Source organism: Longimicrobium sp., from assembly GCF_036399935.1.
GTDB lineage: Bacteria > Gemmatimonadota > Gemmatimonadetes > Longimicrobiales > Longimicrobiaceae > Longimicrobium.
In genome coordinates this window covers 1-55797 of record NZ_DASWMD010000001.1, presented here as the reverse complement: position 1 = coordinate 55797, position 55797 = coordinate 1, and the positions used below count along the sequence as shown (strand labels likewise).

At 71.0% G+C, this 55797-nt stretch carries 52 protein-coding genes; 31 read left to right on the top strand and 21 right to left on the bottom strand.

Features of this window, described 5'->3' with window-relative positions; translation table 11 throughout:
• Positions 1-115 precede the first annotated feature (115 nt).
• Positions 116-997 (top strand): DUF72 domain-containing protein, encoded by an 882-nt coding sequence (locus VGB24_RS00255; RefSeq protein ID WP_331070947.1) that lies wholly within the window; start codon positions 116-118, stop codon positions 995-997.
• 104 nt (positions 998-1101) lie between these two features.
• Here VGB24_RS00255 and VGB24_RS00250 read toward each other — a convergent pair whose 3' ends face one another.
• The gene (locus VGB24_RS00250) at positions 1102-1686 is read right to left on the bottom strand and encodes a hypothetical protein (RefSeq protein ID WP_331070946.1); all 585 of its coding nucleotides are present in this window, start codon (positions 1684-1686) and stop codon (positions 1102-1104) included.
• Positions 1687-1750: 64 nt separating this feature from the next.
• Entirely contained in the window at positions 1751-2944 is a 1194-nt protein-coding gene (locus tag VGB24_RS00245) for a HAMP domain-containing sensor histidine kinase (RefSeq protein ID WP_331070945.1), read from the bottom strand.
• 104 nt (positions 2945-3048) lie between these two features.
• Here VGB24_RS00245 and VGB24_RS00240 point away from each other — a divergent pair, with 104 nt between their 5' ends.
• Positions 3049-4233: a class I SAM-dependent rRNA methyltransferase gene (locus tag VGB24_RS00240; protein ID WP_331070944.1), complete on the top strand. Its 1185-nt coding sequence runs from the start codon at positions 3049-3051 to the stop codon at positions 4231-4233.
• Between the two features lie 125 nt (positions 4234-4358).
• On the opposite strand, the gene VGB24_RS00235 is transcribed toward VGB24_RS00240, so the two are convergent.
• On the bottom strand, positions 4359-5105 hold the full coding sequence (locus tag VGB24_RS00235) for a hypothetical protein (RefSeq protein WP_331070943.1): 747 nt from the start codon (positions 5103-5105) through the stop codon (positions 4359-4361).
• Positions 5106-5367: 262 nt separating this feature from the next.
• Here VGB24_RS00235 and VGB24_RS00230 point away from each other — a divergent pair, with 262 nt between their 5' ends.
• Positions 5368-5775 (top strand): OsmC family protein, encoded by a 408-nt coding sequence (locus VGB24_RS00230; protein WP_331070942.1) that lies wholly within the window; start codon positions 5368-5370, stop codon positions 5773-5775.
• 968 nt (positions 5776-6743) lie between these two features.
• The gene (locus VGB24_RS00225) at positions 6744-7052 is read left to right on the top strand and encodes a hypothetical protein (RefSeq protein WP_331070941.1); all 309 of its coding nucleotides are present in this window, start codon (positions 6744-6746) and stop codon (positions 7050-7052) included.
• A gap of 639 nt (positions 7053-7691) precedes the next feature.
• On the opposite strand, the gene VGB24_RS00220 is transcribed toward VGB24_RS00225, so the two are convergent.
• Together VGB24_RS00220 and VGB24_RS00215 are read right to left on the bottom strand one after the other, a co-directional pair.
• Entirely contained in the window at positions 7692-8480 is a 789-nt protein-coding gene (locus tag VGB24_RS00220; RefSeq protein WP_331070940.1) for a cyclase family protein, read from the bottom strand.
• An 82-nt stretch (positions 8481-8562) separates the two neighbouring features.
• Positions 8563-9114 carry a DinB family protein gene (locus tag VGB24_RS00215; protein WP_331070939.1) on the bottom strand — a complete coding sequence of 184 codons (552 nt, stop codon included), beginning with the start codon at positions 9112-9114 and terminating at the stop codon, positions 8563-8565.
• 260 nt (positions 9115-9374) lie between these two features.
• Here VGB24_RS00215 and VGB24_RS00210 point away from each other — a divergent pair, with 260 nt between their 5' ends.
• The 12 genes from VGB24_RS00210 (at position 9375) to VGB24_RS00155 (ending at position 20912) form a co-directional block, all read left to right on the top strand.
• Entirely contained in the window at positions 9375-9632 is a 258-nt protein-coding gene (locus VGB24_RS00210) for a hypothetical protein (protein WP_331023837.1), read from the top strand.
• A gap of 140 nt (positions 9633-9772) precedes the next feature.
• The gene (locus VGB24_RS00205; RefSeq protein ID WP_331070938.1) at positions 9773-10765 is read left to right on the top strand and encodes a hypothetical protein; all 993 of its coding nucleotides are present in this window, start codon (positions 9773-9775) and stop codon (positions 10763-10765) included.
• A gap of 237 nt (positions 10766-11002) precedes the next feature.
• Positions 11003-11494, top strand: a complete 492-nt coding sequence (locus tag VGB24_RS00200) for a chemotaxis protein CheW (protein ID WP_331070937.1) — start codon at positions 11003-11005, stop codon at positions 11492-11494.
• Between the two features lie 34 nt (positions 11495-11528).
• On the top strand, positions 11529-11891 hold the full coding sequence (locus VGB24_RS00195) for a response regulator (protein ID WP_331023841.1): 363 nt from the start codon (positions 11529-11531) through the stop codon (positions 11889-11891).
• A gap of 108 nt (positions 11892-11999) precedes the next feature.
• The gene (locus VGB24_RS00190) at positions 12000-13955 is read left to right on the top strand and encodes a chemotaxis protein CheA (protein WP_331070936.1); all 1956 of its coding nucleotides are present in this window, start codon (positions 12000-12002) and stop codon (positions 13953-13955) included.
• 41 nt (positions 13956-13996) lie between these two features.
• Positions 13997-14617, top strand: coding sequence for a chemotaxis protein CheC (locus VGB24_RS00185; RefSeq protein ID WP_331070935.1), 621 nt, complete (start codon positions 13997-13999; stop codon positions 14615-14617).
• Position 14618: 1 nt separating this feature from the next.
• Positions 14619-17360, top strand: a complete 2742-nt coding sequence (locus VGB24_RS00180; RefSeq protein ID WP_331070934.1) for a tetratricopeptide repeat protein — start codon at positions 14619-14621, stop codon at positions 17358-17360.
• 3 nt (positions 17361-17363) lie between these two features.
• Positions 17364-18518, top strand: a complete 1155-nt coding sequence (locus VGB24_RS00175) for a DUF4388 domain-containing protein (RefSeq protein WP_331070933.1) — start codon at positions 17364-17366, stop codon at positions 18516-18518.
• Complete coding sequence (locus tag VGB24_RS00170) at positions 18515-19444, top strand: roadblock/LC7 domain-containing protein (protein WP_331070932.1); 930 nt, start codon at positions 18515-18517, stop codon at positions 19442-19444. The genes VGB24_RS00175 and VGB24_RS00170 overlap by 4 nt, the downstream gene beginning before the upstream one ends.
• Positions 19441-19794 (top strand): roadblock/LC7 domain-containing protein, encoded by a 354-nt coding sequence (locus VGB24_RS00165; RefSeq protein WP_331023847.1) that lies wholly within the window; start codon positions 19441-19443, stop codon positions 19792-19794. The genes VGB24_RS00170 and VGB24_RS00165 overlap by 4 nt, the downstream gene beginning before the upstream one ends.
• Positions 19791-20288 (top strand): roadblock/LC7 domain-containing protein, encoded by a 498-nt coding sequence (locus VGB24_RS00160; protein WP_331070931.1) that lies wholly within the window; start codon positions 19791-19793, stop codon positions 20286-20288. The genes VGB24_RS00165 and VGB24_RS00160 overlap by 4 nt, the downstream gene beginning before the upstream one ends.
• Positions 20289-20294: 6 nt before the next feature.
• Positions 20295-20912, top strand: coding sequence for a GTPase domain-containing protein (locus tag VGB24_RS00155; RefSeq protein WP_331070930.1), 618 nt, complete (start codon positions 20295-20297; stop codon positions 20910-20912).
• Between the two features lie 372 nt (positions 20913-21284).
• Here VGB24_RS00155 and VGB24_RS00150 read toward each other — a convergent pair whose 3' ends face one another.
• Positions 21285-21671, bottom strand: coding sequence for a DUF1622 domain-containing protein (locus VGB24_RS00150; protein ID WP_331070929.1), 387 nt, complete (start codon positions 21669-21671; stop codon positions 21285-21287).
• A 126-nt stretch (positions 21672-21797) separates the two neighbouring features.
• Between VGB24_RS00150 and VGB24_RS00145 the strand changes: the two genes are divergently transcribed.
• On the top strand, positions 21798-24185 hold the full coding sequence (locus VGB24_RS00145) for a transglycosylase SLT domain-containing protein (RefSeq protein ID WP_331070928.1): 2388 nt from the start codon (positions 21798-21800) through the stop codon (positions 24183-24185).
• Between the two features lie 58 nt (positions 24186-24243).
• Here VGB24_RS00145 and VGB24_RS00140 read toward each other — a convergent pair whose 3' ends face one another.
• Positions 24244-24666, bottom strand: a complete 423-nt coding sequence (locus tag VGB24_RS00140; protein ID WP_331070927.1) for a hypothetical protein — start codon at positions 24664-24666, stop codon at positions 24244-24246.
• 222 nt (positions 24667-24888) lie between these two features.
• On the opposite strand from VGB24_RS00140, the gene VGB24_RS00135 reads away from it, so the two are divergent.
• From VGB24_RS00135 to VGB24_RS00125, 3 genes are read left to right on the top strand one after another with little or no spacing between them, the layout of a single operon-like run.
• Positions 24889-25782, top strand: coding sequence for a hypothetical protein (locus VGB24_RS00135; protein ID WP_331070926.1), 894 nt, complete (start codon positions 24889-24891; stop codon positions 25780-25782).
• Positions 25779-26480, top strand: a complete 702-nt coding sequence (locus tag VGB24_RS00130) for an NAD(P)H-binding protein (protein WP_349263880.1) — start codon at positions 25779-25781, stop codon at positions 26478-26480. The genes VGB24_RS00135 and VGB24_RS00130 overlap by 4 nt, the downstream gene beginning before the upstream one ends.
• A complete protein-coding gene (locus VGB24_RS00125) occupies positions 26481-26687 on the top strand; it encodes a hypothetical protein (RefSeq protein WP_331070924.1) in 207 nt (68 codons plus the stop codon).
• A gap of 64 nt (positions 26688-26751) precedes the next feature.
• Here the strand turns inward: VGB24_RS00125 and VGB24_RS00120 are convergent, their stop codons facing one another.
• On the bottom strand, positions 26752-27918 hold the full coding sequence (locus VGB24_RS00120; protein ID WP_331070923.1) for an acyltransferase family protein: 1167 nt from the start codon (positions 27916-27918) through the stop codon (positions 26752-26754).
• Positions 27919-28489: 571 nt separating this feature from the next.
• On the bottom strand, positions 28490-28708 hold the full coding sequence (locus VGB24_RS25395) for a DUF1737 domain-containing protein (RefSeq protein WP_414676684.1): 219 nt from the start codon (positions 28706-28708) through the stop codon (positions 28490-28492).
• 1753 nt (positions 28709-30461) lie between these two features.
• Between VGB24_RS25395 and VGB24_RS00115 the strand changes: the two genes are divergently transcribed.
• The 4 genes from VGB24_RS00115 to VGB24_RS00100 all read left to right on the top strand — a co-directional run bounded on the left by VGB24_RS00115 (position 30462) and on the right by VGB24_RS00100 (position 34030).
• On the top strand, positions 30462-30833 hold the full coding sequence (locus VGB24_RS00115) for a carboxypeptidase-like regulatory domain-containing protein (protein ID WP_331070922.1): 372 nt from the start codon (positions 30462-30464) through the stop codon (positions 30831-30833).
• Between the two features lie 85 nt (positions 30834-30918).
• Positions 30919-31620: a DUF433 domain-containing protein gene (locus VGB24_RS00110; protein WP_331070921.1), complete on the top strand. Its 702-nt coding sequence runs from the start codon at positions 30919-30921 to the stop codon at positions 31618-31620.
• On the top strand, positions 31610-32074 hold the full coding sequence (locus VGB24_RS00105; RefSeq protein WP_331070920.1) for a hypothetical protein: 465 nt from the start codon (positions 31610-31612) through the stop codon (positions 32072-32074). The genes VGB24_RS00110 and VGB24_RS00105 overlap by 11 nt, the downstream gene beginning before the upstream one ends.
• A 159-nt stretch (positions 32075-32233) precedes the next feature.
• Positions 32234-34030: a serine/threonine-protein kinase gene (locus VGB24_RS00100; protein ID WP_331070919.1), complete on the top strand. Its 1797-nt coding sequence runs from the start codon at positions 32234-32236 to the stop codon at positions 34028-34030.
• Between the two features lie 137 nt (positions 34031-34167).
• On the opposite strand, the gene VGB24_RS00095 is transcribed toward VGB24_RS00100, so the two are convergent.
• From VGB24_RS00095 to VGB24_RS00060, 8 genes are all read right to left on the bottom strand, one after another.
• Positions 34168-35637, bottom strand: coding sequence for a hypothetical protein (locus tag VGB24_RS00095; protein WP_331070918.1), 1470 nt, complete (start codon positions 35635-35637; stop codon positions 34168-34170).
• A 210-nt stretch (positions 35638-35847) separates the two neighbouring features.
• Positions 35848-36810: a PIG-L family deacetylase gene (locus VGB24_RS00090; RefSeq protein WP_331070917.1), complete on the bottom strand. Its 963-nt coding sequence runs from the start codon at positions 36808-36810 to the stop codon at positions 35848-35850.
• Positions 36800-37687, bottom strand: a complete 888-nt coding sequence (locus VGB24_RS00085) for a glycosyl hydrolase (protein ID WP_349263878.1) — start codon at positions 37685-37687, stop codon at positions 36800-36802. Before VGB24_RS00085 ends, VGB24_RS00090 begins: the two co-directional genes overlap by 11 nt.
• The gene (locus VGB24_RS00080; protein ID WP_331070915.1) at positions 37684-38475 is read right to left on the bottom strand and encodes a TIGR04290 family methyltransferase; all 792 of its coding nucleotides are present in this window, start codon (positions 38473-38475) and stop codon (positions 37684-37686) included. The genes VGB24_RS00085 and VGB24_RS00080 overlap by 4 nt, the downstream gene beginning before the upstream one ends.
• Before the next feature lie 37 nt (positions 38476-38512).
• Positions 38513-39328: a sugar phosphate nucleotidyltransferase gene (locus tag VGB24_RS00075; RefSeq protein ID WP_349263879.1), complete on the bottom strand. Its 816-nt coding sequence runs from the start codon at positions 39326-39328 to the stop codon at positions 38513-38515.
• A gap of 2 nt (positions 39329-39330) precedes the next feature.
• The gene (locus VGB24_RS00070) at positions 39331-40446 is read right to left on the bottom strand and encodes a CgeB family protein (protein WP_331070913.1); all 1116 of its coding nucleotides are present in this window, start codon (positions 40444-40446) and stop codon (positions 39331-39333) included.
• A 693-nt stretch (positions 40447-41139) separates the two neighbouring features.
• Positions 41140-42033, bottom strand: a complete 894-nt coding sequence (locus tag VGB24_RS00065; RefSeq protein ID WP_331070912.1) for a metallophosphoesterase family protein — start codon at positions 42031-42033, stop codon at positions 41140-41142.
• The gene (locus VGB24_RS00060; RefSeq protein ID WP_331070911.1) at positions 42030-42977 is read right to left on the bottom strand and encodes a hypothetical protein; all 948 of its coding nucleotides are present in this window, start codon (positions 42975-42977) and stop codon (positions 42030-42032) included. Before VGB24_RS00060 ends, VGB24_RS00065 begins: the two co-directional genes overlap by 4 nt.
• 103 nt (positions 42978-43080) lie before the next feature.
• On the opposite strand from VGB24_RS00060, the gene VGB24_RS00055 reads away from it, so the two are divergent.
• The 4 genes from VGB24_RS00055 (at position 43081) to VGB24_RS00040 (ending at position 46144) form a co-directional block, all read left to right on the top strand.
• Positions 43081-43719 carry a hypothetical protein gene (locus VGB24_RS00055; RefSeq protein ID WP_331070910.1) on the top strand — a complete coding sequence of 213 codons (639 nt, stop codon included), beginning with the start codon at positions 43081-43083 and terminating at the stop codon, positions 43717-43719.
• A gap of 312 nt (positions 43720-44031) precedes the next feature.
• Positions 44032-44313 (top strand): hypothetical protein, encoded by a 282-nt coding sequence (locus tag VGB24_RS00050; protein ID WP_331022163.1) that lies wholly within the window; start codon positions 44032-44034, stop codon positions 44311-44313.
• A 95-nt stretch (positions 44314-44408) separates the two neighbouring features.
• Positions 44409-45542: an aminomethyltransferase family protein gene (locus tag VGB24_RS00045; RefSeq protein WP_331070909.1), complete on the top strand. Its 1134-nt coding sequence runs from the start codon at positions 44409-44411 to the stop codon at positions 45540-45542.
• Positions 45539-46144: a DUF1802 family protein gene (locus tag VGB24_RS00040; RefSeq protein ID WP_331070908.1), complete on the top strand. Its 606-nt coding sequence runs from the start codon at positions 45539-45541 to the stop codon at positions 46142-46144. The genes VGB24_RS00045 and VGB24_RS00040 overlap by 4 nt, the downstream gene beginning before the upstream one ends.
• Before the next feature lie 733 nt (positions 46145-46877).
• On the opposite strand, the gene VGB24_RS00035 is transcribed toward VGB24_RS00040, so the two are convergent.
• Positions 46878-48245: an ATP-binding protein gene (locus tag VGB24_RS00035; RefSeq protein WP_331070907.1), complete on the bottom strand. Its 1368-nt coding sequence runs from the start codon at positions 48243-48245 to the stop codon at positions 46878-46880.
• A 108-nt stretch (positions 48246-48353) separates the two neighbouring features.
• Here VGB24_RS00035 and VGB24_RS00030 point away from each other — a divergent pair, with 108 nt between their 5' ends.
• Positions 48354-48641 (top strand): HU family DNA-binding protein, encoded by a 288-nt coding sequence (locus VGB24_RS00030; protein WP_331022159.1) that lies wholly within the window; start codon positions 48354-48356, stop codon positions 48639-48641.
• 98 nt (positions 48642-48739) lie between these two features.
• Positions 48740-49216 carry a Smr/MutS family protein gene (locus tag VGB24_RS00025; protein WP_331070906.1) on the top strand — a complete coding sequence of 159 codons (477 nt, stop codon included), beginning with the start codon at positions 48740-48742 and terminating at the stop codon, positions 49214-49216.
• A gap of 81 nt (positions 49217-49297) precedes the next feature.
• Here VGB24_RS00025 and VGB24_RS00020 read toward each other — a convergent pair whose 3' ends face one another.
• From VGB24_RS00020 to VGB24_RS00010, 3 genes are all read right to left on the bottom strand, one after another.
• Positions 49298-51133 (bottom strand): DbpA RNA binding domain-containing protein, encoded by a 1836-nt coding sequence (locus VGB24_RS00020; RefSeq protein ID WP_331070905.1) that lies wholly within the window; start codon positions 51131-51133, stop codon positions 49298-49300.
• A 121-nt stretch (positions 51134-51254) separates the two neighbouring features.
• Complete coding sequence (locus tag VGB24_RS00015; protein ID WP_331070904.1) at positions 51255-52856, bottom strand: PAS domain-containing sensor histidine kinase; 1602 nt, start codon at positions 52854-52856, stop codon at positions 51255-51257.
• Complete coding sequence (locus tag VGB24_RS00010) at positions 52856-54019, bottom strand: acyl-CoA dehydrogenase family protein (RefSeq protein WP_331070903.1); 1164 nt, start codon at positions 54017-54019, stop codon at positions 52856-52858. The genes VGB24_RS00015 and VGB24_RS00010 overlap by 1 nt, the downstream gene beginning before the upstream one ends.
• A gap of 128 nt (positions 54020-54147) precedes the next feature.
• Here VGB24_RS00010 and VGB24_RS00005 point away from each other — a divergent pair, with 128 nt between their 5' ends.
• A complete protein-coding gene (locus tag VGB24_RS00005; protein WP_331070902.1) occupies positions 54148-55347 on the top strand; it encodes a CoA transferase in 1200 nt (399 codons plus the stop codon).
• Positions 55348-55797: the final 450 nt, after the last annotated feature.

Genomic DNA, 55797 nt, shown 5'->3' with positions numbered 1-55797 from the left:
CCCTCACACGGAGGGCACGCAGCACACGCAGGAGGAGGGCACCTCCCTTCGTCCTCCGTGACCTCCGCGCCCTCCGTGTGAGACCAGCGGTTTCATGTTTGCGGAAACGCGCGGCATGGACACGAAACAGAGCGGAACGACGTACGTGGGGATCTCGGGATGGACGTACGCCGGGTGGCGGGGCGTGTTCTATCCCGAGGGGCTGGCCCGCAAGCGCGAGCTGGCCTACGCCGCGTCCAGGCTGAACACCATCGAGATCAACGGCTCGTTCTACTCCCTTCAGCGCCCCACCAGCTACCGCGCGTGGTACGAGGCCACGCCCCCCGGCTTCGTCTTCGCCGTGAAGGGAAGCCGCTTCATCACGCACATGAAGAAGCTCAAGGACGTGGAGGTGGCGCTGGCCAACTTCCTGGCGTCCGGCGTGCTGCGGCTGGCGGAAAAGCTGGGGCCCGTGCTGTGGCAGTTTCCGGAGCGGATGCGCTTCGACGAGGCGCGCTTCGCCGACTTCCTGGCGCTGATCCCCAGGACGCACGACGAAGCGTCGCGCCTGGCCCGCGGCCACGACGCCCGGCTGGACGCGCGCGCGTGGACCGAGCCCGAGCACCAGGGCACCATCCGCCACGCCTTCGAAATCCGCCACCCGGGGTTCCTCTCTCCCCGCTTCGTAGACCTGCTGCGCGCCCACAACGCCGCCTTCGTGTTCGCCGACACGGCGGGGCGGTGGCCGTACGCGGAAGACACAACCAGCGACTTCGTGTACGTCCGCCTGCACGGGGCCGAGGAATTGTACGCGAGCGGCTACAGCGACTCGCAGCTGGACTGGTGGGCGTCGCGCATCCGCGAGTGGCGCACCGGGTGCCATCCGCGCGACGCCATGTGCGTGGCCGATCGCGGCGAGGACGTCCACGGGGGACGCGACGTGTTCGTCTACTTCGACAACGACGCCAAGGTGCACGCCCCGTTCGACGCGCTGCGCCTGGCCGAGCGCCTGCGGTGAAAACGGAAGGAGGAGCAGAGACCGCGTCTCTGCTCCTCCTTCGCATCCGGCCCGTGGCGTCAGGCCGATCCCGTCACCGCTCGAGCACGCCGAACCCGCCTCGATTACGGGATGTCGCCCTTGTCGAGCAGCGGCAGGTCGAACGTTCCGCTCTGTACCTCCACCACCTCGTTCTCGTCGTCGCCCACGAAACCCGCCATCGAAAACCTGAACGTGCCGCGGACACGCTCGTCGTCCATGTGGGTGATGGTGAGCTGCCCGGACGTGGCGAAGAACAGCGCCTCCGCGTCATCGGTGGTGGTGTCGTCCTGGCCCAGCACGAACGCCGACAGGATCGGGCAGTCGGTGTCGGACTCCGTGCAGGTGACGGTCCCCGTCGCGGGATCGTCGAGCACGACCAGCAGCGCGTCGTACTTGTTGTTGCCGGAGCGGCCCTTCTGGCCGTAGAGCACCAGGGCGTCGCCGCCCTGGGGGTCCTCCGCCAGCTCCGCGAACGCGAAGGTGCCGCTTTCGGAGTTGGCGGCCGTCACCCTGCCCTCGGCATCGAAATCGCCGCTCACCCCTCCGCTGTAGGTGAAGTGCACTTCGCCCACCAGGTCCCGGTTGGGGCCGCTGGAATCCTTGCACGCCGCCAGCGGAAGCAGCGCGAGGGAGGCCAGCGCCAGGAGGGTGCGTTTCGATGTGCGCATGGAAGGGATCCCTTCTTTCGAGTCAGGTCGGTGCGGCGCTCCGCGGCATGCGGAGCGCCGTGCTTCATTCGCCCCTGGCGGGAAGGACGAAGGTGAACGCCGCGCCCGCGGGCGGCGAGTTCCGGGCCACCAGGTCGCCGCCCATGGCGCGCGCCAGGCGGCGGGAGATGGCGAGCCCCAGCCCGCTGCCGGGCTCGCCCTTGCTCTTGGGCGCCGAGCCCAGCTGCAAAAACTCCTCGAACACCGCCTCTTCGCTGCCGAAGGGCAGCCCCGGCCCGGTGTCGCGAACCTCGATCCACGCGCGCCCGCCCTCGTCGCACCCGGCCGCGACGGACACGGCGCCCGCGTCGGTGAACTTCACCGCGTTGGAAAGCAGGTTCACCAGCACCTGGCGCACGCGGGGCGGGTCTACGCACAGCGTTTCGTCGCGAAGCGGATCCACCTCGGTGCGCAGGTCCAGCCCCTTGCTGCGCGCCTGCGGTTCCACCACCACCAGCGCGTCGTCCACCAGGGCGCCCAGGGTCACCTCTTCGCAGTTGAACTCCATCCGGCCCGCATCCAGCTTGGCCAGGTCCAGGATGTCGTTCACCAGCTGCGACAGGTGGCCCGACACCTGGCAGATGCGCTCCACCATGTCGTGCTGCTGCCCGTTCAGCTCGCCCACGATGCCGTCGGCCAGCAGCTCGCTGTAGCCCACGATGGCGGTGATGGGCGTCCGCAGGTCGTGGCTCATGGCCGAAAAGAACCGCTCGCGGCGCACCGCCGCCTCCGTCAGCCGGGCGTAGGCGCGGGCGTTGGCCAGCCCCGCGGCGGCCTGCCCCGCCAGCATCCCGGCCAGCGCGTGCATCTCCTCATCGGCCTGCCCCGGGGTGCGCCAGGCCACCAGCAGCGTGCCCACGGCATCGCCCGCGTGGTGAAGGGGGAAGACGAACCCCGCGCCGCCCCCCACCTCCACCCGGCCGTCGTCCGGCGCCGGCGCCGCCGCCAGGGCCGCCAGCTCGTCTGATCCGATGGACCATCCGTCCGCCACCCACGCGCGCGGCTGCTCGATCCCCGGCGTCGACAGCGCGGCCGCGCCGGCGCCGAGTACCGAGGGAAGCCGGCGGCAGAGGCCGTCCCAGATGCGGTCGGGATCCACCATCGAGGCCGACTCGGCGGCCAGCCCGCAGAGCGCCTCCAGCCGCCGGGCGCGCGTTTCCCAGTCGGCCGTGGCGGCCGGCGCGTGTGCCGGGGTGGACTGGGAGTTGCCGTCGGCCATCGGTTTCCTCGCTGATCGGAGTGCGGGCCGCGTGCGGCGGCCTGGGGCTCCGGCTATCTTGGGGGCCGCACGGCGCCCCGGCAAGCCAACCGACGTCCAACGAGATGACCCTTCGTCCGCTCCGCCTGAAGAAGAACGAGGACCGCCGCCTGCGCGCGGGCCACCTGTGGGTGTTCAGCAACGAGGTGGACGTCCGCGCCACGCCGCTCACCGACTTCGAGCCGGGCGAGCCCGCCGAGGTGCAGGACGCGCGCGGGGCGCCCATGGGCACCGCCTACGTGAACCCCCGCTCGCTGATCGCCGCGCGCCTGGTCAGCCGGCAGCGCAACCGCCCGCTGGACGGCGACCTGCTGCGCCGCCGCCTGGCCCGCGCCCTGGCCCTGCGCGAGTCCGTCTTTCCCGGCCCGTACTACCGCCTGTGCTACGGCGAGGGCGACGGGCTTCCCGGCCTGGTGGTGGACCGCTTCGGCCCGCACCTGGTCGCGCAGGTGACCACCGCCGGGATGGAGCGGGTGCTGGACGACCTGGTGCAGGCGCTGCGCGACACCGTGGCCCCCGAAAGCCTGCTGCTGCGCAACGACACCTCGGGCCGCGCGCTGGAGGGGCTGGAGCCGTACGTTCGCCCCGCGTTCGGCGACGTGCCCGAGGTGCTGTCGCTGGAAGAGAACGGCGTCCGCTTCCAGGTTCCCGTCTCCGGGCAGAAGACCGGGTGGTTCTACGACCACCGGATGAACCGTGCCCGCATGGGGGCGTACGTCCGGGGCCGGCGCGTGCTCGACGTCTTTTCGTACGTGGGCGGCTGGGGGGTGCAGGCCGCCGCCGCGGGTGCGTCGTCCGTCGTCTGCGTGGACGCGTCGGCCCCCGCGCTGGAGTGGGTCGGCCGCAACGCCGAGCTGAACGGCGTGGCCGACCGCGTATCCGCCGTCCGGGGCGACGCCTTCGACGTGCTGGGCCGCATGGTGGCCGACGGCGAGCGCTTCGGGGCCGTGGTGCTGGATCCGCCCGCCTTCATCAAGCGGAAGAAGGACGCCCAGGCCGGGGCGGAAGCGTACCGGCGCGCCAACCAGCTGGCGATGGAGCTGCTGGAGCCGGACGGCATCCTGGTTTCCGCATCGTGCTCGTACCACCTGCACCGCGACGGGCTGATGGACGCCATGCTGCGCGCCAGCCGCCGCCTGGGGCGCGACCTGCAGGTGCTGGAAGAGGGCCACCAGGGGCCGGACCATCCCGTACACCCGGCCATCCCCGAAACGGCGTATTTGAAGGCCTTCGTCGCCCGGGTGGGATAGGTGGCAGGTACCAAGTGCCAAGTGCCCAGCGCCAAGTGACAGGTGCCTGGTTGGAACCCCGGGTTTGTCCTGGCACCTGGTACTGGGCACTTGGTACTGCCGTTCAGGTACTTCCGTTTATCCGTTCAGTGCGAGATTCCGATGCTGAAGCCGATGTGGAACGTCAGCAGGTCGGTGTCGCTTCGCACGGGATACAGGGTGATGCTGCCGTCGGGGTGGTCCTCGATGTCGCCCTCGCGCAGGTACTCGGCGACGCCGTTGTTGTGGTACTTCACGCCGATGTCGAGGCTGGCCCGCGACGAGCGTGGGCCCACGGGAATGTAGATGCCCCCGCCGCCGCAGTACGAAAAGCTGCCGTCGTCGAAGTTGGTGGTGCTGGCGAAGTCCTCGTCGTCGTACGTTCCCGACACGGACGACTGCGTCCAGATGAACGAGTAGCCCGCGTAGCCGTTCACGTACGGGCGCAGCCGCCCGTTGGGCACGCCGATCTGCGGGCCCACGCCCACGAAGGCGATGTTGTTCGACGTGGTCAGGTCTACCAGGATGCGCCCGCCCAGCGTGGGGCTCAGCGGAACGCGCTGCCGTTCGTGGCCGTACACGATGAGGCCGGCGTCGGCGCGGATGCCCAGCCATCCGTCGCGGTCCAGCTGGTGGATGTAGTTGATCTGCCCGCCGAGGCCGCCGTTCACGTAGTCGCTGAACTCGCCTTCGGTGCGGGCGGCGATGAAGCTTCCGCCGAAGAAGCCGCCCGTGGGCTGCTTCTCGTAGTACTCCTCGTCGTCGTCGTCCCAGTCCCAGTCGTCGTCCTGGGCGGCGAGGGGGGCGGCGATCAGCAGGGCGGCCGCGGCGGCGGCGATGATGCGGGCTTTCATGGCTTCAACCTCGTGCGGGGACGAGAATCGGAAAGGTTCGGGGCCCGGCGATCTGCCGCCGGACACCGTAGCACAGGGGCAACGCGCGGGCCGCTCGCGGCCTGGAACGGCATCGCACTGCGGTGCATCGACTTACCTGTTTCGGGCGATGCGGGCCGTGCCCGGCGGGTGACCACTCGGGAGGACAGCAGTGCCGTCCGCGGGTGTCCACGAATCCAACAACGTTCAAGGTCGCGGCGATCGCGACAGGGAAGGCTGATCGATGGCGGTGGAGATGACGGGCCGGTACGCCGGCGGATTGAAGACGGAGCTGCGGCACGGTCCCTCGGGCGCGGAGATCCGGACGGCGGCGCCGGTGGACAACGCGGGCGACGGGAGCTCGTTCTCGCCGACGGACCTGCTGGCAGCCTCGCTGGGGGCGTGCATGGTCACGGTGATGGCCATCTACGCCGAGCGCAACGGCCTGCCGTTCGAGGGCGTGAGCTTTTCGCTGGAAAAGCACATGCGCTCCGACCCGCGGCGGGTGGAGTCGCTGCCGGTGACCCTCCGCATGCCCGCCGCGCTGACGGAGGAGCAGCGGAAGAAGCTGGAGCACGTGGCGCTCACCTGCCCCGTGTACCGCAGCCTGCTGCCGGAGATCAGCAAGGACGTGACGTTCGTCTACGAGTGAGGGGAGCCCCACCCCCGGCCCCGCCCCCGGCCCCTCCCCGCACGAACTGCGTGCGGAGAGGAGAGAACGACGCCCGCGTCCTCGGCTGCGTGGGGCCCTCACCCGGCCGCGCTGACACGCGTGCCACCCTCTCCCACAAACAGCGTGGGAGAGGGGGTACACTTCAGCATTGGGGTACGCATCCAAGTCCCTTGACGCGCAGCAGCTTGTCATCCTGAGGCCGAGCCACGCCGCACTCGCCCGCAAACCAGACCCGGCGGGCCGAAGGATCTAGCGGCGGCCACGTACAAGCCCAGGCGCGGCAGCGGTCACCAATGCCAAGGCCGCCACATCCGTCCGGCCGGGTGAAACCGCGCCTGGAAAGTCACGAAGTCCGCCAGCGCGGACTGGGCGAGACGGTGCCGTGCGCATCTGCAGGTGCAGGCGCGAGCAGGTGAAGCCCGAATGGGACGCGCCAGCGGTCCGTGTCGGGCTTTCCGCTGTTCCAGCCGCGGGTTCACCCGCCCCTGGAGGGGTGTGCGATGAGGCCTCCGGCGCGGCAGCGGTCGCTGATGCAGAGGCCGCCACATCCGTCCCGGCGGTTGAAACCGCGACTGGAAAGTCACGAAGTCCGCCTGCGCGGACTGGGCGGGACAGTGCCGTGCGCGACGGCAGGTGCGGGCGCGTGCAGGTGAAGCCCGAACGAGACGCGTCAGCGGCCCGTGTCGGGCTTTCCGCTGTTCCAGCCGCGGGTTCACCCGCCCCTGGAACACGAGGCGTGTGGCCTATGCCCGAATCACGCGCGCACGTCGGGCAACTCCTCGGGTTCTCCCCACGGAGGGGCGTGCGTCGGACTCCTCCCTGGGATGACTGGCGGACCTCGGCAACTCCGCTCCTGACGTAGTGAGACCGTCCCGCGAGCGAAACGGTACGCAGTGTGCTAAAAGCGCCGATCTGGGCAGACGGATCCGACATTTCGGGAGGCGACGATGAGCAAGACGGACCGCAGTGGACATACGACCACGAACCACGAGTTCATCAAGCAGTGGGTGACGGAGCGCGGAGGGCACCCCGCCTGCGTCCGTGGAACCGGGGAAGAGGAGATCGGCGTTCTGCGCATCGACTTTCCCGGCTACTCGGGAAGTGATTCGCTGGAGCCCATCAGCTGGGACGAGTGGTTCGAGAAGTTCGAGGAGTCGGAACTGGCTTTCCTTCACCGCGACATCAAGGGTGACGACGGCAGCTTGGACCGCTTCAACAAGCTGGTGAAGAGGACTGGCGACGAGGACGGCGAGTAAGCTGAGCGGGGCGGGCCACCACGGTCCGCCCCGCTTTGCGAAACCTGGTGTGGATCGGGGCTGGCAGATGTGGTCCCCGATCTCACCGAGGCCGTCGGCTCCGTCGGGCGAATGAATTCGCTGCAACAACCACACGAAGTCTGCCTTCGCAGACTGGCCTGTTCTCGTGAGGGGAGGACCGTGTGGCGGGCCCGGAGTGTGTGGCGGATCCCTCGGTCGCTGCGGAGTACGGGCGCAAGGGCAGGGTTCCCGTGGCCGCTCCTCGGGATGACAGGCGCGCTTCGGGAGGTGCGGTGTGCGTGCAGGTGAAGCCCCGAACGGGACGCGCCAGCGGCTCGTGTCGGGGCTTTCCGCTTTCCCAGCCGCGGGTTTACCCGCCTGGACACGGCGGCGGTCGCCGATCCTTCCCGAGGCCTCGATTCCTCGGGATGACAGGCGCGCTTCGGCAGGTGCGGCGTGCGTGCAGGTGAAGCCCCGAACGGGACGCGCCAGCGGCCCGTGTCGGGGCTTTCCGCTTTCAGAGCCGCGGGTTTACCCGCTCTCGGGTTCACCCGCCTTGGACGCCCCGACGCCGCCTCCCCACCGTAGTCGCGGGAAGACGGGTCGGATCGGAGCCGGACGGGCGAAGGCCGAGGCGGCTCAGTATAGGGCCAGCAGGCGCGCCGGGCCGCCGGTGCCGCCCGCGTGCTTGGGCGCCCCGACGACGATCACCGCGCCGGACGGCGGCACCCGGTTCAGCGACGCCACGTTCTCCAGTCCGTAGCGCCCCGCCCCCAGCAGCACGCGGTGCGCGTCGTAGGTGGCCGAGGGGCCGAAGTCCAGGCTCAGCGTGTCCGTGGCCGCACCCGCCACGTCGCGCTCGTGCACCAGGAAGTCCGCGGCCTCGCGGCTGAACCCGGGCGCGTGCATCACTCCCATCGCGTCGGCGTTCAGGAACCGGCCGGGCTCGCCCAGCCGCGCCTCCCACCCGGAGTGCAGCGCCACCACCGCGCCCGCCGGAATGCGCCCGTGCCGCCGCTCCCACTGCGCCAGGTCGTCCGCCGTGAGCAGCGCATCTTCGTCTTTTGCCGCGCGATCCGCGATGGAGACGACCGCCAGGGGCGCGACGAAGCGTCCCACCGGCAGCAGGTCGGCGGTGGCGCCGTCCGCAAAGAAGTGTGCGGGCGCGTCCAGGTGCGTTCCCGTGTGCTCCGCATAGGCCACCTCGCCGGCCGAGAAGCCGTTCGCCTCCACCGAGAACAGGCGCGTCGCGCGGAAGGGGCGGTACGCGGGAAAGACGGGAAAGTCCGGCGTCAGCGCGTGCGTGAGGTCACACACGCGCCGCAGCCGCCCCAGCGCCTCGGGAGTGACGGCGAGCGCGGCGTCGTGGCGGTCATCCGCACGGGTGGACGTGGGCGAGATCGAGCGGACCAGCTCCGGGCAGCACATCGGCGATACCTTTACGGGACGGGGCGCCGCGAGCCCCATCGCCCGCGGCGCGCAGCGAATCTCGTGCAGCGCGGCCCGCCGCTCAACCCCGGGCGGAAATCTCGGCCCAGGCGCGCTCCGCCTGCAGCAGGTGGCGGTGCTGGTGGCGGGGAAGAATGGTGAGCGCCGAGTAGATGCTGTACTTCAGCTTGTCGCTGAAGGGCGAGCCCACCTTCAGCTTGTGGAGCGGCATCCCCTCCGACCCGCGGATCATCTCCTCCTGCTCGCGCTGCAGCCGCTCGAAGGTGGCGATGATGTCCGCCGCCGGCTCCGTTCCCGTGGGGATGAACGCCGCCGTCGTCTTGGCCTTGCCGCCCTTCCCCGGCTCCAGCACCCGCCAGATCAGCCATCCCAGGAAGTCGCGCCGGAAGCGGGCCGGGGCCCCGGTGCGCGGAGCGTCCGCCAGGATCGCGGCGATCTTGGGCATGTACGCCTGCGAGGTGAGGTTCAGGTGGGCGATGCACTCCCCCACCGACCAGCGCTCCGGGCCGGGGCGCTCGGCCCACCGCTCGGCGGGGACGGTGTCGGCCAGGCGGCGCAGGCGTTCGCTGGCGGAATGGAGCTCGTCGATCACGGCCTGCAGATGGGGATTCATGCGGCTTCTCCGGGGAAGGCGGAGGGATGGGGAACCGGAAGCATGCACGTTCGGCGTCGGGCGGACCCGGCACCATAGGCAGCTGCCGGACGCGGCGCGGGGAAATGCCTCACGCGAGCCGCAAGCTTGCGTCCGCCCGGCCCGGCTGCAAGCCGCGAAAGGCGGGACGGGCGAAATCGTCTCGAATGTGCTATATTATCCGCAGCAGGCGGCGTTCTCGTCCTACGACGCTGACGAAATACCCTTTTCTGGAGGTTTCGGTGTCCCCAATTGATCTAGCGGCCGAGATGGCGGCGGCGCGCAAGCGCCGGGATGACTTGACGCAGCGCCAGCTTCGCGAGGCTCGTGCACGGGCCATCCGCGCCACGGTGCGGCCCGGCTCGTCGCGCACCGAGATCGAGGAGTGCGCCCGCAGCTTCTATCCCAAGCTGAATCCCGTGCTGCTGGAAGAGGCGATCGAGCTGGTGTGCGAAACGCCCCGCGACACCCTGCCGCTGACCACGCCCGTCACCGGCTGATTCGCTCCACCGCCGCACGCGGTTCCTTCCGGGGGCCGGACCGCACCACGCGGTCCGGCCCCCGGCCGTTCCAGCCCACTTCCCTGGTACGCGTTCCGTAGCTACATTGGATTGAGAACGATTCTCAATCGCGCAGGAACATGACCCAGACGCCCCACCCCGCGCTTGCGGCGACGGACACCTTCCGGCAGATCAGCGAGACCGAGCGCGGCGAGCGCGCCCGGCGTGCGGCCGCGGGCGCTCTCGTGCTGAGCGCCGTGGAGCGGGCGGGTGAGGGCGCCGCGGACGAGTTCACGCTGCGCCGCGCCGCGGCCGAGGTGGCGGCGCTGGACCCCTGTGCAGAGCGCAGCATCCTCCTGAGGATCGTGCGGGTGCTGGAAGACGCGGCTCCCACCTCGCGGCTGGCCGCCGCGCTGGTGAGCTACGCCTGCGAGCTGGAGACGACGCGCCGGCTGCCGGAGGCGAACGCGGCCGTGTCGCTGGCCTTTGCCCTGGACGTGGGCAGCGGCGCCACGGCGCTCCACGCGGCTCGCCTGGCGCGCAAGCTGGGCGACGCCGAGCGGGCGCTGGCGCTGTACTGCGCGGCGCGCGACCTGGAGGGGGGCGACGGGCAGATCGCCCGGCTGGCGGCCATCGGCGAGGCGGTGGTCTCTCCCGGGGCGGAGGCGGCGCTGGGACGGGTGGTCCGCCGCGCGCTGATGGCGGGCGACGCGGAGTCCGCCGCCGTGGGGCTGGAGGAGCGGGCCCGGCTGCGGCGCGGGCGGGGAGACCGCAAGGGCGCCGCGCGCGACCTGGCCGTGGCGGCGGCGCGCTACACCGATCCCGTGGACCGCGCCCGGGCCTGCCACGAGCTGGCCGGCGCCGCGCTGGCCGCGGGCGACGGGGCCTCGGCGCGCGAGGCGCTGCTGATCGCCCTGGCCTGGGGCGACGCGCCGCAGAAGGACCATGCGCGCAGCCGGCTGCACACGCTGGCACGCGACGGCGGCGACCAGGTGGGCATGCGGCGCTGGCGCTCGTTCAAGCGCCCGTCTCTGGTTTCGCTCTCCGCGCATCGCGCGGCGGCGGACGGCCGGTCGCTGGCGCCGCGCCTGCTGGCCTGGCGCGAAAGCATGGGCGAGCGCGCCACGCCGTAGCGCGCCGGCGGAGACGGCGAAGGGGCTGCCCGCCGCGGGCAGCCCCTTCGTCGTCCCTGGAAGCGCGGGCGACCTGGCCATGTACATGCCCATTCCGTGGTGGCGGTCGCCCCGCCAAAGATCCATGTTTTCCGCCCCAAGTTGTCATAGGTGCCGTTCCCGCCCGCATTTCTTGACCCCATCCCGGCCCGCCGCTATACTGTCCGCTCACCTTCCAGGCATCACCCCAGGCGGGAAATGCTCCCAACCCAAGCACAGCAGGAGCCGGCGGGGGATGCCGGGGGTGAGGTCGTGCTGGAACGGATGGCCCTGTTCGTGGTCGGCGAGCACCGCTTCGGCGTGGGCATCGACCGCATCCGCGAGATCATTCCGGCGCGGCCGTACACGCCGCTGCCGGGAAGCGGAAGCCACGTGTGCGGCCTGATCAACCTGCGCGGGCGCATCGTGACGGTGGTGGACCTGGGCGCCCGTCTGCACCTTCCCCCCGCGTCGGCCAACCCGGACCACAGCATCGTCATCGTGGAGCACCGGGGAAAGCTGGCCGGACTCGCGGTGGAAGAAGTTTCCCGGATCGTGAACGTTGACCCGGCGGCGCTGGCCGACGCGGCGGATTCGCTCCGCGCGCTGCGCATCGACCGGTCGTACCTGCGCGGGGTGGGAGAGGTGGACGGCGAGGTGTTCGTGGCCGTAGACCCCGACGAAGTGATCTCCCCCATCCTTTCCGCCTGAACCGCCCCACCCCTGGACACCTGAACGGACGCTCATGAGCCAGACCGTGCTGATCTGCGACGACGCCATCTTCATGCGCACCATGATCGGCGACATCCTCACCCAGGCGGGCTTCACGATCGTGGGCGAGGCCGAAACCGGCGTCCAGGCCGTGGAAAAGTACCGCCAGTTCAAGCCCGACCTGGTGACGATGGACATCGTGATGCCCGACATGGGGGGCATCGACGCCGTCCGCGAAATCGTGAAGGAATCCCCCGACGCCAAGATCCTCATGTGCAGCGCCATGGGGCAGCAGGCGCTGGTCATCGAGGCCATCCAGGCCGGCGCCCGGGACTTCGTGGTGAAGCCGTTCCAGCCGTCGCGCGTGCTCGAGGCCGTGCAGCGGGTGCTGGGCTGAGACGAGTGCGTGAGTGCGTGAGTGCGTGAGTGCGGGAGTAAATGGCAGTCGGGGTCCCGCGTTCTGTTCCGCACTAACGCACTAACGCACTAACGCACTGTCCTGCCCATGGAACTCTCCCAGTACGCCGAGCTCTTCCTGAGCGAGTCGCGCGAGCACGTCTCCGCGATCAACCACCTGCTGCTGGCGCTCGAGGCGGACCCGCGCTCGCGCGAGCCGGTGGAAGGGCTGTTCCGGGCGGTGCACACCATCAAGGGGATGTCGGCCACCATGGGCTACCGCGCCGTGGCGGAGCTGGCCCACGAGATGGAAAACCTGCTGGACGGCGTGCGCCAGGGCCGCGCCGCCCCCGGCGGCGACCTGGTCGACACGCTCTTCGCCGCCTGCGACGCCCTGGAGCGCGGCATCGAGCTGGCCGTGGAAGAGGGCGACGACGAATCCGTCGTCGCCCCGGTCGTGTCCCGCCTGCGCGCCCTGGCCGGCCTGCCGGCCGTGGCGGCGGAGCCGGCCCCCGCGGCCGCCTTCGCCGGGTCCTTCGCCGATGCCCCCGACGCACCTGCGGGAGCCCTGCGGGTGAGGTTCACGGTGGACCCCGCGTCGCCCCTCCCGGGAGTCCGCGCCTTCATGGCGCTGCGTGCCGCGCGCGGGCTGGGCGAGGTCTCGGGGCTGGAGCCCTCCGAGGCCGCCATGCAGGACGACGGCTTCGCCGGCACCGTCCGCCTGGTGCTGCGCTCGGAGAAGACGGACGCGGAGATCGAGGCGGCGCTGCTGGCGGCGGGCGAGATCAGCGAGGTAGAGATCCGCCGCGGGCTGGCGGGCGTGCCCTCCGTGCCGTCCGTGGACGAGGTGCTGTCCGAGACGCCGGGGGAGGAAGCGGCCGAGCGGGCGGGGGCGGCGGGGCGGGCGCGCAACATCCGCGTTGACCTGAAGCGCCTGGACGCGCTGGTCAACGGCGTCGGCGAGCTGGTGATCGTCCGCGACCGCATGCGGCGCCTGGCCGGCCAGGCCGAGCCGGAGCTGGCGGAGACCATCGACCAGGCCGGGCGGCTGATCGGCGAGCTGCAGGACGAGATCATGCGGGCGCGCATGGCGCCGGTGACGCAGGTGTTCGACCGCTTTCCCCGGCTGGTGCGCGACGCCGCGCGGTCGCTGGGCAAAAAGGTGGACTTCGTCATCGAGGGCAAGGAGATCGAGCTCGACCGCTCCATGCTCGACGAGATCGGCGACCCCGTGGTGCACCTGCTGCGCAACTCGCTGGACCACGGCATCGAGTCGCCCGCCCAGCGCCGCGCGGCGGCCAAGCCCGAGACGGGCACCCTGCGCCTGTCCGCCGCCCGCGAGCGCAGCCGCATCGTCATTCGCGTGGAAGACGACGGCCGCGGCGTGGTGCGCGAGCGGGTGCTGGCCAAGGCCATGGCCAACGGCATAGTGAGCCCCGATGAGGCGCGCGGGATGACGGACGAGGAAGTGTATCGTCTTCTTACGCGCCCCGGCTTCTCGACCGCCGAGACGGTGACGGACGTGTCGGGGCGCGGCGTGGGACTTGACGTGGTGGCGACCCGCGTGCGCGCCCTGGGCGGCATGCTGGAGATCGAGAGCGAGCCGGGGCGCGGCACGGCGATGACGCTTCAGCTTCCCGCCACGCTGGCCATCGTCCGCGCGCTCCTGGTCCGCCAGTCCGGCGAAACCTACGCGCTGCCCCTGACGCACGTGGGCGAGACGGTGCACCTGCTGCCCGAAGAGGTGGGCGCGGTGAACGGCCGCACGGTCGCCTTCCTGCGCGACGAGGTGATCCCCCTCCATTCGCTGCGGCGGCTGCTGAGCACCAACGGCGCGGGGCCGGGTACGGGAAAGCGGCCGGCGGTGATCCTGGAAGTGGGCGAGCAGCGGGTGGGGCTGGAGGTGGACCAGCTGCTGGGCCAGCAGGAAATCGTGGTCAAGGCGTTCGACGCCACGGCCGACACGCTGAAGCTGTTTTCGGGCGCGACGATCCTTTCCGACGGGCGCCCGGCGCTGATCCTGGACGCCGGCTCGCTGCTGGGCGCCGCGGCGCTCACGGCGTAGCGCGCTGAACTTTCCTCCGAAGACGAAACGGACAGGGTCCGATGACGCTCGACCTGCGGGAACTGGGAGCCGTTCAGCTCGACGGCCTGCGCGAGGTGTCGAACATGGGCGCGGGACACGCGGCCACGGCGCTTTCGCAGATGACGAACACGCGCATCATGATCAACGTCCCTCGCCTGACGGTGGTGCCGTTGGAAGAGGTGCCCGACGTGATCGGCAACCCCGACGAGGTGGTGGCCGCGGTGCTGATGCACATGCTGGGCGACCTGACGGGGCGCACCCTGCTGATCTTTCCCCGCAATGCCGCCATGCGCCTGGCCGAGATGCTGCTGGGCCGGCCGGAGGGGAGCGCCCACGTCTTCGGCGAGCTGGAGCAGAGCGCCATCAAGGAGGCGGGCAACATCCTGTCGGCGGCGTACATGAACGCCATCTCCGACTTCATGGGGCTGATGCTGCTGCCCAGCGTGCCGTCGCTGGTCATCGACCTGTGCGGCGCGGTGATGACCACGGCGTACACCAACTTCGGGCACGAGCGCGACGTGGTGTTCTGCATTCAGACCGAGTTCGCCATGAACGGCGAAGACCGGGTGAACGGCCAGTTCCTGCTGCTGCCCGACGTGGAGTCGCTGCAGAAGATCCTCGAAAGCATCCGGCTTGCCTGACGTGACGGATACCACCGCACCCGAAGCGGCGGCCCGCCCGCCCCACTCGGAGCGGGACCTCCGCATCCTGCGCGGCTTCGCGCAGCGCATCGACGCGGCCGATGCCGGCGCGCACAACAACCTCGGCGTCCTGTACTTCAACAAGGGGATGTACGAGGAGGCGATCGGCCAGTTCCAGCGGGCGCTGGCCATCGACCCCAAGATGCAGGTGGCCCAGCGCAACCTGGAGATCGCCTACTTCAACACCGGCTACTACGACCGGCTGATCAGCGAGCTTCGCGAGCGGCTGCGCGAAGACCCCACCGACGCCGACGCCCGGCGCCGCCTGGCCCAGGCCTACCTGCACACCGGCGACAGCGCGGGCTCCGTCGCCGAGCTCAAGCGCGTCCTGGCCCAGCACCCCGACGACCTGGCCACCCTCATCGCCCTGGGCCAGGCCGAAAAGGCCGGCGGGCACTTCGAGGCGGCCATGGAGTGGTTCCAGCACGCCGTCCGCCGCGACCCCGGCAGCGCCGTCCTGCACTTCTCCCTGGGCGAGCTGTACTACAACCGCGGCCTGAACGAAGAGGCGCTGCGGGCGCTCACCCGCGCCATCGAGCTGAACCCGGACTTGGCCGACGCCCACTACGTCCTCGCCTTCGTGCACGGCGACATGGGCGACATGGAGCGCGCCTCGGCCAGCTCGCGCCGGGCCACGCAGCTCAACCCCAACTACGCCAAGGCGCAGACCAACCTGTCGCTGGACCGCTACTCGTCGGCCCGGTACCAGGAGATGGTGGGGGGACGGGTGCGCCGCCCCGAGGTGGCCGCCGACGGGGTGCTGGCGCACTACAACCTGGGGATCGCCTTCCGGCAGAAGGCGCTGTACGAAGAGGCGCTGCGCGAGTTCACCCGCGCGCTGGACGCCGGCGAGGAGCCCTCGCTCACCCGCCAGGCGATGGCCGAGGTCTACCTTCTCCAGGGCAAGGCGGGGCAGGCGCTGGACCTGTACGACCGGCTGCTGGCCGAGGACGAGCGCAGCCCCAAGCTGTGGAACGAGCGCGGCGCCTGCCTTCACCAGCAGGGCGACGTGGGCGGGGCCGAGATCAGCTATCGCCGGGCGCTGGAGGCCGATCCGGGCTACGCCCTGGCGTGGAACAACCTGGGCGTCGTGCGCCTGCACCGCTCGGACCCCGACGGTGCCGACGCGGCGTTCACCGAGGCCGTGCGGCTGCGCCCGGAGTTCGTGGACGCGTGGTGCAACCGGGGGCTGATGTACCTGCGCCGCGGCCGGCACTCGCCCGCGCTCGACGCCTACCGCGCCGCCCTGCGCGCCAACGCCGAGGCGGCGGCCGCGTGGAACGGCGTGGGCGCGGTGCTGATGGAAACGCGGCGCTACGAGGAGGCACGCAACGCCTTCGTCCGGGCGGTGGAGGGCGACCCCAACCACGCCGAGGCGCGCTACAACCTGTCGTTCGTCCTCAGCAACCTGGGCGACTTCGAGGGCGCGCTGCGCGAAACCAAGCGAGCGCTGGAACTGAACCCGTACTACACCACGCCCCGCTACAAGCTGGCGATCGACCTGCAGTTCGAATACGCCGAGGTGCTGGCGCCCGAGCTTGACGCGGCCGAGCGCATCAGCGGCGAGGAGCGCGGCGTAGAGGCGTTCACCTTCGAGGAAGGCGCGCTCGACAGCATCTTCGCCGAGCTGCAGCCCGTCGGCGCCCCCGCGGCACCGGCCCCGGCGGCCGACGCGTTCGCCCTGGCCCAGGACTACCTTTCCAAGGGGCTGCTGGACCGCGCCCTGGCCGAGATCCGCCGCGCGGCGGTGGGCGGCGCCAACCCCGTGCAGGCCGCGCTGCTGACCGCGCGCATCTTTTTGCGCCAGGGGCTGGACGGCGAGGCGCTGGAGCGCTTCGACGCCGCGCTCGCCCGGTTGGAGGGGCAGGCGTGGACCCCCGATCACGCCCGCGTCCTGGGCGGGCGCGCCCGCGCGCTCCTGCGCCTGGGCCGGCTGGCGGACGCCCGCGAAGCCGCGGAGACCGTCCTGGAGCACGTGGAGGACGACGGCGAGACGCTGCAGGTGCTGGGCGAGGTGCTGCTCCTGCAGGGCGAGGCCGTGGGCGCCGTGCGCGTCTTTTCCCAGGCCTGCGCCCTTGCCCCCCGCGATCCCTCGCTCCTTCGCCACCTGGGCCGCGCGGCGCTGGCCGCGGGCCGGGCCGATGACGCCGAGCGGGCGCTGCGCCGGGCGGTGGCGCTGGACCCCGACTTCGTGGCCGCGCACGTGGAGCTGGGCCGGCTTCTCCTCTCCGCCGACCGGGTGGAAGAGGCGGTGGTGGAGTGCCGCGCCGCTCTCGACGTGCTGCCCACGTACAGCGAGGCCGCGCTCCTTCTCGCCGCCGCGCTGCGCCGGGCCGGGCGCCCGGGCGAGGCGGTGGGCACGCTGATCGACCTTCTGGGGGGCGATCCGTACCACATGGAGGGGCTGGTGCTGCTGGGCCAGGCGCTGGCCGACGAGGGGCGGCGCGACGACGCGCGGCGGGCCTTCGGGCGGGTGCTGAAGTTCGACGCGGGGCGGGTGGACGCGCACTTTCACCTGGGTGTGGTGGCCGCGTCCGACCGGCACTTCCGCGAGGCCATCGAGCACTGGCGGCGGGTGGTGGACGAAGACCCGCGCGGCCCCTTCGCCGAGGCGGCGCGCGACAACATCGCCACCGCGCTCGACGTGGCGCGCGTGTTCCGCACCGAGACGGCGGGGGTGTAGCGCATGGCCATCGAAGGGCCGCTCCGCGAGCTGGCGCTGACCGACGTCTTTCAGCTGCTGGACCTGTCGCGCAAGACGGGCACGCTCACCATCACCCCCGAGGACGGGCGCAGCCGCCCCGCGCTGGTGCGCTTCGACCGGGGCGCCGTGATCGCGGCCGAGCTGGGGCACGCGCACGAGCGATTGGGCCACCTGCTGCGGCGCGCGGGCAAGGTGACCGAGGCGCAGATCGAGGCGGCCCACCTGGCGCAGAAGTACGCCCCGGGGCGGGGTCTGGGCGCCATCCTGGTGGAGCAGGGCGCGGTGACGGCCGACGAGGTGCGCCGGCAGCTGAAGTTCCAGATCCAGGAGATCGTCTTCGAGCTGATCCAGTGGAAGGACGGCTACTTCCGCTTCGAGGAAGGCGTCGTCACCGCCAACGGCAACGTGCCGGTGCGGGTGAGCACCGAGTCGCTGCTGATGGAGGCGGCGCGGCGGGTGGACGAGTGGTCCACGCTGGAAACCAAGATCCCGCACATGGGGGTGATCCCCGTGTTCGTGATGGACTCGCCCGACGGGCCCACGCTGGACCTGCACCCCAAGGAGTGGGAGGTGCTGGCCGAGATCGACGGCACCCGCACGCTCAAGGAGATCGCCCAGGCGCTGGGCCGTGCAGACTTCGACGTCGCCAAGATCGCCTACGGCCTGGTGGCCACGGGCGTGGCCGACATCCGCGAAGAGCCGGCGGAGCGCGTGCTCACCCCCACCGCCGGGGGGATGGACCGCCCGCTGCGCGACGCCCTGGGCGAGGCGCAGCTGGCCCTGGCCGACGGCGCGGCCGACCGCGCCCGCCGCGTGCTCGACGAGCTGGCCCGCGCGCACCCGGACCGTCCCGAGGTCTACACCCTGCTGGCCGAGGCGCAGCGCCGCCTTGGCCGCTGGGGCGAGGCCATGATCTCGCTGGGCCGCGCCGCCGCGCTGGATCCCCTCGCGGGGCCGGTGCACTACCAGATGGGCTTCGCCGCCGCGCACACGGGCGACCTTCACCGGGCGCGCGAGGCGTGGGACACCTACCTGCGCCTGGACGACGCCGGCGACACGCCCCGCCGCCAGCGCGCGGCCCGCGCCCGCGACGCCGCCGACGCGCTGCTCTCCGTGATGGGCGAGGAGGGCCAGTGAGCGCCTCCGCGACGCAGGTGCGCCAGTGGAGCGAAGAGGTGGCCGCCGACCGCGGCTCCCTCTCCTTCCTCCCACTGGCCCGGGCGTACCGCGAGCAGGGGCGCCGCGAGGCGGCGCAGAAGCTGTGCATCCGCGGGCTGGAGCGGCACCCCGAGAACGTCGACGCGCACTACCTGCTGGGGCTGCTGTACCGCGAGGGCGGCGACACCGTCAAGGCGTTCGACGAGTGGGACATCGCCCTGGCGCTTTCGCCCGAGCACGCGGGCTCGCGCCGGGAGATCGGCCTGCTCTGCCATGCGCAGGGCGACTGGGGCGCGGCCGTGCGGCACCTGGAAAAGGCGCTGGAGCTTGACTCGTTCGACCAGGAGGTGCGGTCCGCCCTCGAAGACGCGTGGGCCCGCCGCGATGGAGGCGGTCCTGCGTCGAGCCCGTCCGCCGCACCTGTGGACGCGACACCGCCCGCGGCTCCGCCGGGCCCCGCCGCCGCTCCCCCCGTGGTCGCCGTTCCCCCGGCGCCGGCCGCCACGCCGGCGCCCTCGGTAAACGCGGCGGACCCGTTCACCGTGGTGATGGACGAGTTCCACGCCATCGCCGGCGAGCGGGGGATCGCGGGAGCGGTGCTGATGGACGACCAGGGGTTCGTGCTGGCGGGAGAGATCCGCGTGGGCGGCACGGACCGCGCGCCGGACGTGGCCGCCGTCCTTTCCGGCGCCTCGCCCGAGGCGGAGCGGGCGCTTCGGCACCTGGGGCTGGGCGGATGGAAGGGGATCCTGGTGGAAACGCCCGAGGCCATCGTCCGCATCGCCCCCGCGGGAGACGGGCTCGTCGCCGTCGCCGGTAGCCGGCAGGTGCCCACGGGCTGGGTGCTGCGGGTGGCCGCGAGAGCGCGCGAGTCGGCGCTGAAGTTCCTGGGAGGATCGGCGTGAGCGCGTTCGGCGAGATGCTGGGGCGCATCAACCGCATCCCCGGCGTCCGCGGGTCGATGGTGGTGGCGGCCGCGGACGGATTGATCGTGGAAGAGGAGCTGATGGTGGGCGTGCCCGGCCCCGCCGCGGCGGCCCTGGTCGCCTCGCTCTTCCGCCGGGCCCGGCGATCCGTGCAGGCCGCGGAGTTCGGAAGCGCATCGTACATGCAGGTGGAGGGCGACGACGGGCTGCTCTTCGCCGCCGCGCCGCCGCAGCTGGGCGACCTGCTGCTGGTGGTGATCGCCGACAGCCGGGTGAACGTGGGCCTCGTTCGGCTGGAGGCGCAGAAGGTGGTCGAGGCGCTGGCATGAGGCGCGGCGACCTTGCCGAGTTCGTGGGCGCGCTCGAGGCGCCGGTGGAGCGCTTTGCCCGCGAGGCCGGCCTGCGGCTGGTGCTGCTGATCAACGAGAGCGGGCAGGTGCTGGCGCAGCGGGGGTTCGCCCGGGCGCTGGACGTGATGGGGGTGGCCTCGCTGGGGGCCGGCATCCACGCGTCTTCCCGCGCGCTGGCGCAGATGCTGGGGGAGGCCGGCTTTGCCCACCTTCACCAGGGGGGCGCGCAGTCGCAGGTGTTCATCGGCCCGTTCCGCACCCCGGCGGAAAACCTGATCGTCATCGCCGTCTTCGGCGAAGACTCGTCCATCGGGCTGGTGCAGGTGTTTTTCGCCGAGTTCACGGGGCAGGTGTCGCAGCTGCCCGGGTGGAACGTGGTGAGGCCCACGGCCGACGCGCGCGCCTTCGAGCGCGACCTGAATGCCGGCGTGGAGAACGTGTTCGGCGGCCAGGTCCGCCCGAGCGATCCCTGAGGAACCATGTCGCTGGTCAACTACAGCACCCGCGAGATCACGTCCAAGATCGTGTACTACGGTCCCGGGCGAAGCGGCAAGACCACCAACCTCCAGTACATCCACGGCCAGGTGCCCGAGGACCGGCGCGGCCGCATGGTGTCGCTCGCCACCGAGACGGACCGTACGCTCTTCTTCGACTTCCTGCCGCTGGACCTGGGCACCATCTCCGGGTTCCAGACGCGGTTCCAGCTGTACACGGTGCCCGGGCAGGTGTACTACGACGCCACCCGCAAGCTGGTGCTGCAGGGCGCCGACGGCGTGGTGTTCGTGGCCGACAGCCAGCGCGCGCAGCGCGACGAGAACGTGGAGAGCTTCCGCAACCTGCAGGTGAACCTGCTGGAGCAGGGGGTAGACCCGCGGACGATTCCCATCGTGCTGCAGTACAACAAGCGCGACCTGCCCGACGTGATGTCGCTGGACGAGATGGACGACCTGCTGAACTACCGCGACCTGCCGCGCTTCGAGGCCGAGGCGTTGAGCGGAGACGGCGTGTTCCACACGCTCAAGGGGATCAGCGAGCTGGTGCTGCGGCGCCTTTCGCAGCGGTTCGGCCGGACGGTCACCGCGGCGGGGGCGGGCTGACGGCGGGTCACTACGGGCAGCACGGTCGGGAGGTCACTGCGGTCCTCGTCGATGCGAACGGCACCTGTCCAGGCGGATGGGTGCCGTTCTGGTCCTCGGCTCCGCGGGGCCCTCTCCCGCTCGCGGGAGAGGGCCGGGGGTGAGGGCAGCCGCGGAATGCTCCGGACCTGGTCGAGACGCGTGCGAGTCCGCTCGGGCTCCCATGCGTCCGGAAGCGCACCAGACTGGCTCCCTTCCCCCGCGGGGTTTGCGGGGGAAGGGCTGGGGATGGGGGGCGCCGCGGGCCGCGAAACACCCTGTCGAACCCCGACCGAAGTTCCCCCCTCTCCGCCCGTAGGTTGTGCGGGGAGGGGCCGGGGGTGGGGCGCCCCGTCAGATCTGGTCCTGCTTGGCCTCGTGCCGCGGATGCGTGCCCTGCCAGGGGAACCGCCCCTCGATCTCCACCTCCAGCGAAAAGCTCAGGAACGTCCGGATCAGCACGATCAGCCCCAGCACCCCCAGGTTGTGGAACGACGGCTCCACCGCCACGGTGCCGATGATGTCGGCGATCACCAGGAACTCCAGCCCCAGCAGGATTCCGCGTCCCAGGTTGCGGCGATAGCCCTGGTACGCCTGCGTGAACCCCGCGGCCCGCCAGTCGCGCAGCATCAGCACCGACGCCACCACGGCCGTCAGCACCAGCATCAGCACGCCGCCGATCTCCACCCACACCGCCACCTGGTGCGCCGCGGCCTCTACCCACGGCATCCGCTCCCCCATCGTCTCCCCCCTCGTTCGGGTGCCATCCCGCCGCCCCGCTGGGCGCAACGACGGTGCCGCGCCCACCCGGGCACACGATTCGCAGCCCGCCGCGCGCACCGAAGGCAGTCACCCGCGCGAAAGCCCATGACCCGTCGCCACCAGATCGTCGCCGCCGTCAGCATCCTGCTCGTGCCCATCCTGGTGTGGGCCGCCGTTCGCCTGGGCGACGCCAGCGACGCTCCTGAGCGCCCCCGCGCCCCGGCCGCCGCCGCCGAGGCCGTTCAGGGGATTCACATCGACGTGCCGCGCGACGTGGCCGAGCTGCTGCGCGATGGCCGAAACTGGCGCGCGGCTCGCCGGCTACGTGAGCTCACCAGCCCGGACAGCGACCCCGAGCTTCTTCTCGTCGCCGCCAAGGCCGAGGCGGGGTGGGGCGGATGGGACAACGTCCGCGGGCTGCTGGAAGGCAAGCCCTGGCTGGAGCGCGTGGGCGGCGGCGACGGGTGGTACCTGCTGGGCCGCGCGCGCGAAGAGCAGGGAAAGTGGAACGAGGCGGCCGAAGCCTACGCCCGCTACGTGCGGCTGCGGGCAGACACGGGGACGGCCGCACTTCGCGGCGAGCGCGCCGTCGGCGAGCTGCGGCACGCGCTGGCGCTGCTGCGCGCCGGCCGCGCGGACGACGGCATCCGCGCGCTGGACCACGCCCGCACGCACGTGCCGGCGGTGTCGGGGTGGGTGACCATCCTTGCCGCCGAGGCGCTGGCCAGCCGCGGCGACACGGCGCGGGTGCGCGCGTTTCTGGACGACGCGGAGGATCTTCCCTCACCCTCGCGCGGGCGCCGCGCGCGACTGCAGGCGCACCTGGTGGCGAACGACCCGGCAGGCGCGCGTGCGTTGGCCCTGCGCTTCCGCGAGCAGGCGACCGAACCCGGGGAGCGCGCGGATATGGCCGTGTCGGCGGCGCGCGGGGCGCGGGCGGCGGGGGACGCGGCCGCGGCGATGGAGCTGCTGCGCGCGGCCATGCGCGAGGCGCCGGCGAGCGCGCCCGCCATCGAGGCCGCGCGGACCATCGGCACGATGCCGGGGCTGACCCCCGCGGACCGGCTGGCGATCGCCACGGTGTACGACCGGCACGGCAACAAGGCGCGCGCGGCGGACGGCTACCGCGCCTGGCTCGCCGCCAACCCCGCCGACGCCGCGGTGCGGCTGCGGCTGGCGAACGCGCTGTTCGCGGCCGGGCGCTACGCCGAGGTGGATGCGGCGGCGCGTCCGCTGTTCGGCGCCGCGCCCGAGACGGCGGCGCAGGCGCTGTACGTCACCGGGCGGGCGCAGTTCCGCCGCGGCGCGCGCGACCAGGCGCGGCAGACCTGGGTGAGCGCGGCCGATCGGTTCCCCGGCGCGGCGCCCGCCGCCGAGGCGCTGTTCATGGTGGCCGACATGAGCCACGACGCGGGAGACGCGGTCGGGGCGCGCGCCGCGTACCGCCGCGTGGCGGACCGCTTTCCCGCCACGGAGCGTGCAGGGCTGGCGCTGATGCGGCTGGGCGGGATGGCGTTCCTGGCGCGCGACTACGCGGGGGCGGCGGCGGCGTTCGACCAGTACCGCACGCGCACGCCATCCGGCAGCTTCTGGCCCCAGGCGGCGTACTGGGCCGCCCGTGCCCGCGCCGCCCGCGGCGACAGCGCCGGGGCCGGGGCGCTGTACCGCGAGGTACGCACCCGCGAGCCGCTGTCGTACTACGCCCTGCGGTCCGCCGAGCGCCTGCGCCAGCCGTACTGGCCCATCCCCCTGCGGCCGGACCCGGCGGACGACGCGGCGGCGCGCGACAAGGTGGCGGGATGGATGTACGGCGTGGACCTGCTGCGCGCGGCCGGGCTCGACACCGAGGCCGCGGCCGAGGTAGACCGGCGGATCCGCGAGGCGGGCGAGGACCGGGCCGTCCTCTATCCCCTGGCCGAAGCCGTCAACGAGCGGGGATACACGTCGGCGGGCATCCGCGTCGCCATCAAGATGCAGGAGGGCGGAGAGCCGGTGAGCGCGCGCCTGCTGCGCATCCTCTATCCGCTGCCGTACCGGGGGATCATCGACGGCGAGGCGCGCCGCAACGACCTGCAGCCGGCGCTGGTGGCGGCCATGATCCGCCAGGAGTCGTGGTTCAACCACAAGGCCGTCAGCGGCCCCGGCGCCCGCGGGCTGATGCAGGTGATGCCCGAAACGGGGCGCGGGCTGGCCACCGGCGCCGGGCTGCGGCAGTGGAACGCCGAGCTGCTCTACAACCCGGAGATCAACGTCGCACTGGGCACGCGGTTCCTGGCGGACCAGATGCGGGCCTACCGCGGTTCGCTGCCGAGTGTGTTCAGCGCCTACAACGCGGGCCCGGCGCGGGTGACGCGGTGGCGGCAGCTGCCGGAGTACCGCGACGAGGAGCTGTTCACGGAGCGCATCCCGTTCCAGGAAACGCGCGACTACGTAAAGATCCTCACCCGGAACACGGCAATCTACCGGGGACTGTACGGCGGGGCTGGGGAATAGAAGCAAACGGGGGCGGCTCCGACCTGGAGCCGCCCCCGTCGTGTGATCCGCCCGTCGATCAGCGCGTCCGCCGGCCGGTGATGGCGCCGCTGTCGCCGCCCTGCGTCCAGCCGCCGGTAAAGGCGTTGCCGGTGAACGTCAGCCGGAACGTCACGTTGCCGTTGGGCGTCTCCGCCACTACCGTCATCTCCTGCCCCGCCGCGGAGGCCGAGCGCACGGGAAACTCCGGAAAGTGGTTCGTGACGAGGCGTCCGGTGTAGGCGCCCGGGGTGCCGGTGATCTCCATCGTGCCCGTGACGTCCTGCCCGCCCACCTGCGTGGCGAACTCGTACGCGCCCACCGGGTTCAGCGCGGCCGATGGCGTCGTGGCCACCGTGGTGGTCATGGTGGTGGCCGTGGTCTCAGGCGCCGGGGTGCCGGTGTTCGCCGTGGCGCAGGCGGCAAGGCCCAGGGCCAGGGTGGCGGCAAGGATCGTTTTCATGGGATTCGATGTGGGGTTTCGGGGATGATCGTCGGCGGTGATGCCGCCGGCGCCGTGCATTGTACACGCACGGCCGGAAACGGAACAGGGTTGCAACGAAACACTTGACAGGGGGGCTCGCCGCGCGCACCCTAGCCAGTTCGTTCCACGCGCGCGCCAGGCCGGTGCGCGTTCCTTCCGCCCGGTTCCGGGCACCGTTCCCTCACGGCCGAGGTCCCCGCGATGAACTATTCCGCCCTCCTTCCCCGCCGCGCCGCCGCCGCGGGCCTGCTGTTCCTTGCCGCTGCCTGCGGTGGCGACGAGCCCGGCGAGATGACGGCCAAGCCGTCGGACGTGGACCAGACCACCTCCATCACGCCCACGGAAAAGGAAGTCGCCAGCTTTCAGGCCCCCGCCGACAGCGTGCTGACGCCGCGGCAGGTGGAGGCCTACCTGAAGGCCAGCCTGCTGCAGTACGACCTGATCCGCGACGAGGCCCCGGGGCTGCGGAAACAGGCGCTGGCCATGGAGCAGCGCGAACAGAAGGGCGGGGTGATGAACGGGCTGCGGAACGTGGCCGCGGCCGGCAGCCTGATCAACGACTACAGCCAGCTGATCGTGGACAGCTACCCGCGCGCCTCGCGCACGCTGGGCTACAACCCCGCCGAGATGGAGTGGGTGCGCGAGCGGATGGGCGAGGTTTCGGCCTACATCATGACCAAGCCGATGCTGGAGAGCATGGTGCAGCAGGCGCAGACCATGCGGCAGAGCGCCGAGTCGTACCGCGGCCAGCCCGGCTTCAGCGACGAGCAGATCGCCGAGATGATCCGCAACGCCGACGACATGGAGCGGCAGGCCAAGGAGCAGATGCAGACCGGCGGATCGGCCGTGCGCAACTTCCAGGTGCTGCGCCAGGCCCGGCCCAACGTGACGGACGAGATGTGGATGACCGTCTCCTTCGCCGGCGCGAGCGGACTGATGATGCTGCCCGCCAGCATGACCTCCGATTCCGACACCACCGCGCAGCGCCAGCTGAACGAGTGGCGCCAGGTGTACACCGACGCACTCGCCAACCGCGTGACGCCGGGGATGGAGCCCGAGAAGCCCGAGGCCCAGTCCACCGCCGGGGAGAGCTGAACCTGTCCGACACGCCCCCTGCACCGGCCGCCGGCCGGCCCGCGTCGGCGCTGCTGCTGGGCGCGACCGGGCTGGTCGGCGGCCACGTGCTTCGCCTGCTGCTGGACGATCCGTCGTACGAACGGGTCGTCGTCCTGGGCCGCCGTCCCACCGGGCAGCGCCACCCCAAGCTGACCGAGCACGTCGCTCCCCTGGAGGGCATGGCCGAGCACGCGGGCGCGTTCGCGGTGGACGACGTGTTCTGCTGCCTGGGCACCACGCTGCGCACCGCCGGCTCTCGCGAGGCATTCAGCGCAGTGGACCTGGATGCGGTGGCCCTGAGCGCCCGGCTGGCGGCGGAGCAGGGCGCCACGCGTTATCTTCTCGTCACGTCGGCGGGTGCCGGGGTGAAGTCGCCCTTCTTCTACAGCCGCGTGAAGGGCCAGGCAGAGGAGGCGGTGACCTCGCTTCCGTTTGGATCGACGGTGATCCTGCGCCCCTCGCAGCTGCTGGGGCAGCGCGGCGAGCGGCGGCCCGTGGAAGCGGTGGCGCAGCGGGTGATGTCGGCGCTCGGGCCGGCGTTCGTGGGGCCGCTGCGGCGCTACCGCGCGATCGACGCGGCGGTGGTGGCCCGGGCCATGGTGCGTCTGGCCAAGCAGGCGCCGCCGGGCGTGCGGGTGGTGGAATCTGACGAGATCCAGGAAATCGGCGGAGCGTAGATGGCGGAGCGGGGGGATGGACGAGGGGAGCACGAGCTGCCGGACGGAGTGGTACCTCTTCCGCCGGAGGCGTACCGGCCGCCGGGCGGGTGCGGCTTCAGCGGGTGCATGTGGATGGTGATCATCGTCTTCAGCCTGCTGATGGCGCTGCTCGTCTTCGGCCTGCTCACCCGGGAGTGGATCACGCCCATCGTGGCGCCGCGCTGAGCGAAGGGTGCACATCCCCTCGAAACGGGATGCGCGCCCTTCTCGTCGCCGATTCGCGCGGCGATCAGACCTTGATGAAGAGCTGGCGGCGGTACATCAGGCCCATCAGGCCGGTGAAGAGGGCCACGAAGCAGAGAGCGAACGCCAGGGACGCGTCGTGCGCGGGCAGCCACGAATCGAACGCCGTGTCGAAGATCCGCTGCTTGAGGGCCACGCCGCCCGGCTTGATCATCCCCAGCAGGCGCGCGACGATGCCCGACAGGAAGAACGCCGCGATGGCGTTCATCCCGAACCATACGAAGGGCCCGGCCCAGCGCCGCCATCCCCGCACGTCCACCATCCAGTAGCAGACGGCCAGCGCGTGCAGCGCCAGCCCGGCCGTCAGCAGCACGTACGAGCTGGTCCACAGCGCCTTGTTGATGGGGAACACCTCGTTCCACATCCACCCGAGCGTCACGGCCGCCGTACCCGCCAGGAACAGCCCCACCAGCCGGTCGGCGGGGGATCGCGGCGACCTCATCCACCGCCCCGCGAATACCCCCAGCAGCACCGTCGCCACGGCGGGCAGCGTGCTCAGCAGCCCCTCGGGATCCCACGTCTTCGCCGACTTCCACAGGTGGTCGGTGCCCAGCACCGCACGGTCCACGTACGCGGCCAAATTGCCGTCCTTGCCCAGGTCGCCCGCGCCGTAGCCGGGAACGGACACCAGCATCATCGCCGCCCAGTAGCCCAGCAGCAGCGCCGCGGTGATGCCGATTTGCGCGCGGTGGCGGGTGAAGAGCACCACGGCGGAGGCCAGCAGGAACGCCAGGCCGATGCGCTGCAGCACGCCGGGGAGCCGCAGGTGCGCCAGGTCCAGGTTGTAGTAGGGAAACGCCGTCAGCAGCAGGCCCAGCAGCACCAGGATGGCGGACCGCTTGGCCGCCCGCGCGAACAGGCGGCCGGGCGCGTCGCCAGCCTCCAGGCGCGGGAGGAGCGAGAACGCCATCGACACGCCCACGATGAACAGGAAGAACGGAAAGATCAGGTCCGTGGGCGTCCACCCGTGCCACGCGGCGTGCTCCAGCGGGTCGTAGACCGCGCTCCACGTACCCGGGTTGTTCACCAGCAGCATCGCCGCGACGGTCGCCCCGCGGAACACGTCGAGCGACACCAGCCGCTCGGGCCTGGGCGGCACGGCGGGCTCGATGGCGGGCGCCAGGGGGCGCGTTGCGGCAAGCGTGTCGCTCATGGCGGCTCGTGCGGGAGGAAGCGTGGCGGATGACTGCACTCTGCGCCGCCGCCGCCGTCCGCGCAAGAATGTTCGCCGTCGTCGATGCGTTTTGGCGGGCTCCGGCGCATTCCCCGGCTGCCCTCACCCCCGGCCCCTCTCCCGCAAGCGGGAGAGGGGAGAATTCGACCGCGCTTCGGCAGGCCCACCCACACAGCCGTCTGTCATCCCGAGGAGCGGCCACGCCAAACCTGCCCGCGCGCCGGAGACGGCAGCGACCGAGGGATCCGCCACACACTCCGCGCCACGCCCGGAACTCACACGCACCGGCACGCGCTGCGACGGCGGTCTCGCACGGAGGACACGGAGTAAACGGCGAGGAAGCCAGAAGCCCTTGTAAAACCTAGATGTTCCGGACGAGCCAACCGGATCCAGAGGCCGAAATGCCCTCTAGTTTGCCGCCCCACCTATCCCAGAACCAATCCCACCCACCGACTGAGGTTAGCAGGTTTACCCCGCTTAGCGGGCAAAGGAGAAGGGACAGTTTAGAATCAACAGCCTCGCCGGGCGAGCCGCCCGGCGGGGCTGCCATTCAGAACGACAGGACACCACGCTTCTCGTAGACCGAAGGCCCCTTTTCGCGAGGCTTCGTCAGAGCCTGTGAGTAGTAGAACATGCCGACCGGATAGCCGGGACTACCGTGCGTCATCTGCGCCGTAACAACTACCGACGGCGAGCCGTGTAGCGTCCATCCGTCCCCGAGTAGTTGGTTTACTTCCTCTTCGAAAGATTGGCGGTCTCCCCCGCCCACAATGCGAAATTCCAGTGGTTCCACGGCTTGCTCGCTTGGTTGGAAGTTGAGTCCGCGTCCCGCAGGTGTAGCCGCAACTTAGTTGTTCGGCACTGGTCAAAACCAGAGTTGCCCGGGCAGGCGACGGACCTTGGGCCCGAGTTTGCCCAAGACGCAGGTTATCAAACCGTATCTCCGGCCATAGCAACTGCGCCCGAAGGAATCCTAAAATTGTTTGTAATCCTTTGATGTTATACCCTATTCTGCCGCCGAAAATATCTGACCCACTCGCTTGCAGTACCCTAACTACAACGGTTAAGCCTGTTCTGGCGTCCCTTCGCTTTCGTCTATCACCTGCAAGTACATCCCCCGTTTCCAGAAGCACCCGCCCACCCGCAACTCACCATGTTCGCCGTACTCCGGCCGCGCCGCCAAGCGCACCGACTGTATCTCACCCGTCTGTGCGTCGTTGTAAACAACGTGGGTATGCGGCCGATCCGCAGCGGGCACCGACTCACCGGGTGGACTCAAATGAACTTCGGTATCCGTTTCTTTGACTGTCCATCCGACACGTTTAAGTGCATCTCTCATCTGGTGCGTCGTTGTCCCCGGCTTGTTCGGATCGAAGCCGGGAGGCAAAACCTCCGGATGCTGGCGAACCCACTCCTTCAACGGGTACCGTTCAGCCCCGTTAGCAAAGAAGTACCGTCTTTGGGGTGTCATTGGCGCTTCTGAGAAGGGTGGTGGATTGTCAGCCAACAGGAGGCACATAGCTATTTATCTGTTGCGTTCTGAGCAATTGCAAGGGTACAGACGGCTCGGCCAACCAAAACCGACGAAGATCGTGGTTAAAACATTCGGGCACGGCGGGCCCGTGGGGGGTAGATAGCCTCCTACCCCCGGCGAGGCGGCAAGCTGTTTGATCAGGCACTAGTCTAGGTGAACCGTCGATGCAACCTAGCTGCGGCACGCTGGTTCGTTTCGCTCCAGAACTCAGCCCAATCTTCCAGATAGACGTCTTGCCCGCCGCTTGCGTCATACCGTTCGCGGATGAGAGCAGACATATCCTCAACATTGGGTAGAAGCGGCGGGTTCGCGCCCGTTTCCGGAATCCGGTGTAGTAGACTAACCATCTCGTGATGCGTCCTCTCCGACAGGCGGTAGGTGCCACATCGGGGGCATTCCACGCGCAACTGTTTGTTGTTGTATTCATCGGGGCGACTCTGCTGCGCGGGAGTGCCACATACGAGACAGTTATCCGTCGTTACCGTGGACATGACACATTCCCAAGTTGGCGTTGAACATCTCTAACCCGGCCGCTTGTACACCCGTAGCAATCGCCTTGCCGGAGGATTGTTGTTTTCTCAATTGACTCCGTTTGGGGAGAGCCGCAGCATCATCCTTTTCTACACCTATCCCATCCCGGCAGGGTGCTGAGGTGGGTTGGTGTTGGAAGTTGCGGCAAGAGCGCTGCTTAGATGCGGGCCGGCAGTTGCTGCAGGGATGAAGGTGGTGTCGCGGATGACATGGAGAGCACGGAGGAGGAAAGGGTATGGCGGCAGATTCCGGCGGTCTGATACGTTGCCCGGATCGTGCAGGATCGTCCACCGATGACGTCCGTTCCTTCACCCGATTGCCTCCATCGGACACCATGCGATCGATCTCGCGTCTCTGCCTCGCCGCCGCCGGAACCGTCATCGCTCTGGCGGCCTGTGGAGACGATGGCCCAGGCGTCGTTACCGGGGAGGCCTTCCTGGTCCAGTTGGAATCGGAGGTGAACCTCGCCGGCATGCCCGTTCACCTGGTGACGGGTGACGAGCTGCAGGTCGATTCGGCGCTGGCGAAGCTGTGCCCCCCGCGCCAGGCAGCCGACTCGGCCGCCCTCGCCGCGGCGCACGCGCGTGCCTGGCAGGAGCGCGGGCGCATTCTGCAGGCGCGCCGCACGCGGTCTACCCGGGCCAGCGCGCAGGCCCGCTTCGCGTTCGACAGCGTGCCCCCCGGCGAGTACCGCGTCTGGGCCGACACCACCATCGTCGGCGAGCGCTGGACCTGGCTGGCCGACGTGCGCGTGCGCGGCGGCGACACCGCGCGCGTGGACCTGACCAGCGCCAATCCCGACGAGAACCCTTTCCGCTGCCGCGGGTAGGGGTGGGAAAACGTCGGCGTGGCCCTGATCGGCCCGACCGTCTATATTTAGGATGGACGAAGCCGCTCCCTCAACCGGTGCCCTGATGCGCTCGAGCGCGATGTACGACGGCCGCGACCCCCGCGAACTGCCCGCCTATGGATTCGCGGATGCAGCCCGGTATCTGGGGGTTCCCGCCGCGACCGTTCGCTCGTGGGTGGTGGGCCGGAAGTACCCGCGCCAGGACGGCGTCGGCTCGTTCGAGCCGCTGATCACGCCCGCGGACGCGAACGGCTCGCGGCTCTCGTTCTACAACCTTGTCGAGGCCCACGTGCTTCGGGCGCTGCGCACGCGTCACGCGGTGCCGCTGAAGCACGTCAGGCCTGCCATCACGTACGCCGAAAAGGAACTCGGCATCCAGCGCCTGCTGCTGAGTGAGGAAATGCAGACCGCCGGGGGCGACATCTTCCTGGATCACCTGGGAAGCCTGATCAACCTCAGCAAGTCCGGGCAGCTTGCGGTCAAGCAGCTCCTCGCGGCGCACCTGGAACGGGTGGAGCGTGACAGCCGCGCCATTCCCATCCGGCTGTACCCGTTCATCGGTCACGGCAGGGAGCGGGAGAGCAGGACCGTGGTCATCGACCCGAGGGTTTCGTTCGGCAGGCCGACGGTGGCGGGTTCCGGCATTCGCACAGCCGTTCTCGTGCAGCGCATCGACGCAGGCGAGAGCGTAGCGGCACTCGTGGACGACTACGGCATCACGGAGCCGCAGATCAACGCCGCGGTGCTGTTCGAGCGTGCCGCGTGACGTGGAGTTCTTCGCGGACCGCAACCTGGGCGTAAACACCTTTCCGCGCCTGCTTCGCGAGAACGGCGTCGTGGTGCACCTGCACCAGGACTACTTTCCGCCCGCGGCGGACGATGTGGACTGGATGCCCGAGGTTGCCCGGCGCGGGTGGCCGATCATCTCTCCCGACATCCGCATCGCGCGTGACAGGCTGGAGGTGGAGGCGATCATGACGTCGGGCGCCGCGGTGTTCTGCCTTTCCGGCGGGCACTGCACCGCGGAAGACAAAGCCCGCAACTTCCTTCGCTGCCTCCCCGAAATCCTGTCGGTGCTGGAGCGCACGCCCCGCCCGTTCATCGCGAAGGTGTACCAGCCCAACCGCGACGACCGCGAGGACACCCGCACCCGCCGCGTGGAGGTAAAGCTCACGATCGCACAGTGGGAGGAAAGGCAGCGGAAAGGCAGCCGCGGCTAGAGCAGCTGAGGGAAACACGCGTCGCCGGCCCAGTTTTTTGCGGGTCGGCGTTTTCGTTGTGTCCCCTCCCGAAACGGCGCGCGGCGCGCCGGTTCGCATCTTGCCGAACGGGAAGGGCTGGCCGGCAGCGGAGCCGGCGGCGAAACCCGCCAGGAGACCATGGCTGGATTGGAAGGCCTGCTCACCGGCCACACGCTGGTGAAGCGCTACGAGATCGAAGACGTGATCGGCCGGGGAGGGTTCGCGGTGGTGTACCGCGCCACCGACCTTCGCCTGAGCCGTCCCGTGGCCGTAAAGGTCATCACGCTCACCGCCGTGGATGCCGCCGCGCGCGAGCAGCTTCGCCAGCGCCTGCACCAGGAGGCGCAGGCCGCGGCCAGCCTGCCGCACCACCCCAACCTGGTGACGGTGCACGACGTGGGCACCGACCCGGAGCTGGGGCTGGACTTCCTGGTGATGGAGCTGCTGGTTGGCGAGAACCTGTCGCAGTACCTGGCCACCCAGGGGCCGCCACCGACCGAACAGGCCATCCGCATCCTGCGCGACACCGCCGAGGGGCTGGCGGTGGGGCACCGCGAGGGATTGATCCACCGCGACGTCAAGCCGGGGAACATCTTCCTGGCCGAGGCGCGCGGGGGCGAGCCGCGCGTGTGCCTGGTGGACTACGGCATCGCCCAGGTGATCGAGGACGACCAGACGGTCACCCGCGGAATGGGCTCCACCCCGCTGTCGCCCGCGTTCGCCTCGCCGGAGCAGCTGCGGGGCGACCGCAACCTGACCGCCGCGTCCGACGTGTTCAGCCTGGGCGTGGTGGGCTACCAGCTTCTGACGGGCGAGCGGCCGTTCGTGGAAGAGGCGGGGCAGGTGCCCACCACCTGGAAGGTGCGCCGTCCCATCCGCGAGCTGAACGCCGAGGTGCCCGCGGCGGTGGACGAGGTGCTGATGCGGGCGATGTCGGAAAAGGCCTCCGACCGCTACCCCGACGCCGACTCCTTCGCCGACGCACTGGACGCGGCAATGCGCGAGGACGACGAGACGGCGATCGCCCCCGCGGCGATGGCCGGTGCCGCCATGGGCGTCGCGGCGATGGACGACGTGGATGATGGCACCGTCGTGGCGCCCGCGGAATCCTCTCCTGCGCCTGAGCCGCCACCGGTCGCACCGCCCGTGCGGCCTGTTGCCGCGGCCGTAGCGGCGGGCCCGGTAGACCGCGATCCGCTGCCGCCGCCCAGCACCGCGGGGGCCAAGCCGAAGCGCAGCAACACCTGGCTGATCGTGCTGATCGCCGCGCTGGTGCTGGGCGCGGGTGGCATGTGGGCCATGATGTCGGGTGGAGGAGGGGGTGAGCCCGAGAAGGACACCGCCGGTACCGCGCTGAAAGAAGGCGAGCCCGTGGAGGGCAGCGGCGAGACCGGCGAGGTGGTCACCGGCACGGTGATCGAGCCGTCCACACCCGTGTCGTCCGGCAACCCGGACGAGAGCTCGGAGCCCTCCCCGGGCGATGAGCCCGCTGAACCCGCCACGTCCGGCACCACGCCGTCCAACCCGGGGACCGCGTTTCCCCCGGCCACCAGCCAGCCCGCGCCGCAGCAGCCGCGCGCCCCTGGCGTTCGGGTGCCCGTCGCGCAGCCTCAGCAGCCCCGGCAGCCGACCCGTCGGCCGGTGGTCCGCCAGCCGGCGCGTCCGCCTGCGCAGCAGCCCCAGCGGCCGCCGCAGACCCAGCCGCAGCCGCAACCGCAGCAGCCGCAACCCCAGCAGCCGCAGCCTCAGCAGCCGCAGCCCCAGCAGCCGCCTCAGCCGCAGCCGCAGCAACCGACGCCGCCGCAGCCTCAGCCGCAGCAACCGCCGCCGCAGCCACAGCCGCAGCAGCCGGTGCCGCCGCCGCCGACACCCGCGCCGCGCGACACCATCATCATCCGCAACCCGCCGAGTGCGGAGGCTGCTCCGGTTCGATAAGGAACAGAACGTCTCACACGGGGGCGCGGAGAACTGGCGAGGAATCAGCCTTTCTCCGCGACCTTGGCGTTTGGGCGAGAGTCGATCCGCGTATCAGCCCCTCAGCCGTTCTCCCTGCCTCCGCGCGGCCTCCGCAGCTACTCCCTCCGGCGGATCGCCAGGGCCAGGTCGGTGGTAACGGAAACGTTCTCGATCCACAATCCGTCATCGCCCGTGACCGCCACCTCGGCGCGGGCGTGCTCCGCGCCGGCGCGCGTGTCCCATGCAACGACGGAGTAGCGGCCCGGCTGCAGCCCCGGCACGCCGACGCGTGTGACCAGCGGCTCGGCGTCGGTGCGCACCCGACCGTCGGGGGCCAGCGAGTCGGTGCGGAGCAGCCAGACCACGGCCCGCGTTTCGTCGCCGCAGCCGCATACGGTCAGCCCCAACGACCCCAGCTGGATCTCGTGGTTCAGGTTGCGGCGCTCGAACCGCGGCCAGTCGATCAGCCCCAGGAAGCCCGTGACGGCCTGCTGCGCCCGGCGCATTCCCGGCGTCAGCTTGTGCACCTTGCGGTTGGGCCAGCGCATGCCGCCGCCCGCCCCGCCCGACGCCAGGTGCGCCCACTGCATGTGGCGGAAGTACTCGTCGTCGAAGACCTCGGGGAGGGTCTTGTTCTTGTCCTTGAAGGTATGGATGGGGCCGTGCTCGGTATCCAGGTACGGGCGCCCGTCCCGGATCTCTCCCATCGCTTCGCGCACCAGCCGGCCCGTGTCGATGGCCGCCGCCACGGTGTCCACGGGGTCGTCGATGCTTCCCGCCATGTAGATGTGCGTGGACGCGAAATCCAGCGACGGATGCCGGTAGACCGCGTCCGCCAGCGGGAGATGGGGACGCTGTCGTAATTCCGGCCCGAACATGGACACGGTCTGCGGGTGCGACCGGCCGTACAGGCGCGTCTCCAGCGTGCGGACGTGCTCCGACATCTCCGCGATGAAGTGGTTCATCACGTCGACGCAGTCCGGGCATGAATCGGCATGGGCGGGGTGGATCTCGTTCCACAGGTCCCACGACATCACCACGCCGCTGCCGCCCCACCGCTGCACCATGAAGGCCAGCCGGGCGCGGACGGCCTGGCGCGTGTCCCGGCACAGCAGCAGCTGGTTGGGGCCGCTGCACGGGCCGCCCTTCTCGCGATTGAGCGGGTGGTGCGCCCAGCGGATCCACGTCCAGAAGGTGTCGTACGGCGTCAGCATCAGCCGCAGGCCGTGGCGTGAGCACAGGGCCACCAGGTCGTCCCAGAACTGCACCACGGGCCGCGAGAACCGCCCGATGGGCCGCTCCAGGTACTTTCCCTGGTGCGCGCACTCCAGCATCATGCGGATGACGGTAACCCCATGTTCCGCCAGCCAGCGCAGGTGCCGGTCGGCGGCTTCCACGTCCTTGCGGCCGTACAGCGGGCCCAGCTCCCGCCACGTGAGCGCATCGTTGTAGCCGATGGGCGTCCACGCCGCCCCGGTGTCGTCCTGGAAGTACGATCCCGCGACCTCGATCCAAGGAAGCTCCACCACCTCCAGCGGCGCGAGTGCCGGCGCGGGTGCGCGCCGGCGGGTGGCTACCATCGTCATCAGCGGCCCGCCTCCATCAGAGGCGTCGAATCCCTGCTATCCATCGCGTTCTGCACGTAAGTGATCGATCCCGGTTCGCCACGAACAACATCCGTCCCACTGATCGTCCAATCCCCAACTCTTCCGCGCGCTACATCCGCGTGAGAAAGCCCGCCCCGCGCGTGCCGCTGACGGGGGCGAACGGAAAGGCCACGGTCATCACCGTCAGCCTCATGCGGCGGCTTCGCCCCCGGGCGGCGCGGGGCGCAGATCGGGCTCGTCATAGCCCGGGGGCGGCGAATAGATCCGCGGCATAGACATCACCACGTTCGGCCGTACGGCTTCGGCGCCGGCGCTCCCCCGATCCCGGGGCAGGTCCAGGCTCGCCAGCCCCAGCTCTGCGATGGCCTCGGCGGCCCGGGCGCGCCACTCGTCGCCCGTCATCCATCCCCACAGCTCGTAGTTCAGCTTGCCGGGGCGGGGCGGGCGGGTGAAGTCGTGGCCGGGGGAGAGGCGGAAGCGCTCCGCGTCGCGAGGGAAGAGGGCGAGCGTGTCGCGCTGGGAGGCGTGGCAGGCCATCATGCGTTCCTTGTTGGCCACCTCGCGCTCCGACAGCGTGAGCGTCACCTCCTCGCCCCCGTGCCCGGGAGCGAAGGCGCCGGCCACCACGCGGTCGTCCACGGCGTGGTAGAGCGGGAACTCCACGATGCCGGGATAGGGGTCGCCGTCCCGGGCCATCAGCGCGCAGGCGGCGTGGACGGCGAAGGAGACGGCGTCGTGGTCCGGGTGGCCGCCCTCGTACGCGGGGGCGAGCACCACCTCGGGGAGGTCGGAGGCGAGCGCGTCGCGCATCCGCAGGGCCAGGTCCGCCAGGTCCGACGACGCGTCCTGGTCGGGGATGTCCCACTGCTCCACGCAGTCCCATCCAAGACGCGCCATCGCCAGCGCACACCGCAGCTCCCGTCGGCGAAGCGCGGCGTAGTCCTCGCGCGTGGCCGGCGTGGGGTCTCCCCAGAGCGCGCGGTCGAACGGGGCGCCGTCCGTGGCGCACACCAGCCGCACGTCCGGCAGGCGCGCCAGCACGGCGCCGGTTCCGGCCGTCTCGTCGTCGGGGTGGGCGACGGCTACCAGCACCCGCGGCGTGGCCCCGTAGCCGCGAAGCCAGCCGAAGAAGGTCTGGGCGTCAGCGCCCATAGCGGCGCACCATTCGCGCACAGAAGTCCACGAACTCGCCGACGTCCTTCGGCGGGCTGGTGTAGTGCGGCACCATGCCGCGGTGCTCGGGGGTAAAGCAGAAGGTGACGGTCACGTCGAACTCCTCCAGCGCCTTCATCTGCCGGTCGAACCAGGCCAGCGAGTTCGGGCGGTCGTCGTCGCTCCAGCTGAGGCCGGTCCGCAGCTTCCTGACGCCCAGCTTCTTCAGCCAGCGCACGGCGTCGTCCAGCCGGTGGTCTTCGTAGTGGAACCACTGGCAGATGCCCAGCTCGCCCGCGTGCCGCGCGAAGACGTCCATCGCCGGCTTGGGGGTGCCGTCCTCGCGCACCAGCCCCATGTGGAAGTGGCGGAAGTACGACGAGCCCTCGCGCTGCTTGTGGCGGGTGGTGGCCTCCCACTGCCCCGGCAGGTCGAACAGGCTGTACCAGTGCACCCGGTCGGCCCGGCCGCGCAGGACCTCGGCCGTGCGCGTGAGCCCCTCGGCCTGCACGGCGTCGCCGGCGAAGGTGCTGATGCCCACCTCGGTCACCCACACGGGGAGCTCCGTCACCGCCTGGACGGCCGCCAGCCGCTGCGGCCAGTCTTCGATGCTCCACAGGTTCCAGTCCAGCGGAAACCCGTGCACCGCCACCACGTCCATCGAGTCCAGCACCCCCAGCCCCTTCATGTGGGCGATGAAGCGCGCGTCGATGGGTGAAATGCCCCCCAGCACCCGCTGCACGCTCGGCGCCTCCGCATGGATGGCGTCACCCGCGGCGCGGGCCATCTCCGCGAAGATCCGCCACCCGGGGTCTACCCCGAAGTCCCAGTGCGACGTGTTGTTCGGTTCGTTCCATACCATCGCCGCTTCGATCACGAACCCGAGCCTCCCCGCGCGGGATACACGGCCCGCGGCTCGTTGTCGGTGATGGTGCCGCGGCGGCAGAGATACACTTCCTGCTCGGGATGCTCCAGGATGTCGAAGCCCGCGCTGCGCAGCATGGCCTCCGCACCCGCCGCGTTGGGCACCCACCAGTTGGTGGGGTCGCCGCAGTAGCGGTGCTCGATGAAGTACATCTGCGGATAGCCGGGCCGCTGGAAGTGGTCCTGCTGCCAGAAGTGGTAGTCGGGGTCCACCGGCTCCACCTCCGTGGCGCCGCGCTGCATGCTCTGGAAGAGCAGCAGGTCGCCCACCACGTGCTCGTACAGCAGGTCAAGCGCGAGCAGGGGATGGCGCAGGTGGTACAGCACGCCCATGAAGATCACGAAATCGAACTTCTCCCCCAGCTTGGCCACGTCGTACACCGACAGGTTGTGGAACTCGATGTCGGTGTAGCCCTCGATTTCGGCGGCGAAGCGGGCCTGCGTCAGGTACAGGTCTTCGCTGTCGATGCCCACCACCCGGCTGGCGCCGCGGCGCTTCATCTCCATGCTGTAGAAGCCGGCGTTGCACCCCACGTCCAGCACCGTCTTTCCCGTAAGATCTTCCGGGATGGCGTGCGCGAACGACTGCCACTTCACGGCGGGATAGTCGCCCAGGAAGTGCTCGGGCGCGGTGCTCACCCCGCGCAGCTTCAGGTTGTGGAACCAGGGACCCAGCTCGCGGATTTTGCGCTCCAGCTCTTCGGTGCCGTTCGCGGTGCCTGGGGTGTGGGGCGAGATCAACGTCTCCTCCGGATCGATTGGATGTATGGGGTTCCGCTCACGCAGGCGAAACGCCGGCGACGACGGGAACGTGCGCGGCCGCGATGGCGGTGCCCAGCGCGCAGAGCGGGGTGGGGCCCTCGGGAGCGGCCTGGCCGGTGAGCGCCTGGATGGCCTCGCGGTAGCCGTGCAGGGTGCCCACGTCCACGTACGTCTGCCCCGCGCGCACGGCGTGGGCCACGCCGCCGCGCGCCAGCCACGCGTTGACCAGCGTGCCGATGTACTCGTCCTGCCTGCCGCGCTCCTGCCACAGGTCGTGAAGCTCCGCAAAGCACCAGCCGGGGAGCTTGAAGGCGCCCCACACCCAGTGCGTGGCGGCTCCCGGCTGCTTCACCTGGATCTCCTGCACGCGCCCGTCGTCGTCCGTCACCACGGCGTCGAAGAACTCGGGGCGCTCCACGGGAAAGAGCAGGAACGAAAGCGAGTCGTCGCCCAGCGCGCACAGGCCGTCCTCGGGAAACCAGACGGTGTCCGGCAGGCCGACGACAACGTGCTCGTCACGGTGGATGAAGGGAAGCACGCGGAAGATGCTGTCGCAGAGCCCCGCCGGCTTGGGCTGCACGGCGTAGCACACGTCGGCCGTGCCGAACCCGCCGCCGTAGTACTGCACGATGTCGCTCTTGGCGGGCGAGATCACGAAGCAGATCTTGCTGGCCCCGGCGCGGATCATCCGCTCCACCAGGTACTCGCTGACGGCCTTGGGTCGCTCCACCCCGTCGCCGTCCACGCGGCTGCCCACGGGAAGCAGCTCCTTGCTGAACGCGAGCGGCTGGATACGGCTTCCCGCGCCCGCCGCCGGCACGATTCCCCACATGCTCATGCCTCTCCCGCCACCGGTGTGTCCCACTCCGCCGCACCCTCGGCCGCGCCGAAGGCCGCGTCCAGCACCTGCTCCAGCTCCGCCACCCGCCGCTCGGAGGTGTGCTCGTCCAGCGTGCGCTCCCGCGCCGCCCGCGCCAGCCGGTCGCGCTCGCCGTCGTCCATCCGCATGGCCGCGATCACGTCGGCCGTGTCGTGGGCGACGACGATCTCGGCGCCGGGGGTGAAGAAGGCGTCCAGCCCCTCCCACGCATCGCTGACGACGGGGCAGCCGCACGCCGCCGCCTCGAACAGCCGGCCGGAGGGGCACCAGCCCATTTCCGCCATCGCCCGGCGGGTGACGTTCAGCGTAAAGCGCGACGAGCTGTAGAACGTGGGATGGTCGCCCGGCGCCAGGTGGCGGCGGAACCAGGTGTTCCGCGTCCACGGAAAGTCCTGGGGATACTGCGCGCCGGCGATGAGGAACCGCTGCTCCGGAAGCTGCCGGGCGGCGTCGATGAACAGCCGTTCCAGCGCGGCCTGCCGGTCGTCCGCGTACGTCCCCAGGTACGAGAGGTCCGCGCGGTATTCCTCCGTCGCCACGGCGGGACGATGGACGTCGGGGTCCACGTGGCCGTACAGCGGCGCCACGCGGCGCGCGCCCAGCCGGCTGCGCAGTTCATCCAACGCGGCACCGCCGGTGTAGCTGAGCACCAGGTCGAAGTCGCGCAGCCCCCGCTCGCCCACGTACGACACGGGCTTGCCGCTGGCCAGCGCATCGAGGGTGACGGGCGTGTCCAGGTCGTAGAACGTCTTCACCGCCGCTTGGGACGAGAGGACGAGCTCCGTGGCGGCCAATGCGTCCGCCTGGTAGCTGGTGACCATCGCCACGTCCGCGTCGGCCAGGTGCGCGCGGGCGAGGGGGAGATTGGCTTCCCAGTCCGGGTACAGGACCAGCGTGGCCCCGGGAATCGTGTCCAGGTCGCGGTTGTCGGCGTAGTACGGAACGTCCTTCTCGAAGAACACGACGTCGTGGCCGCGTGCGGCGAGGGCGCGGATCAGCCCCCGCCAGAGCGTGGCGTGCCCGTTGCCCCACGACGAACTGACGGTCAGTCCGAAGATGACCAGCTTCATGCAGTGCCCACCGGGTGGTCGGAATGTGTGCGGGCTCCGGGCCCTGGGTCGTGCGACGTGCTCACGGAGCGGACTGGGCAGAGTAGCAAGGTCCGCACCGTATTCCGTGCACTTTCCGGCGCAGCTTCTACAAGGCTTTGCAAGTAGATGAACGGGCGGAACTTCGGCGCGGCGGCAGGTTTTTGCGTCTCCGGGCGGCGTTCCGAGACGGGGGTGGGTGAACCCGCGGCGATCGGGGTGGTTCGACCGGGGCCGGCGCATGCCTCGGCTAGCCCCTCCCCCGGCCCCTCCCCGCATGCTGCGCATGCGGAGAGGGGAGAATTCGATTGTGGTGCCGCTGGCCTCGCGCACTCGGCTGCGCGTGCAGTCCGCGAAGGCGGACTTCGGGCCGTTGTTGCCGCGACTTCAGTCGCCCCAGCCGGGCAGAGGCCTCCGCTTCCGTGATCGCTGCCGCGCCCGGGCCGGGAAGTGGCCGCGGTTAGATCCTTCGGCCCGCGAGGTACCCGGTACGGGCAAGTGAGGTGCGCCTGGGCCTCAGGATGACAGGCCATCGCGCATCACGCATTTCGAGCGCGCGGATGCCCGAAGCGAGGACGGGTGAGGGCCCCACGAAAGCATCGGCCCTCCCCGGATTCTGGAGAGGGCCGATCAACTTCCGCACTAACGCACTAACGCACTAACGCACTTTCCTACTCACGCACTTCCCGCGGCCGTCCTCTCCTGCTCCGTCGGCTGCTCCACCCCCGGCTCGGACACGCGCTCGGTCTCGGAATCGGCGGGGATGGGGATCTCGTGCACGTAGAACATGTCGTGCTTGGCGTCCTCGCGAACGCGCACCAGCGACACGTTAAACACGGGCACCCCACCCGGCGTCTTGCCGCTGAAGGTGCCGTGGTGCGCATGGCCGTGGAACGCGACCGCCGCCTTGAAGCGGTCGATGGGCTCCACCAAGCGGTCGTTGCCCAGGAACGGAAAGATCTGCTCGGGCTCGCCCATCACCGTGTCCATGATGGGCGCGTAGTGAAGCAGCACCACGCGCACCGGCGTGGAGAGGCGACGCAGCGCGTACTCCAGCTTCTGCGCCTCGTCCAGCGACGTGCCCACGAAATCCTTGGTCTCCTGCTCGCCGAACGCCGTGAGCGTGTAGCGCCCGAACCCGCCCATGAAGCCCTTGACGCCGGCGAACCCCACGTGCTCGTTCAGCTCGAAGGGCGACTCGTCGAGCAGGTGCACGCCCCGCGCGCGCAGGATGGAGTTCACCTTGTCGACGTTGCCTGACTCGTGGTCGTGGTTGCCAAGCACGGCCAGAATGGGCACGCGCACGTCGGACAGCTCCTTGACCACCACGTCCACCTCGGCGGGAATGCCGCGCCGCGTGAGGTCGCCCGCCAGCAGCAGGATGTCGGCCTCGTCGTTCACCCGCGCGAAGAGCTCGCGGTACAGGCCGCCGTCCTTTTCGCCGCAATGAAAGTCGCCCACCGCCGCCACCCGCACCGAGCGGCCGGCCCGGTCTTCCCTGCGCCGCCCGAAGCGAGCTTCCTTCTCCGTCCCGGGCTCCCCCTCCGCCGTGCTCGGATGGTCCGTCATTCCTCTTCGCCCAGGCTGTCGGGAACGCTCTCCTGCTCCGTGTCCGGCGCGCGCTCGTCCCACACGTCGGCATCGAGCAGCTTCAGGATTTCGGGATGCTGCTGCATCCGCGCGATGCTTTCCTCGCGGGTGTCGCGGAACCCCCACTCGTTCACGTCGATGGCGAACGAGAAGCGCGAGATCATCGTGCCGTTCGTCACGTTGTGCCCGTCGCCGTCGTCCGAGCGCTGGTGGCTGGACTTTTCGGCCCGGTCCAGCAGCTCGCGCAGCACCGCCTCGGGAACCTGGTCGCGATAGCCCGGATAGACGTAGCGGAACAGCAGCAGCTGCGACAGCAGCAGGGGCCAGTTTTCGCCCGCCTTGGCCACGAGCCGCTTCCAGTCCATCACGTGGCCCTTGCACAGGATCAGGTGCGCAACGTCGGCCATGTCGTGGCGGTGCCGCTCGTGGATGAACAGCCGGTGCCAGATCAGCTCCTCCACCGGCGCCACCCGCACCGGGGTGGCCGCGAGCGTGGCGGCGGTGCTGTAGCGGAACCAGTCTTCGTCGATCAGGGCCAGGCCGTTGCCCATGCCGTAGATGATGTCGATGAAGTGGTCGCGGTTGGCCTTGCTGATCGCCTTGCCAATCCAGTGCGGCTGTTCGAGCCGCGTGGTGAACCCCACGCTCTTCAGCACGCCCATGGCCTGGATCACCGCCTCGGGCGTGAGGAACAGGTCCAGGTCCTTGGTCTGGCGATAGATGCCCGTGTGCTCGTAGATGGCGTACGCCCCCGCCACCACGGACGGAACCCCGGCGTCCCGGAGCGCGGCGAGCGCCATCTTGTACAGCTCCCGCTCGTCCTCGGGGATCCAGAATTCGCTGTGGGTAACCGACTTCCGCTCTTCCTTGGTGAGGGTGTCGAACCCAGGAAAATTAGGCGGTCCCGGCTCTACTTTGACCATCCGATGCAGTCCGTGGTTGAAGCGTTGGGCGGCGGAAAAGCAACAATCGGACCTGATTCCGCCGCGCGTTGACCCGGGCCCCGCCGCGTGCGTAGCTTGCCCCATGCTCACCGACCTCAAGAAGCTGTTCGCGCGGACGTGGGACGCCTTCGTGGCCGAGTCCAGCCGCCGCGAGCCCGAAGACCAGGTAGCCGAGCTCCTTTCGGCCATGCGCCGCGAAATGGTGGACGCGCGCGCCACCCTGCCGCTGCTGCAGGAGAACATCGCCGCCGCCGAGCGCGAGCTGGCGCGCGAGCGCACGGCCCTGGACGACGCCGTCCGCCGCGGCGGCCTGGCGCAGAAGATCGGCGATGCGGAGACGGTGCGCGTGGCCGCCGAGTTCGCCGACCGCCACCGCCGCCGCATCGCCGTCCTGGAAGAAAAGGTGCGCGCCGCCCGCGCCGAGCACGAGCTGCGCGGGGTGGAGGTGCAGGACATGATGCGCCGCTACAAGGAGGCGGACCTCAACCGCTTCGCGCTGCTCAGCGAGATGCGCCGCGCGCAGTCCGGCCAGCGCCTCCGCCAGGCCGGCGCCGCGACGGACGACGACTTCGCCCGCGCCTCCGGCCGCATCGAAAGCGAAGCCGCGTACAGCGATGCGCTCGACGAGCTTTCCGAACTGGACCCCGCGCCCCCGCCCCCCTCGTCCGCGGACGACGTCGAGGAGCGGTTGCGGGAGATGAAGCGGCGGATGGGGATGTAGGGGAGGACAACCTCGGACGCGCCCCCCTCCGTGAGCGGGTGAACCCGCCGCTCGGAAAGCGGTAAGCCCCGACACGGCGCCGCTGTCGCGTCGCCGTTCGGGGCTTCAACAGCACGCGCCGGAGCCCGCCGAAGCGCGTTCGAATTCTGCGCCCGCTTGCGGGAGAGGGGGCCGGGGGGAGAGGGCAGCCGGGGGAATGCACGGAGGCCCATCGAAACGCCCCGATGCCAGCCAGATCCGATTGCCCGCACGCGTCACGAAAGCTATTTTCTCCCGCTCGGAAACGGACTTACGACGAGCGGAAGACGGTCGATGGCACTATCCCGAAGCTCCTCCTGGAAGGAGCACCGGCTGGCGAACAAGCTGGAGTGCGGAGGCACGGAATACTCGGTGGACCTGGTGGCGCGAAAGGCCACCGGCGTCGAGGGATGGAAGGTGACCGTGGTGTACCTGCCGCGCGACGAGGGGCAGGAGATCAAGGTCGATCTCCCCAACGCCGCCTCCACCGCCGAGGTGCGTCGCCTAGTGACGGAATACGAGGGCGCCGAGGACCGCCTGCGCGAGCTCTGCGGCCAGGGCGCGGCGCGGGCCTGATCCCCCGCGCCATCACGAATCCGCGAATCACGGCCGCCCCGGGCACCCCGCGGGCGGCCTTTGTCGCCACCGGGCGGCACGATGAAGGAGGTTGCATGAGCGAAACGACCGCGGCGCCCCCCGCCGCGCCCATCCGCGCCCTGCTGGAAAGCGCGGGCGCCGTCTTCGGCCAGGTGGCCGGGCGCGAGGTGGCCCGCCACTTCGGCGACGGCAACGCGGAGTACCGCGCCGTCCGCGAGTCCGCCGGGATCGCGCAGCGCGGCGACCGCGGGCGGTTCCGGCTGTGGGGCAAGGACCCCGCGCGGATGATCCACGGCCTGATCACCAACGACCTGCTCAAGGCGCCCGCCGGCCAGGGCGTCTACGCGGCCATGCTCACCCCCAAGGGGCGCACCATCGCCGACCTGCGCGTCTTTCGGCGCGAGGGTGCGGGCGGTCCGGAGGTGCTGGTGGACGTCGCCGCCGAGGCGCTGGAGGGCGTCCGCGACCACTTCAAGAAGTTCGTCCCGCCGATGTTCGCCCGCTGGGCCGACGCGACGGACGAGATCACGGCCCTGGGCGTCTACGGCCCCCGCTCCCGCGAGCTGCTGTCTGCCGCGCTCGGTACCGACATCTCCCCGCTGGACGAAGACGCGTTCGTGGAGCCGGAGTTTGGCGGTGCGCGCCTGCTGGTCGCGGCAACGCGCGAGGCGGGCGGCGAGGACGGTTTCGACCTGTTCGTCCCCGCGGACCACGCGGCGGAGCTCTGGCGGATGCTGCGGGAGCGCGGAGCGGGGATGGGAGCGCGGCCGGTGGGCTTCGGGGCGCTGGAGACGCTGCGGATCGAGGCGGGGCGCCCGCGCTACGGCATCGACATCACCGAAGAAACCATCCCCACCGAGGCGTACGAGCAAGCGGGGCTGATGAACCGCGCCATCTCGTTCACCAAGGGGTGCTATACGGGGCAGGAGGTGGTGATCCGCATCGCGCACCGCGGCCACGTGAACCGCCACCTGCGCGGACTGCTGCTGGGCGACGTGGGCGTCCCGGCACCGCGCGCACCGCTGACGGACGTCGATACGGGAAAGCCGGTAGGCTGGACGACGAGCGCGGCCTTTTCGCCCATGCTCGGCCAGACGATCGCGCTCGGATACGTGCGGCGCGAGGTGCAGCCCGGGGAGGACGTGCAGGTGGGCGAGGGCGGCGAGGGGCGCGCGCGCGTGGTCAAGCTGCCGTTCGACCGCGCATGAAGGAGAGCAGCGCGTCGGCGCTCAAGGAGTGGGCGGTGGTGGACGAGGCGCTCGCCACCGGCCGCGTGTCGCTGCTGGTGCGGAAGGGCGGCATCCACGAACGGGCGGGCGACTTCGACGTGGAGCACGGCGAGTTCTGGATCTTTCCCAGCGGCTGGCACCAGAACCCCGCAGACCTCGCCGCCGAGCTCCATCCGCTGCTGAACGCCATCGGCCCGCAGCCGCGCGGCACCATTCCGTTCCGCACGTACTGCGTGGTGGACGGCGTGCACCGGATCGAGAGCCCCGAGGTGCTGGACCGCATCCAGGGGCTGCACCCGCTCTCTCCCCCCGCCGCGCACTACCGCTTCAACTACCGCAACCGCCCGTACGTCCACGCGCTGCTCGTGCGGGCCTACCGGCTGGACGAGCCGGTGACGCTCCCGGACGTGCACCGCTACGAAGGATGCGTGTCGTGGGTGCAGCTGGACCACCCGCTCCCCACCGCAGGACTCCGCCCCGTGCTGACGGACGACGAGTTCGCCGCCGTGCGGGCGGATATCCTGGAGCGGCTGGGCGCACCCGGCACGAACACGAGCGGAACATCGAGCGCGTCATCCTGATCCCGGCGCATGCCCCGGCCGCCCCCCATCCCCAGCCCTTCCCCCGCAACCCCCGCGGGGGAAGGGAGCCAGCCCGGTGCGGTTCGACGGGCTACCTCGCATGCCTTTGGAGCCCCCTGCCCCCCGGCCCCCGTCCCCCGCTGCGCAGGGGAGGGGGAGACCTGAATCACGGTCCGGCCGGCCTGGCGCACTCGACAAGGAAGCCCGGGGCAAGAACGGTGCGCTTCGGGGGAGGCGGCGCATGCGCCTGGCCGCCCCCTCTCCCCGGCCCTCTCCCCCGCAAGCGCGGGAAAGGGAGAATCCGATTGCGCTCGGGCCGGGGTGGCGCACTCGACCGCGCGTGCAGTCCGCGCAGGCGGACTTCGTGATGTGCCAGCTGCGGTTTCAACCGCCGGGACGGCAGCCGAGGCCAACGCTTTCGTGACCGCTGCCGCGCCCGGGCTGGGAAGCGTCCGCGATTAGATCCTTCGGCCCGCGAGGGATGGCGTGGGGGGCAGGTGTCGCTCGCCTGGGCCTCAGGATGACAGGTCGTTGCGCGACAATGGTTTGAGAGGTGCGCTGAACTGGGTCCGCGCGGTGCGTTGCGCTCCAATGACTTGGATGCGCGCCGGACTGGCTCCCTTCCCCCGCGCAGTTGCGGGGGAAGGGCTGGGGATGGGGGCGCCGGCCTGCGCACAGGACTCCATCTCGACGCACCAGAGCCTGACGTCGGCGCGGTCGGGGGAAGGCCCTCCTACGGCACCAGCATGGGCCCGAACCCCGCCGGCAGCGACAGCGTGAACGTCGAACCCACGCCTCGCTTCGACCGCACGGTCACGTCTCCCCCCAGCCGCCGCGCGAGCTGCCGCGACAGGGCCAGCCCCATCCCCGTCCCGCCGTACCGCCGCGTGGCCGACCCGTCGATCTGCAGGAACTGCGCGAAGATCCGTTCCTGGTCGGCCTCGTCGATCCCAATGCCTGTGTCCTCCACCTCCCAGACGATCGAGTGCCGCGCGTCGCCCCCGGCGCGCGCCTCAGGGGTCCACGGCGAGCCGCTGCTCACGCGGACCCGTACCGTCACCCGCCCCGCCGGCGTGAACTTGAACGCGTTCCCCACCAGGTTGCGAAGGATGCGCACCACCTGGCTGGGATCGGTGCGCACCGGCACGGCCGCGTCGGGGGCCAGCGTGCGCACCTCCACCTCGGGCGCGGGGGGCGCCAGCCCCGACATGGCGGCGCGCGCCAGCGCCACGGCGTCGCACGTTTCCGGGCGCACGTCCAGGCGCCCCAGCTGAAGGTTGGCCATGTTCAGCAGGTCGTCGATCAGCTCCATCAGCTGCATGGCCGCCGTCTCCACGCGCTCCACGCTCTGCGCCTGCTCGTCGGTCAGCGGGCCGGCGTGCCGCTCGCGGAGGAGGTAGGTGAAGCCCAGGATGGCGGTGAGCGGCGTGCGCAGCTCGTGCGACACGTTGGCCAGGAACTCGTTCTTCAGCCGGCGCGCCTCCTCGGCCTCGAGAAAGCGGGCCTCGAGCTCCACGTTCTGCTCGCGAAGCTGCACGTTGGCGCGCTGAAGGTCTTCGATCAGGTGCGCCTTCTCGGCCGTGGCGCTCAGCTGGTCGGCCACGAGCCGCAGCAGCGAGCGGTCGGCCTCGTCCAGCCGGTCGGTGCGGGCGAAGTAGAAGGTGAGCGCGCCCTCGGCCTGACCGGCCAGGATGATGGGAAGCGACACGGACGACGCGAACCCCAGCTCGCCCGCCGCGTCCCACCAGTCGGCCAGCTCCGGGTCGGCGAACACGTCGTACACCTCCACCGGCCGCCCCTCGGCCACGGCGCTGCCGGTGGGGCCCAGCCCCACGCGAACCCGCATTTCTCCAAGGAACCTGCGGTACGCCGTGGGCCAGTTCCAGGCGGCCACCAGGCGCAGCACGTCGTCGCTTTCGCGCAGGTACACGCAGCCGAACGCGGCGCCCACGACGGGGGCAACCCGTTCCAGGGCAAGGCGATACACCTCGTCGGGCGTGCGCGCCGTCAGGAAGGCGTGGGCGATCTCGCGGGCGGCGGTCAGCTCGCGGAGATGGCGCTCGTGGGCGGGAATCGGCGCAGCTACTGGAGTTTCTTGCACAGCAACTCTCTTGACGAGTGCGGAGGGTGCACCTACTCTACGGTGCGAACGGCGCCGCCGTTTGGTTTTTTCGCCAGGTCACACCCTCTTAAAGACAGGAGCTCCTTCGTGAACAAGTCTGAACTCATTCAGCAGCTCGCCTCCCGTGCCGATCTGAGCCGTGCCGAGGCCACCAAGGCGGTCGACGCGCTGTTCGGCGTAGAGGGCGGCATCATCGCCGACGCGCTGCGGAACGGGGACAAGGTGCAGATCACGGGGTTCGGCAGCTTCGAGAGCAAGAAGCGCGAGGCGCGCAAGGGTCGTAACCCGCGCACCGGCAACGAGATCGACATCGCGGCCAGCACCAGCGCGGCGTTCAAGATCGGCAAGCGCCTCAAGGACATGCTCGGCGCCTGATAAAGGCCCGTGCCGGTTCGCCATCCCGAGGGGCCACGGTTCGCACCGCGGCCCCTCGTGTTTTCATCCACCCTCCACCCGAGCGCCGCCGTCCCGCCATGCCCAGGAAGAAGCGTCCGCCCGCCGGGGGCGTGTCCCGCGAGGCGTGGGGAACGGTGCATCCCGTGCTGGACCTGCACGGCCTTACCGGCGACGAGGCGCGGCGCCGCGCCGGGGAGTGGCTGCGCGCCCGCCAGGCCAAGAACGTCCGCACGGTGGTGGTGGTCACCGGCCGCGGCCTCCACTCCGGCGGCATTCCCGTGGTCCGCAACGAAATCGAGCACCTGCTGGCTGAGCTGAAGGGCACCCTGGTCAGCCGCTGGAGCGCCGAAAACCTGGGGGGCAGCTTCCGCGTGGAGCTGCGCCGCCCCGCCCGCACCCATGCGCCCCGTCCCCCCGCCCCCGTGCCGCCCCTGCTGCGCGACGCCGAACCCGCCCTGCGCCTGCGGGCCGAGGAAGCGCTCGCGGACCTGGGCATCGCCTCCACCCCCGCGCTGCTGGAGGCGGAAATCCGCCGCCTGCTGGACGAGGGCTGAGCGGCGGGCAAGAGTGTAGCCGACGAAAAGGGCGGCGCGCAATGGCTGCGCGCCGCCCTTTCCCGTTTCATCTCCGCGCCGTCACTCGTCGCGAGGCCGCCGGAAGCCGCCCCCCGAGCCGCCAGCGCCACGGGGACCACCTCCACCTCCGCCGGGCCGGGGACGGCCGCCGGGTCCGCCACGGGGGCGATCGTCACGGTCGCGCGGCCGGTCGTCCCGCGGCCGGTCCTCGCGCGGTCCACCGGCTCCGGGGCCGCGCTGCGTGCGGCGCATGGGCGGCCCGCCGCCACCGGGCCCTGCCTTGCGCTGCCGATCGTAGTCCACGCGCAGGCTGCGGCCCTTCATGCTGGTGCCGTTCAGCGCACTGATCACCCGCTCGGCCATCTCCGCCGGCACCTCGACCACGGAAAAGGTGTCGCGGATGTCGATCTTTCCGATGCTGCTGCCGGGGATGTCGGCCTCGCCCGCGATGGCGCCCATCAGCTCGTTGGGGCGCACGTTGTCGCGCTCGCCCACGCTGATGAAGAGCCGCGCGAACGCACCCGGGATGGCGCCCGACTCGGCGTGGCCCCCCGGCGCCGGCCGGGCCAGGCGGTTGCGCGCCGCCGCCGCGGCCGCGGGAAGCGCGTCCGCCGCCGAGGCCGCCGGCTCGGCCGCGCGCTTCTTCCGAAGTAGAGCGGACGCCGCGGCGGCGATCTCCGTCGCGGTGAAGTCTTCCAGCAGCGGCTCCAGGATCAGCATCTGCGCGGCCAAGTCTTCTTCGCGCAGGGCGCGGCGCAGGTCGCCGCGGAAGGCGCGCAGCTCCGCCGATCCACCGACCGGTGCCTCGCCCTCGATCCCCCCCGGCTGCGCATGGAAGCCCGCGCGCTTCGCGATCTGTCGAAGATGCGCCAGCTCGCGCGGCTCCACCAGCACGAACCCGGGGTCCTCGCCGCCGTGGCGCGCCCGCAGCGCGGCTTCGTCCGCCGGAACGTCGAAGCTGATCACCTGCCCCTCCGGCGTATCCCCGTCCTCGTCTACTGTGGAGCCCAGCACCACCACGTCGGCGTCGGGATCGTCCGCGTCGCCCACCAGGAAGCCGCGCAGGGTCAGCGCCTCGGACACCTGCGCCGCGCGCTCGTCCGTGCGGCAGTACAGCACCGGCGCCGGTCCGCCGCCCAGCAGGCGCGCCACCGTTCCCAGCTTGTCGCGCTCCGCGACGGCCACGTAGCCGACGGTGGACGTGGGCTCGGCGGCGGCCTCGTGAAGGTCTGGCGAGGCGGGCTCGGACGGGTAGCGCAGGGCGCGCTTCACCCGGCGGCCGGCCAGGTCTTCCACCGGCTCGCTGACCTCGGCGGTGACGATCACCCGCTGCGCGTCGCGCGGGAGGTGGTCGAAAAGGGTTTCCAGTGTTTCCCATCCGCCCAGCGCGTGGATCTCCGACGCGCCATCCACCACCACCGCCTCCACGCCCTCCAGCTTCACCTCGGACGTGCGCACCCCCTCCATCACCTCCTGCGGCGTGGCGGCCAGCACCTCGGCCTCGCCCGCGCCCGTCCCCCATCCGCCGCCCGACCCGCTGACGGTGAGCCCCGCGGCCTGGGCGAAGGGCACCAGCTCCAGCGCGGCGCGCGCAGCCGCCTCGGGGGTGGCGGTAAGGATGAGCAGGCGGACGCCGGACGGCGCCTCGTCGAGCGACGCGGAGTCATCGCCCTCGTCGTCGTCAGCGACGGGCTCGCGCGCGGGGAGCCGGTCCAGCACGCCCAGGCCGTACGCCAGCGTCTTGCCGGCGCCGCTGCTGGCGCGCGCCACCAGGTTTCCCTCGCGCCGCAGCACGGGGATCACGGCCTGCTGAAGGCCGGTGGGATGCTCGATCCCCGCGTCTTCCAGCGCGGCCAGCAGCGGCTCGCCAAGCCCGAGGTCGTTGAATGAAGCCATAACCGTCGTCCGTCTCGAGTTTTGGTGTAAAGACAGTGCGTCAGTGCGTCAGTGCGTTAGTGCGGCACTGCTTCGTGTTCGTGGAGCTTCTCAGCGTCGTTCCCAGCAAGTAGCCTGCCCTTCAGCCGTCCAGCGGGCGCGACCCCGCGGCGGGGGCCTTGGCGGGAAGGCGCACGGTAAAGGTGCTGCCCTGGCCGGGCGCGGAGGCCACGCGGATGGCGCCGCCCAGGAGCTGCGCCAGCCGCCGCGAGATGGGCAGCCCCAGCCCCGTGCCCGTTCCCGATTGGCGGTCGATCTGCACGAACTCCTCGAAGATGCGCGCCTGGTCGGCCGCGTCGATGCCGCGCCCCTGGTCCGCCACGTCGATCTCCACCCCGCCGTCCCCCAGCCCCCGGCACGACACGGTGACCGGCTTGCCGCCGCCGAACTTGATGGCGTTGGACAGCAGGTTCAGCACGATCTGGCGCACCCGCCGCGGGTCGGTGACCACCGGCAGGCACGGGTGCCCGCCCGGTGCCATCTCCAGCGCCACGCCGTTCTCTTCCGCCATCGGCCGCACCGTGTCCATCAGCTCCGCCACCAGGTGGCCGGGAACGACCTCCTCCACCTCTACCTCGATGCGCCCCGCCTCGATCTTGGACAGGTCCAGCACGTCGTTCACCAGCTCCAGCAGGTGCCGCGCGGCCCGCGCCGACCGCTCCAGCGCGTCCCGCTGCCGCGCGTCGACGGGGCCGAAGATGCCCTCCAGGATCAGCTCGGTGTAGCCGATCACCGCGTTGATGGGCGTGCGCAGCTCGTGGCTCATGGCCGCGTAGAAGCGGCTGCGCGTGGCCAGCGCCCGCTCCAGCTCGGCGGAGCGCTCGGCCAGGTCCACGTTCACCATCTCCAGCTCGGCGGCCTGGCTTTCCAGCTCGCCGGCCTGCGCCTCCAGCTCCGACTGCGTTTCGCGCAGGTGGGTGACGTCGTGAAGCACCAGCGCGCGCACGCTGTGGCCCGACGCCATCACCGGCACCACGGCCACCTCGCCGACGGCGGGCTCGCCCGCGCGCCGCCGGTAGGTGACCTCGCCCCGGGCCGCGCCCCTGCGCGCCGCCTCGAGCAGCGCCTCGAAGTCTTCGCGCGGCTCCGGCCGCAGCAGGTCCAGCAGCGGCCGTCCCACCGCGTCGGCCCGGGCGTGGCCGATCGTCGTTTCGGCGGCGGGGTTCCACGAGAGCACGTTGCCGTCGTCGTCCAGCGACACCACCGGGTCGGGCAGCACGTCGAGCAGCGCGGCCAGGAACGCATCCGAGACCAGGGTCCGCTCCCCGCGCCGGGGCTCCACCCGGGCCAGGTCGCGCGCCACGGCCTTTTCCGTCCCGCGGAAGCGGCGCCGCTGGGCGGTCACCGAGGCGGCGCGGCGCAGCAGGTCGTCGTCCACCTGCTCGGCCTCCACCACCCACAGCTCGCCCAGCCCGGGGGCGAACAGCAGCGCCCGCTCCATCTCGGTCCGCTTCCCCGCCTCGGCGACGATCACCGCCTGCAGCGTGGGGTCCAGCGTCCGCAGCCGCCGCGCGAGGGCCAGCGCCTCGCGCGGCGATCCGGCCAGGAACGCCGCGTCCGCTCCCTCCGCGCGCGCCGCCAGCTCGTCGTTGGCGGCCACCGGGTGCACGGCGTCGCCGGCCCCCAGCGCCGCGCGCCAGGGAACGTCCCCGGCGGCCAGCACCAGCGCGCGGGGCCCGTCCATCAGAGCAGCGGCAGGTTCAGCAGGGCGCGCCCCACCCACGTCTTGAGGACGTCGGTGGTGGGCGCCATCACGTGGGCCGCGCGGGCGTCGCGAAGGATGCGCGACAGGCGGGCGTTCTCGCGGTAGGCGATGCCGCCGCACAGCGTCATCGCCTCGTTGGCCACGTGCACCGCGGTCTCTCCCGCCGCGGCCTTGCACCCCAGCACGCCCAGCAGCGCGCCCGGCTCGCCGGCGTCCGCGCGCTGGGCGGCGGAATGCACCAGCTGGCGGGTGCGCTCCACCTCGATCCACAGCTCGCCCAAGCGGTGCGAAAGCACGGGCTGGCTCCCCAGCAGCTCGCCGGAGTGCGAGTGGCGGCGCGAGCCCAGGTGCTCGCGCGCGGCCTCCAGCGCGGCGGCGGCCACCCCCAGGTAGGTGCCCGCCATCGCCATCAGAAAGTAGGGCGCCACCACCTCGAACACGTACCAGAGCTGGTCGCCCTCTTCGCCCAGCAGGTTGTGCCAGGGCACGCGCACCCCGTTCATCGTGGCGGACCGCGAGCTGTTGCCCCGCATCCCCAGCCCGTGCCACGGCTCGGACCACTCCAGCCCCGGCGTGCCCTCGTCCACCAGCACGCACGAAAAGCTGCCCTCGCCACCGGCATCGTCCGCGGCGCAGGTGGAGACCACGTACGACTGCGCCTGCCCGCCGTTGGTGACGAAGCTCTTGATCCCCGTCACCAGGAAGTCGTCGCCGTCGGCCGCGATGCGCGTTTCGGGGACGTAGAAGTGAACGCCGGTGCCCGGTTCGCTGAGCGCCAGCGTGGTCACGTGCTCGCCCCGGGCGATGGGGCGCAGGTACGCCTCCTTCTGCCAGTCGGTGGCCTTGGCGGCGATCACCGCCGTGCCCACGCAGTGCATGGCGAAGCACATGGCGGTGGACGCGCCCTGCGACGCCAGCGTCTCCGAGATGGCCACCAGCCCCGCCAGCCCCTCGCCGTGGCCGCCCAGCGCCTCGGGAACGTTCAAGCCCAGCAGCCCGGCGTCGCCCAGGGCGCGCATGGACTCGGCCGGCCAGAGCGCCTCGTGGTCCTCGCGCTCGGCGCTGGGCGCGATCACCGTGTCCGCGATTTCCCGCGCCGCGCCCACCAGCCGCGCCAGCCGTCCCGATGCCTGTTCCGCCATCAGCCGCCCCGGTTCGCCGTATCGTCGTCCGCCCCGCGCCAACTTACACGATGTGTGCCCGCCGCGCTTGCACCACCCCGGCGGCGGGGCTACGCTTCGGCCCCGTTTCCCCGTTCCGTGCCCATCCCATGCCCGAACCCGATCGTCCGCGCGGCCCCCTGTCCGGCGTGCGCGTGCTGGACCTTACCCGCGTGCTGGCCGGCCCGCTGTGCACCATGACGCTGGGCGACCTGGGCGCGGAGGTCATCAAGATAGAGCGCGCCGGCGCCGGTGACGACACCCGCGCGTGGGGCCCGCCCTGGGCCGAAGGGCCGCGGGGACGCGAATCGGCCTACTACCTGTGCGTCAACCGCAACAAGCGCTCGGCCGCGGTGGACCTGAAGGACGCGGAGGGCCGCGCGCTCGTCCGCGGCCTGGCGCGCGAGGCCGACGTGCTGGTGGAGAACTACGCACCGGGGATGATGGACGGCTGGGGGCTGGGATACGATGAGCTCGCGGCCGAGAATCCTGGCCTGATCTACTGCTCGGTGACCGGATACGGGAGCGACGGGCCGGAGGCGGGGCGGCCCGGCTACGACTTCGCGGTGCAGGCGCGGGCAGGGTGGATGGCCATCACAGGGGAGCCAGGCGGCGCGCCGGCCAAGGTGGGCGTGGCGGTGGTGGACGTGCTGACCGGACAGAATGCCACGATCGCCATCCTCGCGGCGCTGGCGGAGCGCGCGGCGTCCGGGCGTGGGCAGCGGGTGGAGGTGTCGCTCTTCGATTCCGCGCTCGCGGGATTAGTGAACGTCACGGAGGCGGCGCTGGTCACCGGGCGCGAGCCGCGGCGCTGGGGAAACGCGCACGCCACGATCGTTCCCTACCAGGCGTTCGACGCGGCGGACCGCGCGTTCGTGGTGGCGGTGGGCAACGACGCGCAATGGCGGCGGCTGTGCGAGGCGGTCGGGGCAGACGACCTGCGAGACGACGATCGCTTCACCACCAACCCGGGCCGCGTGGAGCACCGAGACGAGCTCGTCCCCGTGCTGGCCGCCCTGTTCAGCAGCGCACCGGCGGCGGAGTGGCTGGGACGGATGGAGGCGTACGGCGTGCCCTGCGCCCCCTTGCAGACCGTAGGCGAGGCCCTGCGAGACCCCGTCCTCCGGGAGCGCGCGGGCCTCTGGCCAATGCAAGGCGCAGGCTACGGACAGGTGGACACCATCGCCTCGCCCCTGCGCCTGGAGCGAACCCCTCCGGGCCTGCACCGCCCGGCCCCGGCCTTGGGCGAGCACACGGACGAGGTGGCGCGGGACGGATGGGCCGTGAGGAGCATCGGGACCAAGGGATAAACGTACCGCGAAGCCCAACGTCGCCCCGACGAGCCCCCCAAGTGCGGGTGAACCCGCCGCTGGGAAAGCGGAAAGCCCCGACACGGACCGCTGGCGCGTCCCGTTCGGGGCTTCACCTGCACGCACACCGAACCTGCCGAAGCGCGGGATGCCATCCCGACGGAGCGGCCACGGGCAACCTGCCGCCACACCGATACTCCGCAGCGACCGAGGAATCCGCCACACACTCCGGCCGCGCCCCACGGTCCTCACAGCACCAGAACGGGCCAGTCCGCGCAGGCGGAATGCCGTTCATCTAAGGATTATCATTGTCACTGGCGGGGCGGTTGTGCACCTGTCCGTTCGCCGCCGTACCGGGTACTTGCTCTGCTTCCGCTTCACCCCGCGTTTGACGACTCGCCTGCGGCGGGGCGGAAGAATCTCCTCCAGGATTTCGTCGAGCACGGCTTC

Bases quoted from the DNA above. Each gene is read 5' to 3' on its own strand.
- VGB24_RS00235 (WP_331070943.1), bottom strand. From the start codon at position 5,105: ATGAAAGCCCGCATCATCGCCGCCGCCGCGGCCGCCCTGCTGATCGCC.
- VGB24_RS00200 (WP_331070937.1), top strand. From the start codon at position 11,003: ATGCTCCCAACCCAAGCACAGCAGGAGCCGGCGGGGGATGCCGGGGGT.
- VGB24_RS00120 (WP_331070923.1), bottom strand. From the start codon at position 27,918: ATGAGCGACACGCTTGCCGCAACGCGCCCCCTGGCGCCCGCCATCGAG.
- VGB24_RS00065 (WP_331070912.1), bottom strand. From the start codon at position 42,033: ATGACGGACCATCCGAGCACGGCGGAGGGGGAGCCCGGGACGGAGAAG.
- VGB24_RS00015 (WP_331070904.1), bottom strand. From the start codon at position 52,856: ATGGACGGGCCCCGCGCGCTGGTGCTGGCCGCCGGGGACGTTCCCTGG.
- VGB24_RS00005 (WP_331070902.1), top strand. From the start codon at position 54,148: ATGCCCGAACCCGATCGTCCGCGCGGCCCCCTGTCCGGCGTGCGCGTG.
- VGB24_RS00090 (WP_331070917.1), bottom strand. From the start codon at position 36,810: ATGGGCGCTGACGCCCAGACCTTCTTCGGCTGGCTTCGCGGCTACGGG.
- VGB24_RS00185 (WP_331070935.1), top strand. From the start codon at position 13,997: ATGACGCTCGACCTGCGGGAACTGGGAGCCGTTCAGCTCGACGGCCTG.
- VGB24_RS00060 (WP_331070911.1), bottom strand. From the start codon at position 42,977: ATGGTCAAAGTAGAGCCGGGACCGCCTAATTTTCCTGGGTTCGACACC.
- VGB24_RS00010 (WP_331070903.1), bottom strand. From the start codon at position 54,019: ATGGCGGAACAGGCATCGGGACGGCTGGCGCGGCTGGTGGGCGCGGCG.
- VGB24_RS00145 (WP_331070928.1), top strand. From the start codon at position 21,798: ATGACCCGTCGCCACCAGATCGTCGCCGCCGTCAGCATCCTGCTCGTG.
- VGB24_RS00240 (WP_331070944.1), top strand. From the start codon at position 3,049: ATGACCCTTCGTCCGCTCCGCCTGAAGAAGAACGAGGACCGCCGCCTG.
- VGB24_RS00255 (WP_331070947.1), top strand. From the start codon at position 116: ATGGACACGAAACAGAGCGGAACGACGTACGTGGGGATCTCGGGATGG.
- VGB24_RS00045 (WP_331070909.1), top strand. From the start codon at position 44,409: ATGAGCGAAACGACCGCGGCGCCCCCCGCCGCGCCCATCCGCGCCCTG.
- VGB24_RS00020 (WP_331070905.1), bottom strand. From the start codon at position 51,133: ATGGCTTCATTCAACGACCTCGGGCTTGGCGAGCCGCTGCTGGCCGCG.
- VGB24_RS00110 (WP_331070921.1), top strand. From the start codon at position 30,919: ATGCGCTCGAGCGCGATGTACGACGGCCGCGACCCCCGCGAACTGCCC.
- VGB24_RS00100 (WP_331070919.1), top strand. From the start codon at position 32,234: ATGGCTGGATTGGAAGGCCTGCTCACCGGCCACACGCTGGTGAAGCGC.
- VGB24_RS00190 (WP_331070936.1), top strand. From the start codon at position 12,000: ATGGAACTCTCCCAGTACGCCGAGCTCTTCCTGAGCGAGTCGCGCGAG.
- VGB24_RS00205 (WP_331070938.1), top strand. From the start codon at position 9,773: ATGACCCAGACGCCCCACCCCGCGCTTGCGGCGACGGACACCTTCCGG.
- VGB24_RS00140 (WP_331070927.1), bottom strand. From the start codon at position 24,666: ATGAAAACGATCCTTGCCGCCACCCTGGCCCTGGGCCTTGCCGCCTGC.
- VGB24_RS00125 (WP_331070924.1), top strand. From the start codon at position 26,481: ATGGCGGAGCGGGGGGATGGACGAGGGGAGCACGAGCTGCCGGACGGA.
- VGB24_RS00215 (WP_331070939.1), bottom strand. From the start codon at position 9,114: ATGAATCCCCATCTGCAGGCCGTGATCGACGAGCTCCATTCCGCCAGC.
- VGB24_RS00055 (WP_331070910.1), top strand. From the start codon at position 43,081: ATGCTCACCGACCTCAAGAAGCTGTTCGCGCGGACGTGGGACGCCTTC.
- VGB24_RS00025 (WP_331070906.1), top strand. From the start codon at position 48,740: ATGCCCAGGAAGAAGCGTCCGCCCGCCGGGGGCGTGTCCCGCGAGGCG.
- VGB24_RS00135 (WP_331070926.1), top strand. From the start codon at position 24,889: ATGAACTATTCCGCCCTCCTTCCCCGCCGCGCCGCCGCCGCGGGCCTG.
- VGB24_RS00075 (WP_349263879.1), bottom strand. From the start codon at position 39,328: ATGTGGGGAATCGTGCCGGCGGCGGGCGCGGGAAGCCGTATCCAGCCG.
- VGB24_RS00050 (WP_331022163.1), top strand. From the start codon at position 44,032: ATGGCACTATCCCGAAGCTCCTCCTGGAAGGAGCACCGGCTGGCGAAC.
- VGB24_RS00040 (WP_331070908.1), top strand. From the start codon at position 45,539: ATGAAGGAGAGCAGCGCGTCGGCGCTCAAGGAGTGGGCGGTGGTGGAC.
- VGB24_RS00220 (WP_331070940.1), bottom strand. From the start codon at position 8,480: ATGTGCTGCCCGGAGCTGGTCCGCTCGATCTCGCCCACGTCCACCCGT.
- VGB24_RS00175 (WP_331070933.1), top strand. From the start codon at position 17,364: ATGGCCATCGAAGGGCCGCTCCGCGAGCTGGCGCTGACCGACGTCTTT.
- VGB24_RS00160 (WP_331070931.1), top strand. From the start codon at position 19,791: ATGAGGCGCGGCGACCTTGCCGAGTTCGTGGGCGCGCTCGAGGCGCCG.
- VGB24_RS00225 (WP_331070941.1), top strand. From the start codon at position 6,744: ATGAGCAAGACGGACCGCAGTGGACATACGACCACGAACCACGAGTTC.
- VGB24_RS00245 (WP_331070945.1), bottom strand. From the start codon at position 2,944: ATGGCCGACGGCAACTCCCAGTCCACCCCGGCACACGCGCCGGCCGCC.
- VGB24_RS00095 (WP_331070918.1), bottom strand. From the start codon at position 35,637: ATGACGATGGTAGCCACCCGCCGGCGCGCACCCGCGCCGGCACTCGCG.
- VGB24_RS00195 (WP_331023841.1), top strand. From the start codon at position 11,529: ATGAGCCAGACCGTGCTGATCTGCGACGACGCCATCTTCATGCGCACC.
- VGB24_RS00150 (WP_331070929.1), bottom strand. From the start codon at position 21,671: ATGGGGGAGCGGATGCCGTGGGTAGAGGCCGCGGCGCACCAGGTGGCG.
- VGB24_RS00155 (WP_331070930.1), top strand. From the start codon at position 20,295: ATGTCGCTGGTCAACTACAGCACCCGCGAGATCACGTCCAAGATCGTG.
- VGB24_RS00250 (WP_331070946.1), bottom strand. From the start codon at position 1,686: ATGCGCACATCGAAACGCACCCTCCTGGCGCTGGCCTCCCTCGCGCTG.
- VGB24_RS00230 (WP_331070942.1), top strand. From the start codon at position 5,368: ATGGCGGTGGAGATGACGGGCCGGTACGCCGGCGGATTGAAGACGGAG.
- VGB24_RS00070 (WP_331070913.1), bottom strand. From the start codon at position 40,446: ATGAAGCTGGTCATCTTCGGACTGACCGTCAGTTCGTCGTGGGGCAAC.